Origin of the sequence: Flavobacterium chungangensis (assembly GCF_042654045.1) — a bacterium.
GTDB classification, from domain to species: domain Bacteria; phylum Bacteroidota; class Bacteroidia; order Flavobacteriales; family Flavobacteriaceae; genus Flavobacterium; species Flavobacterium chungangensis.
In genome coordinates this window covers 172,181-229,851 of record NZ_JBHSFY010000006.1, presented here as the reverse complement: position 1 = coordinate 229,851, position 57,671 = coordinate 172,181, and the positions used below count along the sequence as shown (strand labels likewise).

The window sequence follows — 57,671 nt, the reverse complement described above, 5'->3', positions numbered from 1 at the left end:
GGTTTTACATCATCACTTAATTCTTTTCCATCCAAAGCATAACCTTCCAACGGATATTTATTAGCAAATCCTTTTGTGCCACTCAATTGATACATTCTGCTGTACGGACGAGGAGAAGTCACATCGTGCTGAATGTGAATTGTTTTTCCGTTTTCGGTACGAATCATCGTCATGGTATGATCTCCGTTTCTAAAGTCCTTTATTTCTTTTCCAGATTTTTCTTTGATGTAAGCAGGATTTCCAACCGCTTTTGTATCCATAGAAACCAAGAAATTCATTTTGTCTCCACGGTGAATGTTTAAAGCTTGACAAGCTGGTCCCATTCCATGAGTGGCATAAACATCACCGCGGTGTTTGATGTTGTAATCCATTCTCCAGTTGTTCCAGTATTCTCCCCAAAACGGCTGTAAACCGTGAATGTAAGAACCTTCAGCATGAAGAATTTCTCCAAAAACGCCTTGTTGCGCCATGTTTAAAGTAGTCAGTTCAAAGAAATCGTAAACGCAGTTTTCCAATTGCATACAGTGCTTTCTTGTTTTTTCAGAAGTATCAATAAGTTCCCAGATTTCTTTCATAGTCAAAGCACCTGGAACTTCAATAGCAACGTGCTTTCCGTCTTTCATGGCTTGAACACCAATTGAAGCGTGATGAAGCCAGTCTGTTGCCACATAAACTAAATCTACGTTTGGTAATGCGGTTACTTTTCTCCAAGCATTTTCATCACCATAGAATTCCTGTGCTTTTGGGAAACCTGCCTTCGTTAAAATCTCATTTGATTTTGCAGTATTTTCTTGAGTCATGTCGCACAACGCTACAATTTCTACACCCGGAATATGTGTCATACGTTCTACCGCGCCGGGTCCACGCATTCCAAGTCCGATAAAAGCGACGCGAACGGTTGGAATCGCTGGTGCAGCTAATCTTAAAACATCGGTTTGACCTTTAGCGCGTGTTGGAGTTTTTGTTTTTATCATTTGAGCCGATGCAAATGTCCCCCACAACATAATGCATGCGGCCAAAATGAATTTTAAATTACTGGTTTTCATAGTTAATTTGTTTTAAATGTTTTGATAGCTTTTATACTATCGGAAATACTGAAATTTTTATTTTTTGAGACTTTTACCATTAAGAAATTAAGTTCATAAAGCTTGGCTTAAATTGCTTATTTTCTTAATGGTAAAAAGAAAATTTAGCCTAATTTTAAAAAATCACTCATACTATTAAATGGAGAAATGTTGTTTTTGACATTTATTATGGTAAAACACTAAAATCTATTTCAAGCTTTTTATTGTTGAGTGGTCTTGTAAAGTTAGTTTTTGGTGTTGTATAATTATTAAAAAAACCTCCATTTTTTAAATAGAAAGAGCCCTCTTCAGCTCCACCGGCAAAATCCATACGATATTCTTTAGCTCCTGTATTGTCATTGGTAAATCGTGCAGTATTAATTTCTGTCCAATTCCCTTTTTCATCGCAGATCCATTGATTGTTGAACAAAACTTTACGAGATAAATCGCCTTGTTCTGGAATAAAATTTTCTAAGAACGAGTGAAACCTTTTTAAATAAGTATTCGTTTCTGGGCGTTTAAAACTGGCAATCAGCATCCATTTCTTTAATTCTGGAGGGAAAAAATAAGCGGTATATGTTGTGGTATTATCTCCATTTGGAGATCCTTTAAGCAGGAATTTATAGGTTGTACCCGCTTTCCAATTGTACTTTAAATAGCTTTGTCCGCCAGAACCTTCATTTCCAAATTCTCCCGTATGAACATTTTCACCCTTTTTAAGCATTTTAATTTTGTATGATTCTGGAATACTGTTTGGATCATCGGTATTAAACGGACTCCAAACAGAAAACAAAACTCTTCTTTCGGTTGCAGAATTTACCTGAATTCCGAAATAACCTTCGCCAAAGCCATTTGCCATAAAATAAGAACCAATTTTGTCTTCATTTTCAGGAACAGTAATCTCGTTGTAAAACCATTCTGCATTTATGTTTTCTGGAACGGGATAGTTTAAGTGAACAGATGGACCTCTGCGCCCCCAATGATAAAAATTACCTTCGTTATTTGGAACATAAGAAATTTTTCCGTCGTAATCAGCGCTGGAAATTTTTAATCTATTGATGGATGGAAAACGATCACCATTTTTAGTAATTCCTTTTATTTTCAGTGCAACATAACCTTCCTGATTGATTTTCCAATTTCCAATTACAACTGCTTTCTTTGAAGTATTGAAAGTTACTTTTTTTGCTTCATTATTAATCGAAAATTCAAGCTCTGATTTTCCGTAAACTTCAACAGATTCTTCAACAGAAATCTGAAAAGTTCCCGGTTTGAAAATTCTGAAATAAACGGTAAAGGTTTCGTCAGCATTTTTCCAATTCTCAATGCCATTGTCTGTAATCGTATTATTGTCTTCTAGATGTTTAGAACTGTATGCATTTCCTGCCAATGGTAAAGAAATAGATGTTTTAGGATTTTCTATTTCATTATTTTCTGAACCATTTTCGCTGTGGTCAGTACAGGAAAATGATACAAGTGAAAAAGCTAAAATTAGATAAAGTAAATTTTTCATTAGTAAGTATTGAATGATTAACTTTTTTTAAACCTCTCTAATCTTTATAATTAGAGAGGCTGTTAAAAACAATAAACAAATCTAAAACGATTATGGATTTTGGGTTAATGTACCCGGATAAGCGTTAATTTCTGATTGCGGAATGTACTGCACCACTCTAAGACTTGTTGCAGGAACATCGTTCATTGGCAAATGCGGACCAGGATAGCGGCGTGTCATAGTTTGTCCGTTTCTGTAAACATCATAACCGCGATGTGCTTCAAACGCAAGTTCCAATTGACGTTCTTCATCAATTCTTTGTACAGCGTTTGTGCTATTTAAAGAAGTATATCCTCCGCCAACAATAGCTCTTTCGCGAACCTTATTCAAATTGGTTAAGGCATTGCTATAATCTCCTTTTTTAGCGTAAGCTTCAGCAAGATTCAAGTACATTTCTGCCAATCTTGAAATGATAGGAGAGTGTAAGTGTGAGTCATTATCTTGAAGTGAACATTTTGTAATGTAGTACATTGGATAAACACGATTTAAAAGCATCATATAATCTTTTTCGCCAGTATATGTTTTTCCCTCGTACACAATTGAATATTGATTTTCTGCCGCGTTTACAGTTGTCAAATTGTAATTTGTAGTTCCTATAGTTATGAAAAAAGAACCATCAGGATTACGTTGTAAAGGCTGTTGCATATAATTGTATCCCGTTTGAGTTCCTCCTGCGTTAAAAACATCATAGATAAAACGGAAAGCCTCTGTTTTGTTTCCTGCTGCATCTGTAGCATATTGCGGATCAATAAAAGCCCAACGTGCATCATTTTTTCCGCCAGCTTTTCTAAGTAAATCTAAATATTTAGCGCTTGCATACATTTCTCCCCAACCTTGACCTTGAATGTTGGCATACATACCGCCAATTCCGTAATAGTGATCGAAGCCAGAGAATTCAGAAGCAACTTGTTTTACTGCAAAAATGGTTTCTGTTTGTTCTGGAGCGTCAGGAGCATAAGTATTATATTTCATGAAACTTGCACGGCTTAATAAACTGTAACGTCCGCTTGCAATTACTTTATTTGAATATTCTATAGACTGTGTTGCAAACTCTTGATTTGGCGTTTCATAAGTACCGCTCATATACAAATAGATTCTAGAAAGCATTGCCTGAGCTGCTTCTTTTGTTGCATAAGCAGCAGTTTTATTGGTATTCATTAAAGCTTCTGCTTTTTTCAAATCATTAATTGCCTGTGCATAAGTATCTTTTACAGTAGAACGATCTGGTAAGGTCAAATTGTTTAGGTCGTCTGGAAGACCATTTACAATTGGAACACCCAAATTAGTTTCAGGAGATTGTGCATAAGGCCTTCCGTATGTTTTGCCTAAATAGAAGTAGATCATGCCTCTTAAATAATACGCTTCTCCCAATTGCTGGTCTACAGCATCACTTTCTCCTTCTTTGATAATTTTAATTAAATCACTTGACTGCGAAATAATTTTATAACTATTGTTCCAAAAAACAGATAAACGTCCATTATTAGTAACATGCTGATAGGAAATAAAAGAATAAAAAGCATCAGTAGACGTTCCTCTAATCATAATATTGTCGCCTGGATATTCGCCAACTCTATGCATAACATCAGACCATCCTTTTAGCTGTGCATAACATCCGTTTAATAAAACTTCGATAGAAGCTTCTTTATCTTCCTGAATTTTATCTTGTGTATAGGAATTAAATGGTTCTCTGTCTAACTCACATGAAGACAGGAAACTAATTGCTGTAAATAATAGAAATATCTTTTTCATGATTTTGTTTTTAAAGAGTTAAGTTAAGTCCCAATACCACTTTTCTTGTTGAAGGATAAACCTGTGAGGCAACTCCAGAAATTACATTTTGACCAGTTGCACTGTTGTAATTAGGAGGAAGTTCAGGATCAACCCCAGAATAATGGCTGATGGTAAATAAATTTTCTCCAGCGATGTACAATCTTAAATTTGAAATGTAAAGACTTTCAATCGGCAAGTTGTACCCTAAAGTAATACTTCTCATTTTTAGGTAGGTTCCAGTTTCTAAGAAACGAGAAGAGGCTTTGTTCGAGTTGCTCGGGTTGTTGTAAATTGCTTGCGGATGTGTAGCAATATCTCCAGGTTTTTCCCAACGGCTCCAGCCGCTATGCAAATTCATTTGATTACGATCTGTGTAAGCACCATCCGAATCAAATTCTGCTCTGGCATAGTTGTAAATTTCTCCGCCTACAGAATAACTGAAAATAGCTGCGAAATCGAAATTCTTATAATTTAAATTAGTAGAAAAGCCTCCAAAAAAGTCAGGTGTGTAAGCGCCAATTACTTTTTGGTTTTTAGAGGCAGCTGCATAGTCGTACGTTTTAACACGAGCTCCGTTTGCATCTGTTGTCATCCATTGTGGTTTTCCATTTTCTGGATCAACACCCGCCCATTCTGTTAAATACCAGCTATCAACATCCATTCCCGGAGTAAGCAGTTTTGATGCAGAACCTGCAATGCCGCTTCCGTCTCCAACGATAATCTGAGTTTTACCGCCATAAAGACTCGTTACTTTATTTTTGTTGGTACCAATGTTCGCATCAACAGACCATTTTAAATTATCATTTTTAATGATGTCCACATTTATCGATGCTTCAAAACCTCGATTATTTACCGCTCCAACATTTCTCCATATACTAGTTACCCCAATTACCCCTGGAAGCGGTACTTGATATAAAAGATCAGAAGTGTTTTTATTGTAATAATCTAAAGTAATATTTACGCGATTGAATAATCCAATTTCCAAACCAATATCGCCCGTGTATGTTTTTTCCCAGCTTAAATCTGGATTTGCTAATTGAGAAATTAAAGCACCAGGATTTTCATTATAACTTTGTGAAAAAGAATATAATGGAAGGTGAGGGTATAAGCTGTTTGGTCTATTTCCTACCGAACCATAACTTGCTTTCAATTTCAGATTATTAATGAAATCGGCATGGAAAAAGCTTTCTTTATGAATGTTCCAACCACCACTTAAAGAAAAGAAATTTCCATATTGTGCATTCTTTCCAAAGTTGGATGCACCGTCACGACGGAAAGAAACTTGTGCCAAATAACGGTCATCATACGAATAATTGATATTTGATAAAAGTGATTGCACTGCCCATTGCGATCTTCCTCCACCTACTTTTTCTGGAACTGCCGCAGCATCTGCAACAACGATTCCTGGCGGAATTCCAGTTGCGATTCCGTTGCTGTATTTAGAATTGTATTCATTCCATTCGTAACCAGCAACAGCATTGATGCTGTGTTTGTCAAAAGAAGTATTGAATCGTAAAAGCTGATTACTGTAAACTCTATTATAAGTACTGAAATAATCCTCAATTCTTCCTTTAACTGCTAATCCAGATGAAGATCTAGGGTCTGAATAGTAAGTCGAATTATAGTTTCCGAAAATGTAATTATTTACAGAAGCATAAGTCAGCCAGTTTGTAAATTTGATATCAAAATCCATGTTGGCACGAACCGTATAACTTTCAGATTCACCGTAATTCCATTGCAAATCATACAAATAATTAGATCCGGTGGTGTTTACCCAAGTCGGATTTGGTGCATTTCCAACCAAAGTTCCATCCTCTAAATAAGGACTGTCCCAAGGCATATTTCCGTACAAAGCGCCTACAGAATGCTGTTGGTCAAATGTCGTTTCTTTAGTTAAGTTTATTTGAGGACGTAAAGTAAACCAAGTATTTGGTTTGTACTCAAACTTCATTAAACCATTGTATTTTTTATATTCGTAACCTTTTATAGCGCCAGTTTCATCATAATATCCGAGAGAAACATAGCTTTTAAAGTTGTCACCGCCTCCGCTAATCGATAAATTATAGTCGTTTGCAATTCCAGTTTTACTTCCGTTATCCCACCAATCGTAATTTTTGTTTCTCAATTCTGGAGTCCACCACCAAACATTTTGAAAATCTTCTTTATTAGCAAAAGAATCATACAAGTCGTATAATTCGCTACCGTTCATAATATCAAAATTTCCGTTGTTGATCGTTGTCATTGCCGTCCTTGCAGAAAAACTAATAGTTGGTTTTCCTTTTTTACCGCTTTTAGTAGTTACAACGATAACTCCGTTTGCACCTTGAGAACCGTAAACAGCTGTAGAAGCGGCATCTTTAAGAACAGTAAGTGTTTCAATATCTGCTGGATTCATATTTCCTGAGCTATTTCCAACAATAACACCATCGATAACCCATAACGGGTCGGTGCTTCCGTTTACAGTGGTTCTACCGCGAATAATAATTTTTCCGACAGATCCAGGCTGGCCTCCGCCTGTATTTACAAAAACACCGGTAGCTTTTCCAGCTAGCATATTTTCTACAGCAGGAGTCGTAATATCAACAATTTTTTTGTTGTCTAAAGTTTGAAGAGATCCTGTTAAACTTTCCTTTTTAACTTTACTGTATCCAACAACCACTACTTCGTCCATCTGTTGTCCAGCTTCTTTCATTGTGATTTTCAATGAAGAATTACCTGCTGGAACTTCTTGTTCCTGCATTCCAAGGAAAGAAAACACTAAAATTGTTGAAGCATTTGGGACTTCTATTGAAAAACTTCCGTCCATATCGGTTTGTACACCCGTTTTACTTCCTTTAATCACAACATTAACTCCAGGGATTGGAGTTCCTTTTTCGTCTACAACTTTCCCTTTTGCAATTTTTTGAAATGCCAATAAACTGGTTTTGTTTGAATCGATTTCACTAATTGGTGCTGCAGTCGCTGCTTGAATACTTAAAGACAACAATGAAAATAACGCCGTTTTTAAGCTTTTTTCAAGTACTGAATGCATTCTAAAAGTACTAGACTTTTTAGCGAATACTTTTTTCATACTCTGGTTAGGTTTTGGTTAATAATTGAGTTTTTTGTTTAGTCGATTTTTTTCTTTTTTACGAATTAAAATTTTGGTTTTGTTGACGTTTTTGGACCGCTTTTTTTAACTGAAAATGATCAAAAATAAATGCGAAAACGGTCTTCTAAATTCTAATTGTTCGACGAAACTAGAGATTAAAAAATTATAAAACAAGAAAAAACACGAAAAATGTGCTCGAACACACAAAATTTATGTTCTCGAGCACATAAAATTGTGTTACTGATTTTTTTTGGCACAAAAAGTTGATGATATTCTAAAATAAAATGTAAAAAAGACAGTTGTGAGATTTAATAGGATTCTTAGCGGGAAGTTTTCTTTTTTGTGGAATAAAAAGTACTTTTAAATTTTACTAATAATTCTGCAATTGTTTATTTCTAATGCTAAGAATTAATCAAGTATTTTTAAAATTGAATTAGGTGAGTTTTTTCTTTCTCTATTTTTTCTACACTTGAATTTTAAAAATTACGATTAGATTTACTGAAAAAGTTTATCTTATATTAGCGTTTTAAAAGAGATAATCACTCTAATTTTTTGAACATTAAAAACACACTTCAAACAGCAGTATTTTCTATCTCTAAAAAAATAAAAAACATTTAAAAAATGAGTTCAGATTTAAAAGCCTACAAAGTCAATTTCGTTAAACAAAATGAAGAAGCAAATATTGAAAAATTGGACTATAATTTTTGGGAAAAGGCAAATTGTCTGAGCGATTTTTGTTCGCCTTGGAAAACCGAACTGTTTTCAAAAATTGAATTTAGAGCGAGATGGAATGCTGATTATTTATTTTTTAATTTTCAGGTTTTTGATTCTGAAATTTATATTGATCGAAAAGACAATTCTACAGACAGTATTTGCAATTCAGATCGTGTGGAGCTTTTTTTTAGAAAAGATGAAAAACTAAGTCCGTATTATTGTCTGGAAATGGATGTAGATACACGTATTTTAGATTTTGAAGCTTATCCTAATTGGAATTTTGATTACGATTGGAAATGGCCAAAAGGACATTTGGAGGTTTATTCTTTTAAAAATCCCAATTCATTTACCGTTCAAGGAAAAATAAGTTTGGTTTCGTTAAGAGAACTAGGTTTAATTCGAGATAATGTTATACAAGCTGGAGTGTATCGAGCTAAATTTTCAGAGAACGAAAATCTAGAATACGAACCAACATGGATTTCATGGGTTAATCCTAAAACAGAAGAACCCAATTTTCATATCGCATCTTCTTTTGGAAAATTTATTCTTGAAGATTAAATGATAAAGAAGAAAATTTAGTAAATATAGAAATCTGCATTTTCAACATTTATAATATCAATTGGCAGTAAAATGGTTTCAGGAATTTCTTTGCTGTACAAGAAATGTTCTGCCAATGTGCTAACGCCTAAATAAGCTTGTCTTTTTTGGTTTTGATGAATTAAGAAATGCAGTAGTCCTTCGTTTAAGAAAGTCACATTTTTTTCGATTAAATCGTAACCAATCAAAGCTATCTTTTTGTCTTTCAAGCCTGAAAGTGTTGTTGCAATTTGATAGGCTTTTGAAGTTGTAATGAAAATTCCTTTTAAATCTGGATTTTCTTCCAAGAAATTTAAAAACTTGCTTTCAACATTTGGATGCTTCAGTTTTAATGTGGTCAGCGAAAAAGAATTGAGTTTTTTTTCTTCAAAATAACTTCTAAAACCTTTTTCTTTTTCCTGCATATGAACCGCATTCTTCAAACTTTCGTCTATATGAACAATAGCAATTTGGCCTTCAGATAAAATTAAGTTCATTAAACTAGCAACAACTCGGCCGCTTTTGTAAAGATCCTGGCCGACAAAACATTTTACAGCATTAGATTCGATTTGATTATTGAAAGTATTGACAATAACATTTGACTCCTCATAAACTTTAACTGCTTCGATGGTTTCTTTATGAAATACTGGCGCAATTAACACTGCATCTGGTTCAAGATTTAAAACAGCGTTGTTTGCACTTACAAACGATTTTTTACTCTCTGGATTAAAATATTGAATCGTGATATTGACACTGTAAGGTTTAAATTCTTTTACCGCATCTTGTATGCCATTGACACAAGGAAGCCAATAAGAATCTATTTCGGGATCTGGCAGCAGAACACAGATTTTATAGATTTTAGTATTTTTTAAATTCCTAGCAATTAAATTAGGTTCATAATCTATAACATTTAAGACCTCATTAATTTTTTCCAGCGCAGCAGGAGAAACCTTTCCTCTATTATGCAAAACCCTGTCGACAGTTCCTTTAGAAACTCCGGCCATTTGTGCAATGTCTTTAATAGTATATTTTTTATCCATATAAGCAAATATATAAATTACATTTAATTTTTCGGAATATAGTTTGGACGAATTTTGAAAATGTGCTCGAGAACATTTTCAAGTGTGTTCGAGCACATTTTTTCTTATTTTATTTGTTTTATCAAAATATAATCTATAGTTTCGTAGAATCAAAACCCAAAATCAAAGTAAATTCACTAATCAAAATATACTTTAAAGCATTGTTTTTCAGTATTATAATATCTTGTTTTTAAATGAGGAAAATTACAGCTTCAGCACCAGGGAGAACCTGTCTTTTTGGAGATCACCAAGATTATTTAGGGCTTCCTGTTATAGCCTGCGCCATAGATCGAAATATTAAATTAGTAGCAAAAGAAAATCTGACCGAAACATTTGTTTTGAATATGATTGATATTGATGAAATTCGGATTATAGATATTCATGCTACATTTGATAAATTAGAAGCACGAGATTATTTTGCTTCAGCATTACGTGTTTTACGTCGATACGGATGCAAACCAACCACAGGTTATACGGTAACAGTTACTGGAGATATCCCAATAAATTCTGGAACATCAAGTTCTTCGGCTTTATTAATGGCTTGGATTCGTTTTTTAATAGAAGCCTTTGGAATTGATCATGAAGTGACGCCAGATTTTCTTTCTAAATTAGGATACGAATCTGAAGTTTTGGAACATGGAGAACCAGGCGGAATGATGGACCATTTTAGCATTGGTGTTGGAAATATTGTTCATATTAATACCAAAAAGCCGTTTTCTTTTGATGTAATTGGAACGGAACTAAAAGGCTTGATAACAGGAGTTTCCGGAGTTCCTAAAGAAACAATAGGATTAATAGGCGAATTAAAAGGTAATGCTTTATTGGCTATTGATATTGTAAAGCAAAACTATCCAGATTTTGATTTAAATGCTTCAAAAATTGAAGATTTAGATCGTTACCGAAATTGTCTTCCAGATCGTTTGATTGCCTACTTTGAGGCAGCAATAAAAAACTACCATTATACTAAAGAAGCATTAAAAGAATTTGAAAAGCCAGTTTTAGACCTTCAAAAAATTGGCGCTTTGATGAATAGTCATCATGAAGTTTTACGTGATCTTCTTAAAATAACAGTTCCAAGAATTGATCAAATGATTAATGCTGCTTTAAAAGCAGGAGCATATGGGGCAAAAATTGTGGGCTCTGGCGGAGGAGGAAGTATTGTCGTTATTGCTGATCCTCAAAAAGAAGATGCTGTTATAAAAGCCATTTTAAATGCAGGGGCAGAAGAAGCTTATGTGGTAAATGTAGATCCAGGAGTACGAATTATTGATAATATTGAAATTTAAAATAAAATGCACGAAAATTTAGTAATTCTAGCCGGTGGAGCTTCTTCTCGTATGAAAAAAGAAGCGGTTTTAGATAATTTATCTCCAGAAGAAATTGCGCAGGCTAATGAAAGAAGCAAAGGTTTAATTGGTGTGGGATCAAGCGGAAGGCCTCTTATGGATTATCTTTTGTGGAATGCCAAAAAAGCAGGCTATAAAAACATCTATATTATTATAGGAGAGCAAGGTAATTTGTTTAAAGAGTTTTACGGAAATGAAATGAAAAACAACAACTTTCATGGATTGAATATTTCATTTGCGGTACAATATATTCCAGAGGGAAGAATAAAACCTTTTGGAACAGCTGATGCCTTATTTCAGGCAGTAGAACAATATCCAGAGCTGAATTCTCAATTTTACTCGGTTTGCAACAGCGATAATTTGTATTCGGCTGAAGCATTGCGTGCTTTGAGAGAAACTGAAAGCCCGAATGCTTTTATCAGTTACGATCGCGATGCAATGGATTTTCCACTGGAGCGTATTTCACGTTTTGCAATTGCAAAATTGGATGCAAATAATCAGCTTTTGGATATTTTAGAAAAGCCTACGGAAGAAGATTTGGAACAATATAAGGACGCAGAAGGAAAGATACGTGTGAGTATGAATGCTTTTAAGTTTAATGGCAAGACTTTATATGTACATCTTAAAAATTGTCCAGTGCATCCAGAGCGTGACGAAAAGGAGCTTCCAACAGTGCTTTTGAACTCCGTTAAGGAAAATCCGAATACAACGATCGGAATTCCGTTTTCGGAGCATGTTCCAGACTTAACTGCTAAAGAAGATATTGCTGATGTAAAAACATATTTGGCAAAATATTACCCTGATTTAAACTGGAATAGCAAAAATTAACAAAACTTTCATATCTAAATTAGAGAATAAGGAAATTTAATGTAGTACTTTTGTTTTGCAAAAAAAATGCAGATATTTGCATAAATTACGCAATCAATAATGTGAGAGTTGATTCTAATTTAGATTTTGAATTAAATAAATCTATAAACTAATCAACCAAAAATTATGACAAACATTAAAAGTACATTACAGGTAGAGAAAAAAAGTGCCATTGTTCCGATGGTAATTTTAACCTTATTGTTTTTTATTCTAGGATTCGTAACCTGGCTTAACGGACCACTAATTCCGTTTTTTGAATTAGCCTGCGAACTAACTTCTTCGCAAGCTTATTTTGTGACTTTCGCATTTTATATAGCCTACTTCGTAATGGCAGTTCCTTCTTCTTATATTATTGAAAAAGTGGGATATAAAAACGGAATTTCTTTAGGATTGCTAATTATCGCCGCAGGAGCTTTTATGTTTTATCCAGCGGCTTCTAGTCGTACTTTTCTTTTGTTTTTATTGGCCTTATTTGTAATGGGAACTGGTTTAGCGGTTTTACAGACAGCATCAAATCCATATGTTGTAGTAATTGGGCCTAGAGAAAGTGCAGCTGCAAGAATCAGTGTTTTAGGAATTGCAAATAAACTAGCTGGATTCGTAGCGCCAATCGTTCTTACGGTTTTGGTTTTGTCTAATATGCAGGACTTTACCGCAGACAAAATTGCTGCGATGGATGAAGTTGCAAAAACTACTGCGTTAAATTCTCTTGCTTTGCAATTACAAACGCCGTATCTTTATATGGGGTTGATTATTACAGTTTTAGCCTTGATGGTGAAATTTTCTCCTCTTCCAGAAATTGATTTGGATGAAGAAGGAAATGTTTCGAATTTAAGTGTTTTTCAACAGATTAAAAATGCATTTAAATATCCGCAGCTTGTTTTAGGAGTAATTACTTTAATGTTGTATTTGTCTGCCGAAGTTTTGGCGGGAGATTCTATTGGAGCTTTCGGAAAACAACTTGGAGTTTATGGTGAAGAAGGGAATTTCTATCTTAAATTAACCTCATTTACCATGTCGGCAATGGTTATCGGATACGTTCTTGGAATAGTATTGATTCCTAAATATGTTTCTCAGGTAACTGCTTTAAAAGTATCAGGAATATTGGGCTTGGTACTGGTTATGGCAATTGTTTTGATTTCTCCAAAAATAATGATTGCATTTCCAGGAACTCCAAATATACCATTAGTAATACTTTTAGTAGCGCTTTTAGGATTGGCAAATGCATTGTGCTGGCCAGCAATTTGGCCAATGGCTTTGCAGGATTTAGGAGGTTACACCAAGATTGGTAGTGCTATTTTGATTATGGGAATTATCGGTGGAGCAGTTTTTCCATTGTTTTACGGAATGATTACTGAAAGTATCAATTCTGCAAATATTGCAAAAAATATGCAAGGTGTTTCAAAAAGCGGTAATCAGTTGGCGTATTTAATTTTATTACCATCTTATGCAATGATTTTGTTTTATGCTGTAAAAGGGCATAAATACAGGAAATGGAATAGTTGAACAAAAATAAAAAATTAATATATCATGTTAAAAAGTAAAATCGACAAAGCAACAGGTTTCGAAAAACGATTCGAAAATATTAATACAGTTGTTTTTGAAAACTCAACAGATGCTTCAAAAGAAGTAGCGCAAGAAATTGCAGCATTAATCAAAGAAAAGGAAAAAGAAGGAAAGCCATGTATTCTTGGTTTGGCAACAGGTTCTTCTCCAAAAGGATTATATGCCGAATTAGTGCGTCTGCACAAAGAAGAAGGCTTGAGTTTCAAAAACGTAATCAGTTTTAACTTGGATGAATATTATCCAATGGAACCAAATTCAATCAATAGTTATGTTCGTTTCATGAAAGAACTTTTGTTTGATCATGTCGATATTTTACCTGAAAACGCTCACGTTCCAGACGGACTTTTAACAAAAGAGCAAATTGCAGATTATTGCCACGAATATGAAGCTAAAATTGAAGCTTTAGGCGGAATCGATCTTCAGATTCTTGGAATTGGAGGAAACGGACACATCGGATTTAATGAGTCTGGTTCACTTCAAAACTCTAAAACTCGTTTAGTGGCTTTAGATCATATTACAAGAGTTGCTGCAAGTAAAGATTTCTTTGGTTTAAATAATACACCAAGAACTGCAATTACACTTGGGGTTAAAAAAATCATGGAAGCAAAAAGAGTGATTTTGTTAGCTTGGGGTGAAGGAAAAGCAAACATTGTAAAAAAATCTGTTGAAGATGAAGTTACAAATCGAGTTCCTGCTTCATTTTTGCAAGAGCATAACAACGCAGTTTTTGTTTTAGATAAAGAAGCTTCTTCAAAATTAACTAGAATCAACAAGCCTTGGTTGGTTGAGAAAATCGTTTGGACAGATAAATTAACTCGTAAAGCAGTTTTAGGATTGGCATTAGATCTTAAAAAACCAATTTTAATGCTTACAGATGCTGATTATATTGAAAACGGTATGAGTGATTTGTTGGCAGATTCAGGTCCAGCTTACGATACTAATATTAAGATATTTAATAAATTACAGAATACAATTACAGGTTGGCCAGGTGGAAAACCAAATGCAGACGATACAAATCGCCCTGAAAGAGCAGAGCCAGCTAAAAAGCGTGTATTGATTTTCAGTCCGCACCCAGATGATGATATTATCAGTATGGGAGGAACTTTTATGCGTTTGCAAGAGCAAGGACATGAAGTGCACGTTGCTTATCAAACATCTGGAAATATCGCTGTTGCTGATGATGAAGCGCTTCGTTTTGCTAGATTCGTAATTGACTACAACGAAAAATTCGGAATCAAAAGCGAAGAAGCGGATAGCATTTATAAAAAGGCAGAAGCATTCTTGCAGAACAAAAAGAACAGTGAAATTGATATCCCGGAAGTTCGTTATATTAAAGGTTTGATCAGAAAAGGAGAGGCGAGAGCTACTAGTCATTTTGTTGGTTTGCCAGACGAGCAAATTCACTTTATGGAATTGCCTTTTTATGAAACAGGTACAATCGAGAAAAAACCAATCGGACCAGAAGATGTTCAGTTGACAGTTGATTTGATTGAGAAAATTAAACCACACCAGATTTACGCAGCGGGAGATTTAGCAGATCCACACGGAACTCACAAAGTTTGTTTGGATGCGATTTTTGAAGCAGTAAAAGTTTTAAAACCAAAAGAGTTCATGAACGATTGTTGGTTATGGTTATACCGTGGAGCTTGGCAAGAGTGGGGAATTGACGAAGTTGAAATGGCTGTTCCAATGAGTCCAGATCAAGTTCTAGAAAAACGTCACGGAATCTTCAAACACCAGTCTCAAAAAGATGGAGTTGTTTTCCAAGGAACAGACGCAAGAGAGTTCTGGCAGAGAGCAGAAGACAGAAACCGCGAGACGGCAGCTTTATATCACCAATTAGGTTTAGCAACGTATGCTGCAATGGAAGCTTTCGTGAGATGGCACTACTAAGATGCTAAGGTTCTGAGATGCTAAGATTCTAAGTTTTTTTCTTAGTGTTTTTAGAAATTAGTATAAAGTCTTAAATAATATTTTTGAAGCAGGAAGAGGGAACGCAAATAAGTTCTTTTTTCTTGCTTCTTTTTTTAAGGTGGCTAAGGTTCTAAGATTCTGAGATTCTAAGTTTTTTTTTTTTTTTTTTTAGATTTTGAGGTTCTAAGTTTTCTAATCTTTGTTTTAATAATCTGTGAGAATCCTTTTAATCTGTGGCAAATAAATAATAAGCTTGCTAAGTTTTAGTTTTTATGTTCGGTTTTGTTTAACTGTAAACTGCGACTGTGACTGAAAACTATTTTTAATCTATGGTTTTAGTTTTATGTTAGATTTTGTTTTAACTGTAAACTGCGTCTGCGACTGAAAAATATTTTTTTAATCTGTGGTAAATAAATAATAGCTTTGCAACTAATTGAAGCAAGAAGAAAGCATTGGTCTTTCCTCTTGCTTCTTTCTTCTTAAAAAACTATGGATCAAGACAAAAAACAACTCATAAAATTAGCACATACAAAAATGCCTTTCGGGAAATACGAGGGGAAATATTTAATTGATTTACCCGAATATTATGTCGTTTGGTATTATAATAAAGGATTTCCAAATGGAGAGCTTGGTCAGCAATTACAGCTTATTTATGAATTGAAATTGAATGGTTTAGAAGAATTAATTCGGAATATTAAGAAGCAATATCCGAAGCCGTTATAATATGCTTTTTGTGATTATGAGATTTTTATATAATTAGATAAAATTTTCATTATAATGACTGAAAAGCTTTTAAACAATAGAGAAAAATTAATATATAAGAAAGTTTTCTTTTGATTTGAAAAAGCTAAAAAATCAGCATTCTAAAATTCTAAAAATCTAAGAAGTCTATTGTATAAATTGTCTAATTAAATTTGTACTTTTGCCAAGTTTTTTACACAACTACTTACAAACAACAACAGAATGAATCAAACAAAATATATTTTTGTTACAGGAGGTGTGACCTCTTCATTAGGAAAAGGGATTATCGCGGCATCTTTGGCAAAATTGTTACAAGGAAGAGGATATCGCACGACTATTCAAAAATTTGATCCATATATTAACGTAGATCCGGGGACACTAAACCCGTATGAGCACGGAGAATGTTATGTGACAGATGATGGAGCTGAAACTGACTTAGACTTAGGACACTACGAGCGTTTCTTGAACGTTCCTACTTCTCAGGCTAATAACGTTACTACAGGAAGAGTTTATCTTTCGGTTATTGAAAAAGAAAGAAGAGGAGAATTTTTAGGAAAAACGGTTCAGGTTGTTCCTCATATCACAAACGAAATCAAAGACAGAATGCAATTGCTAGGTAAATCTGGCGACTATGATATTGTAATTACTGAAATTGGTGGTACAGTTGGTGATATCGAATCTTTACCTTATATAGAATCTGTTCGTCAATTAGTTTGGGAGTTAGGTGAAAATAACGGAATCGTAATTCATTTAACATTAGTTCCGTATTTGGCTGCAGCTGGTGAGTTGAAAACAAAACCTACTCAACACTCTGTTAAAACTTTAATGGAGAGCGGTATTAAAGCAGATATTTTGGTTTGTAGAACAGAGCACGAATTGTCTCAGGAATTGCGCCAGAAATTAGCTTTATTCTGTAATGTTAAAAAAGAAGCAGTTATTCAGTCAATTGATGCTTCTACTATATATGAAGTTCCAAATTTAATGCTTGAAGAAGGGTTAGATGTTGTAGCTTTAAAGAAATTAGATTTACCTAAAAAAGCATCTCCAGATCTTAAAAACTGGAATACTTTCTTAAAAAGATTAAAAAATCCAAAACAAACTGTAAACATTGGTTTAGTTGGAAAATATGTAGAAATGCAGGATTGTTACAAATCTATTTTAGAGGCGTTCATTCATGCAGGAGCTGCAAACGAAACAAAAGTAAACGTAATTTCTATTCACTCAGAGCATATTAATGCTGATAATGTGGAAGAAAAATTAGGTTCTCTTGACGGAGTTTTAGTTGCTCCAGGTTTTGGTGAAAGAGGTATTGAAGGAAAAATTGAAGCAGTTCGTTTTGTACGTGAAAACAACATTCCTTTCTTCGGAATTTGTTTAGGAATGCAAATGTCTGTTATCGAATATTCTAGAAATATTTTAGGTTATGCTGATGCGAATTCTACAGAGATGAACGATAAAACGCCTCATCCAGTTGTGAATTTAATGGAAGAACAGAAAAATGTAACCGATAAAGGAGGAACAATGCGTTTAGGTGCTTGGAAATGTGATATTAAACCAAATACTTTAGCACACAGAATTTACGGAGAAAAAACTATTTCGGAGCGTCACCGCCACCGTTATGAGTACAACAATAAATATGCTGATGAATTGCAAAAAGCAGGTTTAAAGGCTTCTGGAGTTAACCCTGATACAGGTTTAGTGGAAATCGTTGAGCTTGAAAATCACCCATTTTTTATTGGTGTTCAATATCATCCAGAATACAAAAGTACGGTTGCAAATCCGCACCCAATCTTTGTAAACTTTGTGGCTGCTGCAGTAAATGCGCATAAAAAACAGTAATTAATATTTTGAGAAGTTTGTAACTTTTGAGATAAACTCAGTACTAATAGACTTCAACGAATAACTTTTTTAAATTATAATGGAAGAAAAAAAATTAGACCTCAATTCGATCATTGGTTTTGTATTGATCTTCGGAATTTTGATTTGGATTATGTACCAAAATCAACCTTCTGAAAAAGAAATTGCTGCTGAAAAAGCCAAGAAAGAATTAGTTGCTAAACAAGAAGCACAAGCAAAAGCAGATAAAGCAAAAACGGCATCATTACCAGCTGCAGCTGTAACTCCTGGAGATACAGTTCAATTGGCTCAATTGCAAAAAACTTTAGGAGGATTTGCTTATTCTGCAACACTTCCTTCTGCAAAAGAAGCTTTTACTACAATCGAAAATGAAAAATTAAAATTAAAGATTGCTAATAAAGGTGGTTACATTGTTGAAGCTACTTTAAAAGAATTCGAAAGATTTAAAAAAGGTTCTGGAGAGCTAGTTGAGTTAATCAAAAATAACAACTCAAACTTAAATTTACAGCTTCTTACTACAGACAATAGAACATTAAATTCTAAAGATTTGTATTTCGAGCCAACATTAGAGAAAATTGGTGCAGACCAAGTTTTATCTATGCGTTTGAAAGCTGGAGCTAATGAATTTTTAGAGTACAAATATGTTTTAAAACCAAACGATTATTTAGTTGGTTTTGATATCCGTTCTCAAGGATTAAACAGAGTTTTAAATTCTGCAAAACCAATTGATTTGCAATGGGATTTAAAAACATATAGAAATGAGAAAAGTGTTTCTTATGAAAACCGTTTTGCTCAAATTGATTTCAAATACAACGAATCAAAATATAATAATGTTAGTTCGCATGGACAAGGAAAGGAAGAAGCTCCTGAAAAAGTAAGTTATGTAGCTTTTAAGCAACATTTCTTTGCTACTATTTTATCTACAGAAAAGCCTTTTGAAACTTCGAAGTTGCAATCTGATGATTTGGTTAAGGATGAAAAAATCGATACTGTTTTTACCAAACAGTTTAGAGCAAATTTACCTTTAGCGTTTTCAAATGGAGAGATCGATTACAAAATGAATTTGTATATGGGTCCCGTGGATTACAAAACATTAAAAGCTTACGATAAAAATTTCGATAAAATCATTCCTTTAGGATGGGGAATTTTTGGATGGATTAACAAATTAATCTTCATTCCATTATTCGGATTCTTAAGTTCAACAATCGGATTGTCATTAGGAATTGCGATTATCATTTTTACGATTATCATCAAATTGGCTATGTCGCCAATTACCTATAAGTCATTCTTGTCTCAGGCTAAAATGAAAGTTTTAAGACCTGATATTGCAGAGTTGGGAGAAAAATTCAAAAAAGACCCAATGAAAAAACAACAGGAAACAATGAAACTGTATAACAAAGCAGGTGTAAACCCAATGGCAGGATGTATCCCGGCATTGATTCAGTTGCCATTTATGTATGCATCGTTCCAGTTTTTCCCTGCAGCATTTGAACTAAGACAGAAAAGTTTCCTTTGGGCAGACGATTTATCATCTTTTGACTCTGTCGTAAAATTACCGTTTACTATTCCATTGTATGGCGATCATATCAGTTTGTTCCCAATTTTGGCAGCAATTGCAATTTTCTTCTACATGAAAATGACTTCTGGAGATCAGCAAATGGCAGCTCCTCAGCAGGAAGGTATGCCGGATATGGCAAAAATGATGAAAATCATGATTTACGTTTCGCCATTAATGATGTTAATTTTCTTCAATAGTTATGGTGCAGGATTGAGTTTGTATAACTTTATTTCAAACTTAATTACAATCGGAATCATGTTCGTAATCAAGAATTATATTGTAGATAGTGATAAAATTCATGCTCAGATTCAAGAAAACAAACAAAGAGAGCCTAAAAAGCCAAGTAAGTTCCAACAGCGTCTTCAAGAAGTAATGGAACAACAGGAAGCAGCAAAAGCTCAGAATAAGAAAAAGAAATAATTCTATATCAATAAAACAAAAAAACCGTCTCTTTTTTTAACGAGACGGTTTTTTTATTTACGATTAGTTGTGTTTAAAATTTAGGTAATAAAACCTTGTCAATAACATGGATTATACCATTTGAACATTGAACATCTGTTGCGATAATATTACTCACTCTATTATTGGTGTCAGTAATTTTTACGCCCCCAGTAAGGCCAATTTTAAAACTTTGACTGGCAAAAGTATTAACTACCTGTCCGTTTGTTAAAGAAGTCGATTGCACATTCGCACCTGCAACCACATGATATTTTAGGGTAGTTTCTAAAACATTAGCAGGAATAGCAGAAAGTCCAGAGAATCCAGTCTCGGTTAAGAAGCTTGCAAATGCAGTATTTGTAGGTGCAAAAACAGTAAAAGGTGAATTTGCAGTTCCAGATAATATTCCAACAAAACCAGATGCAGAGTTGTAGCTTAATGCTGTTACAAGTGTTGTGAAATTTTTGTTAGCCACAGCATGGTTAACAATAGTAGGTAATCCTATTACACCATCAACCAAATGAATAACGCCATTTGAAGCTTCAATATCTGCAGTGGTTACTGTTGCACCGCCGTTGCCTTTACCGCCATTAATATCAACTCCTGTGTTTTTTTCAAGATACATACTTATGGTGTTTGAAGCTGAAGCATTTCCTTTTGCAAGAGTTTTTACATATCCTGTAGTAATCTCGCTAGATTTTACTTTTGTGCTTAAAACATGGTTGAGTAATATTTCTTTTAAAGCAGCAACAGGAACTGCATTAAGATTAGCATAACCGTTTGCAGAGAGGAAAGCGCTAAAAGCTTTATTGTTAGGTGCAAAGACGGTGTAAGAGCCAGAAGAGTTCAATGTAGCAGCTAGATCTGCTTTTTCTAAAGCAGCAATTAAACTGCTAAGGTCAGGATTTGCTTTCGCAATAGATAGAATCGTTTGTGGAGTCTGTTGCGAATCATCGTCATCATTATTACATGAAATGCTGACGAAAGCAATTAATGCTAAAAAAGCAATTAATTTAATTTTGAATGTTTTCATAATATAGTTTTTAGTTTGTTAGGGCTAAATTATGAGTTTTTGTTTAAGTTTATTTACATAATGTTAAACAAAAGTTATATTCATTACATGTTTTACTTGCTTTATTTTTTGTTTTTATAGTATTGATTTTTAGTTGTTTATGTTGGTTTAGTTTTGATTTTATTATTTGTAGGTCTAAATATTGTTTAACATAATTTTAAATAGTATTTAAGACTTTAAAAATGAGTAAAAAAGTAAAATTGGTTATACTTTTGCAATAATAAAACACTCTTTTTAATGTTATAAAGAAAAACAGTTTATGAAAAAAATTTGGATTTTATTTCTAATTACTACAGCAGCTTTTTCTCAAGAAACCAATAAAGTTGACGCGGCTGGAAAAAAAGATGGACTTTGGAAAGGTACTTATGCTGAATCTAAACGCCCCCGCTACGAAGGGACTTTTGATCATGGAAAAGAAACTGGTGTTTTTAAATTTTTTGATGATACTAAAAAAGGTGATGTATTAGCAACAAGAGATTTTAGTGCCAATGATGGAAGTTCGTATACTGTCTTTTTTGATCAAAATAAAAACAAAGTAAGCGAAGGAAAAGAGATAGGAAAAGCTCGCGAAGGGGAATGGAAATATTACCATAAAGCCTCTAAAGTTTTAATGGCGGTTGAGAATTATAAAAATGGAAAATTAGAAGGTTTAAAAACTGTTTATTATCCCAATGCGCAAATTGCGGAAGAGATGACTTATAAAAATGGTTTAAAGGAAGGGCCTTACAAAAAAATAGGGCAGGACGGAACGCTTCTTGAAGAATCGAACTTTGTAAATAACGAATATAACGGAGAATCTGTTTTTTATGATTCTGATAAAAATGTTGCTTCTAAAGGTAAATTTGTAAATGGTAAAAAAGCAGGAATCTGGCAGTTTTACCAAAAAGGGAAATTAGTGAAAGAAGTAAATATGAGTGACCCTAAAAACACGAATAAAGCGGCTGAAAAAGGATCAGCACCAAAAAAATAATTGCTTAAAAAGTTCAGAATTCATTCCTTAAAAAATAAAATAGATAAAGAATAAATTGTTTACTTTTGAGTAACCAATTTATTCTAACCAATGGATTTACAAGAACTTTTAGGACGATTTTTACTGTTGTTTTTTTCGATTTTGGTTTTGTATTTTTTCTCCAACAGAAAAGATAATGCTACCATAAATCCGTTGATGGTTATTGTGGGACTTTGTACTTTTTCGCTTTGCTATCTTTTTACCAAAATTGAAATTGGTGTTGGAATTGGTTTTGGCCTTTTTGCTATTTTTTCAATACTTCGATTTAGAACACAATCTTTTACGGTAAATGCTATAATCTTTCTTTTTGCCACAATTACATTGTCAATTCTGGACATTATGTATCCGTTTGAAAAGATTGAATTGTTGCTGTTTTTTCAAATTATTATTATCGGATTTTATATTGCCGCTTCGATTATTGTCAACAAAAAAGCTTCAAAATATCTGAATTCTGTAGATGTGAAAATTCCGCTTGACGATAATTTTTCTTTAAACTCAGAAGTAATTCGAAAATCAATTCAGCAGAAAATTAAGATTGAAGATTTCGACTTTAGAATTGTATTAATCAACACAGCAAGCAACGAAATAGATTTATTAGTATTCTATTAGTCGTTGAACGGACGAACTTGTTTGATGTACAAATCTCTTTTTTCTCCCACAATTTTAAATTCAATATCTACAGGATGAAATTGGTTTTTACGCCAATAACGATACATTTTAGTTTCAATTTTTTTACTGACATCGTATAGATTACTCATTTCTTTTCGAGTCAGTAACGGTTCATTATCATTCAAATTGGAATTGGAAGTGTAATCAATATCAAAATCGGTTTCATCTTTACCGTCATTGAAATGATAGGCTACAAACTGTTCGCAGATTTCTCCTTTTTCGGGTTTCACAACGGAGTTTTCTCCCTTTTGAATATTGACCGTAATTCCAGGAAAGTTTTCTCTAAATATATTTTTGGTAATAATTACGCCATTTGCCAATTCATCTGGAAAAGAGCGATGCACCAAAACGCCCATGGCAATATTTTGCTGATCAATTCCAAAAAGTTCTCGTTCGTTATACGAGGCTTCATTCCAGACACTTGCCCAGACTTGTTTTATGGCTTTTTCGAAAGTTTTGATTGAATCGCCTAAAATTCCGGTTTTAGAATCGTACAATCCAGCGCCATTAAAATCATCTAAATCTTCTGCATTCGTAGACGAACGAAATCTGAAGTTTTTAAATTTGGCGTCTTTAAAAGCAATATTCAATTTCGATATTAATTCAGGATCAATAGGTTCTTTTTTGATAGCGTCTCTAATTTTTTTAAGTTGTTTGTTAATCCAAACGGTGGAATCTTTATGTGGAGAAGCTAAAAGCTCTGCAATTAATGGAGAAATAGCAGGGCTCTGAATATGCTTTGTATAATAGTAAAACGGAATAGCATGCGCATTTTCGGGAACTTTAAAGGAAATCTCTTTAGAAATGGCAATTAAATACGCCATGTTTTGTGCTTTTGAACCGATATAATTTATTCCCTTTTTGGGAATTTCAGATAGATTAACCAATTCTGTAACGCTATTGTCTATAACTAGCTTTTTCTTTTTTCCTGCAGACTTTGTTGGAATTTTTTTAGTGGTTTCTTTAATGAAAAAAGTATCGACTTCAATTTTTAATTCTACTTTTTTAGAAAGCAGCCTTTTGATGTTGTTGTCTTTTTCAATATCCGTATAAGCCATTATCGGGATCTTTCTGTTTTTTCCTAAAAGAACCAAATGACTTAATGGAGTTTGAAGTTCGTTGACAATAATTCCTCGCACATTTGGGAGAATATCTGGCGTTCCATCCAAAATAATAATTTCGTCAGAACTTGGTTTTACAGTTTCTAAATCTTTGATTTTGTATTGCTGCAAAATCCCAATACTACTTCCGCGAACAACTTCCTGATATTTTAATTCTCCAAAAATATAATCAGATTTCACGCATGGAATTTTGAATTCTTCACGTTGGAACCAATTCATCATTTCTGGATTGTTCAGATAAAATTTCAGTTTTTCTCCAATAAAAGTAGAATTTTTGACCATAGTAAAAAAACGTTCAATCAATGGTAGAGGCATGTGATCGGATGCGGCAAGTTCAAAAATCCATTTGTCGGTTCCTTTAATGTGATTTAAATTTCCGAGAAGAAAATCTCTATTCTTTTCAGTATTGCTGTAGTTTTCGTTATTGAAGACTTCTAAATCGTGGCTGTATCCCAAATAATTAACTACAAAATCATAATGAAGCAAAATAACACTGCTGTTGAAATAATACATTTTTTGTTTTCTGAGATCGTAAATGACTTTTACTGATTCGATATTCGAAAATTTATCAGACAAAGGTTTTCCTCTAAATGCTTTGTAAGCTTCGTAATTTGGCAAAGACGCGCTGAATCGCTGCGCACTTAACGAAGTTAATACGAAAAAGAAAAACAAGCTATAAATGTATTTTTTCATAGAATAAAAATGGATGATTAAATGTAATTAAAAAAAGAACTCATTGGGTGAAATTGTTTTTGTCAATTTTACCTCGTCCAATTAAATTTGAATCTTTGAACATCTGCTTCAATCTGTATAAATCTGCGTGAAAATATCAACGGAAAATAAGTATTTCACGCAGATTTTAAAAGATTTTAGCAGATCAAATTTGATCTTTATTATATTAATTATTCTATTTTGCCCAATGGGTAAAAACAGAATAAGTTTTATCTACCGCGGGATTGCTTAAAGTAATGAAAACCATGGTGAAATTTTCTATTATTTGGCGTACCTTTGCAACCTTAAAAAATTAAACATTTCAAAATGAAACGAGTAGTTGTTGGACTTTCAGGTGGAGTAGATTCTAGTGTTGCAGCATATTTATTGCAGCAGCAGGGATACGAAGTTATTGGCCTTTTCATGAAAAACTGGCACGATGATTCGGTTACTATTTCTAACGAATGTCCGTGGCTGGAAGACAGTAACGATGCTTTGCTTGTTGCTGAAAAACTGGGCATACCGTTTCAAACTGTTGATTTAAGCGAAGAGTACAAAGAAAAAATCGTTGACTACATGTTCAACGAATACGAAAAAGGAAGAACTCCAAATCCTGATGTGCTTTGTAACCGCGAAATCAAATTTGATGTGTTTATGAAAATCGCTTTAAGTCTTGGAGCAGATTATGTGGCTACGGGACATTATTGCCAAAAAAGCGAAATTGAGGTAGACGGAAAACCAGTTTACCAACTAGTTGCTGGAGTTGACAATAATAAAGATCAATCGTACTTCTTATGCCAATTGTCTCAAGAACAATTGTCTAAAGCTTTGTTTCCTATCGGAGCTTTGACAAAACCAGAAGTGCGCGAAATTGCCGCTGAAATGGAATTGGTTACAGCAGAAAAGAAAGATTCTCAAGGTTTATGCTTTATTGGAAAAGTTCGTCTTCCAGAATTTTTACAGCAAAAATTACAGCCAAAAGATGGTAAAATTGTTCAAGTAGATAAAAATGATCCGATTTATACTTCTGAAAAATCAGCTGAATTTTCTTTAGAAGAACGATTAAAGTTAGAATCTCAAAAACTAGACTATCTTCCAACAATGGGAAAAGTGGTTGGAAAACACCAAGGGGCTCATTATTTTACAGTTGGACAAAGAAAAGGTTTAAATGTAGGAGGAACAACAGATCCTTTATTTGTAATTGCAACCGATGTAGAAACTAATACTATTTATACAGGTTTATCAAGCCAACATCCTGGATTATTTAAAAAAGCACTTTTTGTTGGAAAATCTGAAGTTCATTGGATTAGAGAAGATATGACTTTGAAATCGGGTGAGAAAATGGAAGTGATGGCTAGAATTCGTTACCGTCAGCCTCTTCAAAAAGCTGTTTTACATCAATTTGAAGACGGAATGTACGTAGAGTTTGAAGAACCACAGTCTGCTATTACAGAAGGACAATTTGTTGCTTGGTATTTAGAAAATGAATTAGTTGGTTCGGGAGTAATTTCTTAGCTTTATACTTTATTTGGGAGAAGATCCCTAAAAAGTATAGATGAATGAGATGTAACTTTACTTTTCTTTTAATACTTCTTTCGTTTACAGTATTTGCACAAGAAGATGCATGGGTTTATTTTAATGGTAAGCCTAATGCTCAGGCTTTTTATGACAATCCTCAAGCTGTACTTTCGCAAAGAGCTCTGGATCGAAGAACGAACCAGAATATCGTTTTGAATATTACAGATGCTCCTTTAGAGACCTCGTATGTTAATCAAATTTCAACAAGTACAGGAATTACGGTAAAAGCACAGTCAAAATGGCTGAATGCGCTTCATATTCAGGGAACTCAGGCTAATATCAATGCTTTAAAAGCGTTAGCTTTTGTTCAGAAAGTAGAATTTGCAGATAGAACTTTAAATACTACGGGAAAAAAAGTTTCAAAAACTGCAATCAATCAGACGAAAAAACAAATACAAACCGCTATTGATTATGCTTATGGTAATTCTGCCAATCAAATTCAGATGTTGAATGGGCAGGTTTTGCATCAACAGAATTACACAGGAGAAGGTAAAATTATTGCTGTTTTAGATGCTGGATTTCCAGGTGTCAATACCGCTCAGCCATTTGAAAATCTTAGAAATAATAATAAAATTCTAGGAGGATACGATTTTACCACTCGAAATGCTAATTTCTATACTGGAGGAGATCATGGAACGAAAGTGCTTTCTACAATGGGCGGTTACAAAGAAAATGCTTTAATAGGAACGGCTCCAAACGCTTCCTACTATCTTTTTATAACTGAAATTGTTGCTGATGAGAATCCTCTTGAAGAATCACTTTGGGTTGAAGCGGCGGAGAAAGCGGACGCTTTGGGAGTAGATATTATTACAACTTCGCTTGGATATTTCCTTGATCGCGATGAAGTTAGGTACAATCATACATACAGCGATATGAACGGAATTACCACTTTTATTTCTCGTGGTGCCGAAATTGCTTTTAGTAAAGGTATTTTGGTTTTGGCATCTGCCGGAAATGAAGGAACTCAACCAGAAAAGCACGTTGGTGCTCCTGCAGATGCTGTTTCAGTTTTGGCAATAGGTTCTGTTAATGCTTCTAAAGTAAGAGCTAGTTCAAGTTCAATTGGGCCAAGTTACGATGGCAGAATAAAGCCCGATGTTATGGCACAAGGAGCATCGGCGGTAGTTTCTGATGCAAATGGAACTATTGGTACAGCAAGCGGAACTTCATTTTCATGTCCGATTATGGCAGGGATGGCGGCTTCATTGTGGCAAGCTTTTCCATCAAAAACAAACAAAGAAATTAGACAGATGATTTTAGCCTCTGCTGATAAATATGCGAATCCAGATAATAACTATGGATACGGAATTCCGAATTTTGGTGCAGCATTAGGTGTTGATGATTTTATAGCTGAAGCCTCGTTTTTGGTCTATCCAAATCCAGCAAAGAGCGAAGTTTGGTTTTCTTTTTTAAATGAAACCAATACCGCATCGGTAACCATTTATTCTATTTTAGGGCAAAAATTAATCGAAGAAAAAATTAATAATTCAAATCCAGTTCTTTCCTTGCAATCACTTCAAAGCGGACTTTATATTTATAGTTTTGATGGTGATAATCTGCATAAAACAGGAAAAATAATCAAGCAATAGTTTTAATGAATAAAATTACCCAACTCTTTAATATAAAATACCCAATCATTCAAGGTGGAATGATCTGGAATAGCGGTTACAAATTGGCTTCGGCGGTAAGTAATGCAGGAGGTTTAGGACTTATTGGTGCAGGTTCTATGTATCCAGAAGTTCTTAGAGAACACATTCAAAAATGTAAAAAAGCCACAGACAAACCTTTTGGTGTCAATATTCCGATGTTATATCCTAACATTGAAGAAATTATGAATATTGTGGTTGATGAAGGCGTTAAAATTGTTTTTACTTCTGCAGGAAATCCGAAAACTTGGACTTCATTTTTAAAGGAGAGAGGAATTACAGTTGTTCATGTGGTAAGCAGCAGTATTTTTGCTTTAAAAGCGCAAGATGCTGGTGTTGATGCCGTCGTGGCAGAAGGTTTTGAAGCAGGCGGACATAACGGACGCGAAGAAACAACTACTTTGACTTTGATTCCAATGGTGAAAGAAAAAATACAAATCCCTTTAATTGCAGCGGGCGGAATTGCAACAGGAAGAGGAATGCTTGCGGCAATGGTTTTAGGCGCAGATGGTGTTCAGGTCGGAAGCCGTTTCGCAGCATCTTTTGAATCTTCGGCACACAATAATTTTAAAGATACGATAGTTAATACTATAGAAGGTGGTACGCAACTGACTTTGAAAGAATTGGCACCCGTACGATTAGTAAAAAATAAGTTCTATCAGGATGTTCAGGATTTGTATCAAAAATGCCCTTCTAAAGAAGAGCTAGTTCAGCTTTTAGGACGTGCAAGAGCCAAAAAAGGAATGTTTGAAGGGGATTTGGATGAGGGAGAATTGGAGATAGGACAGGTTGCAGGTCTCATTCATGAAATTTTGCCAGTTGAGGAAATTATTCGACAAATGATAGCCGAATTTGAAGTCGCATCCAAAGAAAAGACTACATTTGAGTTTTAATTGACTGCAAGAAATAATCTATGAATTCTATACGCACATATATACTATTACTTTTTTTAGTGTTAGGCCTTCAACAAGCTAAAAGTCAGTCATATCATTTTAAAACTTCAGGATTTAGCGTTCTGCAAAAAAATGAAAGAGGAAAATGGGGCGAGTGGTCCAATTTAGATTTAGTAAATCTTTCGGTTGTTTTAGATACCAATAAACATAGAATTGTAGTTTATTCTCAAGAAATCCAGCTTTACAGTATTTTAGATTATATTGAAAGAGAAGAAAACGACACAGATATTGTGTATTCTTTTATGTGCAAAGACAATGATGGAAAAGAATGCAAGCTGTCAATTATCACGCGAAAAAAACAAGATTATAGAAAACAGCTTTATATTAATTATGATGATCATATTATCGTTTATAATATTATTACTGTCTAAGTTTCTGAGTTTCTGAGATGCTAAGTCTTTTGAATTTAATAAAATAATAAACCCGACAGATTTTTAAAATCTGTCGGGTTTGCTATATAAAAAAAGCTCAGTGTCTTAGAATCTTAGCATCTTAGAACCTCAGAATCTACAAAGAATCCACATCCTTAATAAACTCATCATATTCTAAATAGAACATTTCTAGAGCATGCATGTTTTCGTTGAAGAAATCAAAAATAGTATCCCAAGTGTTTTTATTGCTGAAACCAACGCCAAGTTTTTCTACCCAAATTCGGCTGATATTTTTACCACTTTCAAGAGTGTAATTTTTTTCAAAAACCAAATCTTTGATAAATTCTTCCTCTAGGATATTTTTTAAAGCTTCAAGTTTTTCAAAGTAGGCAATACGTTTTTCATCGCTTCTGTGTTCGATATCAATTAAAACCTGCGCTTTCTTATTATCTACATAAAATTTAAAAGAAAAATCTTTGATTTTAGTGTCGTAAAGTACCCATTTGCGAGGGTATTTTTCGGCAAAAGCTACCCAAAATTCTCTTTTTATTCTTTGCGATTCTTCTCTGCTGTACATTTTTTTTGGCTTTAAGATTAGAAAACTTGCGGTACTGCGTTTTCTGGAGTATATTTATGTTTTATTTGAAAATACAAAAATAAGCTTTGATTATGAATTTTCAAGACTTTTTGAAATATGTTCCCAATATAATTCCTGTAGAGCTGCCAGCTTTAACATCGCACTTAAAAATGGCTCCAAAAGAGCGTATAGAGGGATTAAAAAATCTTGATATTGATGCATTAAACGCCAGAATGGCGGGAGTAATGATGCTGTTTTATCCAAAACAGGAAAAAACACATTTGGTTTTGATTGTAAGAAATGCTTATGATGGCGTTCATTCTGCTCAGATAGCGTTTCCGGGAGGAAAATATGAAAAGGAAGATATTAATTTTGAAACCACTGCACTTAGAGAAACACATGAAGAGGTAGGAGTAACGAGGGATAAAATAAATATAATTAAACATTTTTCTCCGATGTATATTCCGCCAAGTAATTTTTTGGTGCATCCTTTTTTAGGAATTGCCACAGAAGAACTTTCTTTTTATCCCGATATCAGAGAAGTGGCTGCAATTATCGAACTGCCTTTGTCAGTTTTTTTGAATGATGATATAATTATTGAAGCCAGATTATCAACTTCTTACGGAGCAAACATTTTAGTTCCAGCCTTTAATATTCAAAATCACGTTGTTTGGGGTGCCACGGCAATGATTTTGAGTGAATTGCGCGATGTCTTGAATGTTGCTATTGCAAAAGAAATTTAATAAAGTTTATTTAATGATTTGATATTCATTTGGATAACTGTTATTTGGAGAAATTGTTTTAAAGTGTTGCTAAAAGAATAATTTTTGTATGTTTGCGACCTAACAAAAAAATAAGATAAATTAGTTATGGGATTGTTTAAACGAAATCCTTTTGGGCATATATTATTCATCAAGAAATGGTTGATCCGAGTTCTCGGTGCCATGACTCATAGAAGGTATAGAGGTTTTAATGAATTGCAGATTGAAGGATCTGAAATTATTAAAACACTCCCAGATACTAATGTTTTATTTATATCCAATCACCAGACTTATTTTGCAGATGTTGTAGCAATGTTTCATGTTTTTAACGCCAGTTTATCGGGGCGTCAAGACACTATTAAGAATATTGGCTATTTGTGGCAGCCCAAAATGAATATTTATTACGTAGCAGCCAAAGAAACCATGCAGGCTGGATTACTGCCAAGAATCTTAGCTTATGTTGGCGCAATCACCGTTGAGAGAACTTGGCGTGCTAAAGGTGTTGATGTTACAGAAAAGCGTGATGTAAATCCAAACGATACAGAAAACATCAGAATTGCGCTAGAAGACGGCTGGGTTATTACTTTCCCTCAAGGAACAACAAAATCGTTCAAGCCAGTTCGTAAAGGAACAGCTCATATTATCAAACAGCACAAACCAATCGTTATTCCTATTGTAATTGATGGTTTCCGTCGTTCGTTTGACAAAAAAGGACTTCGAATGAAGAAAAAAGGAATTCTACAATCCTTCATTATAAAAGAGCCTCTTGATATTGATTATGAAAACGATACTATCGAACAAATCGTAGAAAAAGTAGAATATGCAATCGAACAGCACCCTTCATTTTTAAAAGTTATTCCTGCTGAAGAAATCAAAGCGCAAGAAGAACTGAATAAATTAAGACGTTGGGATTATTAGAATAGTTTTTTTTGTTTAAAGTTTAAGGTTTCAAGTTTGCTTTGTCTGGCTGAGCGAAGTCGAAGCCTAATGTTGTGCCCTTCGACTTCGCTCAGGGTGACAAATCGATTTTGTATCAGGTTTATGGTTTTAGGTTTCAAGTAGGAAAAACTTTGTCCCTTTGCAACTTAAAATCTTTGTGTCTTAAAGAAAAAACTTAGAACCTTAGCATCTCAAAATCTTAGCAACTTAGATTAAAAATCTATCTTTTTTAACTCTTTATAATTAGCGTATAATCTGCGTAAAAGTGTTCCGTAAATAATTCGGTAAAAACACCAGAATAATCCAAAGAAACCTAAAATTACAAGGAATAATATTCCTATAGTAACAAACATGGCTTTTCCGTTCATGGCTAATTTTTCTCTAAGAAACTCCATATCTGGATTGTAGACAAAAGCAATAAAGAAGCTTAAAATTGCGGTAATTACAATCATTCCGAGATTATACCAAACATAATACTGTACTGTTTTTCGGGTCTTTAAAATAGCGCTCATCAATGATTTTGTTGCTATTGTGGTCGAAATTGTTCTGTAGTTTTTGTAGAAAATGTAAACAAAAATCAATACTACAACATAATTAAAGTAGGTTAGAAACTCTAAAGCTGTTACTATTTCAGGATGATTCATTTTTCGCAATACATCATCTGTATTGATAAACAAGTTGGAAAAAGTCCAAAACGAAATCTCCAAAATACTGATGATTAAAATCCATTTTACAATTGAAGATGATTTTCTATGAATCATCTTGTAGATTTCATTTTCAGAAATTTGTTGAAAAGAATCAGAGTTCTTTTGCCAGTCTTTTTTTAGTAAATCCAGTTCTTTCATAATAATTTTTAAGGATTTAGTATTTTTTTAAGTTTCCCTTTAATTCTGTTCATTTTCACGCGTGCATTCACTTCGCTGATTCCTAAAGTTTCAGCTATTTCTTGATAATCTTTGTCTTCTAAATACATAAAAACTAATGCCTTTTCGATGTCATTTAATTGATAAACCGCCTTATACATCAGTTTTATCTGTTCCTCTTCTTCATAATTGTAGTCAACATCTTTTACAAAATGCTGATGATTTTCATAATCTACGGTCGATATAGTTCTTTTGGTTTTTCGGTATAAGGTAATGGCTGTGTTTAAGGCAACACGATAGGTCCAAGTCGAAAATTTACTGTCGCCTCTAAATTTTGGATAAGCTTTCCAAAGCTGAATGGTGATTTCTTGAAATAGATCTTTATGAGCGTCTTCGCCAGCAGTATATAATCTACAAATCTTGTGGATTATATTCTGATTTGCCTGCAGCTGCGCAACAAATGACTGTTCTAGATTTTCACTCATAATGTATTAGTAGTTATGAAATCATTTTTGTTACAGTTGGATTATAATTTTCTTGTTTTATAGTAATTAATCGTCAAATCAATAAACTTACTATAGCTTTTCATTCCATCTTTTTGGTTATTTGTTTTTAAAAAACTATCCCATAGAAAATGAAAACCTTTATCTATAAAGGTGTCATATTTTTTCCAGAAATCTTGGTCTTCTTGATAGTTTTTTAAAATTCCAGTATTTACTTGTTTCTTTAGTATTTCAAAAATTTTCTCATTTTTAAACTTCCAGATTCCGAGACAATAGCGTAATGCAAAACTATATCCTGCATATTGATAATATAAATTGTCATTTTTGACAGAAGCCAAAAGGCCAATAAAATTGCATTCACTTTCACTTGCAAAACCAATCTGATGCGCCATTTCATGAGATGTGGTTAGCGGAAAAGTGTACATTGGCAATAAGTCGTTAATTTGGGCTTCGTTTGTAAATGGATTTAAATAACCGCCAAATCCCATATAAGTTAAAGGAAGGCTAAACAGTGATTTTTTTACGCTTAACGTTTTGTATTCAAAATAAGGATGTTCTTTCGCCAAATTATCATAACCGTTTAAAATCATGTTAAATGACTCTTTCTGTGAATATGGAAAGACAATTTTAGAGCTTTTATTTTTTGTGATTTGAAACTGAACTTCATTCGTCTTTGCAATTAATCTTTTAGTGAAAGCCAAAAGATCAGCATCAGTATATTCCCTTTTGATTTCCATTTTCTCAAAAAGAGGTTTGCGATAGTAGTTGAAAGCCCAAAGTAGGTGAAAGAAAAAGTAAAAAACAGAGATCTTACCTAAGATTTTGAGGAGATGATCTTTCCAATCTGTTTTCCAAGTTTTTCTGACTTTCCAAAACCAACTAATTATAGAAATCATTAAAAGAGCATAAATTATGTCGCCGACAGAAAACGGAATATTACTTAAAACTGTTCTAGAAAAATGAGAAATTCTAACGAATAAATTTTTGCTGTAAAAGCCTTCCACGAAGTCTGGAAAGTATGGTAGGATTTTGTAAAAAATAATTTGAACTAAGAGAAATAAAGGTAAAACGTATTTTGATTTCACAGTATAATTTTTAGATACGTAAATATAAACACAATTATTTACAACTAAAAAGAATAGTATTTGTGAGATTTGATTTTAAAGTGGATAATTAGTGCTAATTCGTGAAGTTTGTGGCGAAAAAAAAATATAAACTTTGTAACTTTGAAGCTCTTAATTGTTAAACATCAAACAAAATATAATGAGTCAAGAAATTAGAAATCTGGAGCCTAAAGCACTTTGGAATAAATTCGCAGATTTAAATGCTGTTCCGCGTCCGTCTAAAAAGGAAGAACGTGTAATTGAGTTTATGAAGAACTTTGGAAATAGCTTGGGTTTAGAAACTTTCGAAGATGAAATCAGAAATGTAATCATCAGAAAACCGGCTACTCCAGGAATGGAAAATCGTAAACCAATCGTAATGCAAGGGCATTTAGATATGGTGCATCAAAAAAATGCTGATACAGTTTTTGATTTTGATACACAAGGAATCGACATGTATGTGGATGGTGACTGGGTTCGCGCGCGTGGCACAACACTTGGAGCTGATAATGGGCTAGGAGTGGCGACTATTATGGCAATTCTTGAAAGCAAAGATATTCCGCATCCTGCAATTGAAGCTTTATTTACAATTGATGAAGAAACGGGAATGACAGGTGCTTTAAACCTAAAAGGCGGAATTTTGCAAGGTCAGATTTTACTGAATTTGGATACAGAAGAGGATGATGAAATTGATATTGGATGTGCTGGTGGAATTGATGTAACTGCAACTAGAACCTATCATGAAGAAGAAGTTCCGGAAGGTTCTGTTGGATATACAATTACGGTAAAAGGTTTAAATGGCGGGCATTCAGGAATGGATATTCATAAAGGTTTAGGAAACGCTAATAAAATTATGAACCGTTTGTTGTTTGATGCATTTGAAAACTTTGGTTTACAGGTTGTAGAAATCAACGGAGGAAGCCTTAGAAATGCAATTCCGAGAGAAAGTGTAGCTAAAGTAGTTATTTCTCAAATGTTTGATGAAGCTTATGTTTACGATATGCAGGAAATTATTTCTGATATCAAAGCTGAATATAAAACAACCGAACCTAATTTGACTATTGAAATCGTAAAAGGTGATTTGCCTGAAAAAGTGATGGATTTAGGTGTGCAGGAAGGGATTATCAGAGCGATTTATGCAGCTCAGAATGGAGTTTACAAAATGAGCGCTGATATGGCCGATTTGGTTGAAACTTCAAATAATATTGCTCGTGTAGTTATTAAAGATGGAGAAATCTTGGTAGGATGTTTAACACGTTCTTCTGTTGAATCTTCAAAATTTGATTTGGCAAATTCTTTACGTTCTGCTTTTGAATTGGTTGGGTGTGAAGTGGAGCTTTCTGGTTCTTATCCAGGATGGACACCAAATGTGAATTCTGAAATTTTAGAAGTCTTAAAAGAGATCTACGAAAAACAAAATGGAGAACAGCCTAAAGTTGTGGCTTGCCATGCAGGTTTAGAATGCGGAATTTTAGGAACAAATTACCCTGATATGGACATGATTTCTTTCGGTCCAACAATTCACGGAGCGCACTCTCCAGACGAAAGAGCAAGTATTTCTTCTGCACAGAAATATTGGAAATTTGTGTTAGAAATCCTTTCTAATATTCCAGTTAAATAAAAGTATTAAGTGTTCAGTTTTTAGTAATCAGTAAATATGATGCCTAAAGACTGAACACTAAAAAAACTGATAACTGATCACTTTTTTTAATCTCTCTTAGGAGTATTTTTCTTTTCTCTTTTTTCTTCTTTCTTTTCTTTAGCCGTTTTTAACGGTTCTTTTTTTGCTGTTTTTTTAGCGTCTTGACCTTTTGCCATAATATTGATTTTGCTGTTTTGTAAGTAAATGTAAGGTTTTTAAAATCCGAAACGCCAAAAAAAATCCCCAATTTTTAAAATTGAGGATTTAGATGTTCTTTTATTGGTATTAAAAGTTTAATTGCGTTTTAATACTTTATATTGTTCATAACAAGCGCTGATTGCGTCCATAATCTGAAGATCATTTGCGGTCTGGATGAAAGAATCGGAATAGTTACAGCGATGCATAATTTCAGGGATTTCATCTTTGCTGACTCCTAATAATACGGCAACTGTTTCACGATCGTATTTTGATTCTAAGAGCGTTCTTACCGTATCATCTTTTTTCATTTCCTTTAGTTTCTTGAGTTCTTTACCGTTCTTGCCAAAGAAATTATAGAGCATATCGGCAGGGTTAAAGATCGAACCGAGGACTTTTCCAAAAGCATTTGGAGCATATTCTCCAGCTTCATAGCCTTGTGTAAGTCCTGAAATACTGTATCGATAGTTTTCTTTTGTTGGAATTAATTTAGAATCAATTTCAAGATATCCTGTTAAAGAGAAAGGAGCAATAACAACTTCTTCCAAAGCAATTGCTTTTTCTGTAAGCTGAATTCTAGTCACTTTATTCTTAATCCAGTCATTTGTAACTCTAATTCTTAGCGATTGAAATCCTAGAATAGAAAAATGAAGTGTATCGTTTACTTGCACGTCAATTTCAAAATAACCTTTTTCGTCAGATTTTGCACCACGCACTTTGTTGGTGTTAATGATATTTACGCCAGCCAGCGGTTGTTTGCTGTCGTCATTAATAACGTAACCTGAAACTCTTTGTGGAACTGTTGGCTGTGCATCTTGCGTATCTTGTGCAAAACCAATGTTGGCGAGAAGTGTAAAAAAGAAAACTGCGAAATATTTCATATCCTGATTTAAAGCACTAAAAGTAGTAAATCGGGATTAAATATCTCGTAGTCTTGGAATTTAATTATAAGAAAATTAACAAAGGCCACAGTATTGCTTTTTTTGTGTTAAATAAAAAGGGAGAGAGAGTTGGATTCTTTTGTTTTGGATTGCAAAACTATTTGTAAAGTATAAAATTATGGATATAAAAAAAATCCCAACTTCCAAGTATGTTTGGAATTTGGGATTTTATATTTTAAGAAATTAAGTTATTAATCTCTTCTAGATCTTCTTGGTCTTGAGCTGTCGCCGAAGTTTTCAGAACGTCTTGGTGCTCTGTCAGAACCACCTTCACTTCTTGGAGCAGAGCTTCTAAAACCGCCTTCTCTTCTTGGAGCAGAATTTCTGTCGCCTCTAAAACCTCCGTCACGTGATCCGCCTTCGCGTGATCCTCCGTCTCTAGAAGAATTTCTATCACTTCTAAATCCGCCTTCACGTCTTGGAGCGAAGTTTCCGTCTCTTCTTCCAGAATCACGTCTTCCTCCACCACGGTTGTTGTGATCACGTCTTCCTCCACCATCATTTTTAGAAATCTCAACATTAATACGGCGACCTTCTAACTGAACGTTGTTTAAAACATCCATTACTTTATCAGTAAATTGAGGATCAGTATTAAAGAATGAGAATCCTTCTTTTACGTCAACTTTAAAGATATCATCACGACCTAAATCTAATGTTTCTTTCAAGTAATCTTTTAATGACATCCAGTCGAAGTTGTCTCTAGAACCAATGTTCACGAAATAACGAACTGCTCCATTATTGCTGAATTCTCTTGGTTCAGAATCACCTCTTTCGCGTCTGTCTGAAGATTGAGTAGAAATATCTCTATTCTTTTTGTAGTATGCGATGAAACGGTTAAATTCTACTGATACCATTTTTTTGATCAATTCTTCTTTAGATAAATCTTCAAGAACATTATTGATTGCTGGTAAATAGTTGTCAATTTCGTGATCAACTTCAGTATCTTTAATTTTGTTTGCTAAGTGTAACAACTGAATTTCGCAGATTTCAATTCCAGATGGAATCGTTTTTTCTTCGAATTTCTGTTTGATGATTCTCTCGATAGAAGAAATTTTACGTAACTCGCTTTTTGTAACAATTACAATAGAAGTACCTAATTTTCCAGCTCTACCAGTACGGCCCGAACGGTGGTTGTATGTTTCAATTTCGTCAGGCAATTGATAGTTAACAACGTGAGTTACGTTATCAACGTCAATACCACGTGCAGCAACGTCAGTAGCAACAAGCATCTGAATTTGTCTTCCACGGAACGATTTCATTACACCATCACGTTGCGCTTGAGATAAATCTCCGTGTAACGCAGCGGCGCTATATCCATCTTCAATTAACTTCTCAGCGATAGCTTGCGTGTCTCTTTTGGTACGACAGAAAACTACAGAGAAAATGTCTGGATTAGCATCAGCTAAACGTTTTAAAGCTTCGTAACGGTCACGAGCATTTACTAAATAAAATTCGTGAGAAACTGTTGATGAACCTGAATTTTTAGCTCCAACTGTAATCTCAACTGGTTCGCTCATAAATTGTTTTGCAATTCTAGCAACCTCTTGTGGCATCGTTGCAGAGAACAACCATGTGCTTTTTTCATCTGGAGTATCTGATAAAATAGATACGATGTCTTCATAGAATCCCATGTTCAACATCTCATCCGCTTCATCAAGAATACAGTAATCTATATTTTTAATGTTAACTAAACCTCTGTTAATCATGTCTTGCATTCTTCCTGGAGTAGCCACAATAATTTGTGCGCCTCTTTTAATCTCTCTAGCTTGCTCTGTAATACTAGCCCCGCCGTAAACTGCTACCACATTAATACCTTTTTCGTATTTTGAGTAGTTTTTAAGTTCGTTGGTAATCTGTAAACAAAGTTCTCGTGTTGGCGATAAAACTAATGCTTGTGTGTTTCTATTGTCAGCATCAATTTTTTGAATTAGCGGAAAACCGAAAGCTGCCGTTTTCCCTGTCCCTGTCTGAGCCAACGCAACCATATCTGTGTCTTTTTCCAATAATAGGGGAATCGCCTTTTCCTGTACCTCTGACGGATTTTCAAATCCTAGATCTAAAATCGCCTTCAGTAACGATTCATTCAATCCTAATTGTTCAAATTTATTCATATATGTATTTAAAATAGGGTGCAAAATTACTGTTAATTATTCAGATAAACTAATGCAATTTCAAGAATTATGTATTTGTTATGATTTGATTATCAAAAAGTTACGATTTTGGTAAAATGATTTTTTACAAAAAATCTAGAATTTGCCCCAAAAACACGTCTGAAAATGTAAAATTTGAGCTTTAAAATGTTGTATTTGAAACAATTATTTTGTGGTAGTCAGGAAATCAATTAGTTGCTGAACTGCTTTTCCGCGATGTCCAATGGTGTTTTTTACTTCCAACGGCAGTTCTGCAAAGGTTTTGTCAAAATTTTCAGGTTTGAAAATTGGGTCGTATCCAAAACCATTTGTACCAGTTTTGGTTTCTGTAATTTCTCCTTTTGCAATCCCAGTAAACAAATATTGCTTTCCATTTAGGTTTAAAGTTATAACAGTTTTGAACTGTGCATCACGATTTTCTTCATTCTTTAAAGCATCTAAAAGCTTGTTCATGTTGTCGTCTGCATTTTTTTGCTCGCCTGCATATCGTGCAGAATATACTCCAGGTTCTCCATTTAAAGCATTTACTTCTAGACCTGTATCATCTGCAAAACAATCATAACCATATTTCTGGGTTACATAATCTGCTTTTAAAATCGCATTTCCTTCAATGGTATCTGCCGTTTCTGGAATGTCCTCTAAACAATTAATCTCTTCTAAACTTAATATTTTGATGCTTTCTGGAAGCATACTTTGAATTTCGGCGATTTTATTTTTGTTGTTTGAAGCGAAAACGAGTTTCATAGCATTATGTGTTTAAATGATTTTCAACACAAATTTAGAATTCTTATATTTGATATGTTAGCTAAAATTCAAATAAATGCAATTATCAGTACTTTATAAAAAAATCCTGCCTTTTGTAAAGCCGTACAGAAAAATGGTAATTGCAACTTTACTGTTAACTTTCTTGGGTTCGTTTGCAGCGCAGGTAAATGCTGTAATTTTAAAGTATACTGTCGATACTATAAATAATTTGATGGTCGCACACGAACCATTATCCAAAGGATTTCATTTGCTTGGTATAATTAGTATTGTATTATTAACTAAAGAATTGGTAAATTCGGTAGTTCAATTTGGACAGAAATTCTACGGAGAAAAACTCCGCATTTTTATTACGCGTGATATTTCTCAAACCATAGTAGAAAAAATTCTAAGTTACAGAATGGAGTTTTATACTTCTGATGAAAATGAAAGCGGGAAACTTCAGACTAGAATTGATGCCGGAATTAGCAGTTTAACCAGATTGGTGCAAAATTTCTTTATTGATATTCTGCCATTATTTGCTAATGCTTTTGTGGCTTTGGTAATTATGTTTTATGCCAATGTTTATGTGGGTTTGGTAAGTTTATGTATTGTGCCAATTTATTTTTACATCAGTCAATTGCAGGCAACGAGATTGAGCGGATTCCGACGAAGAATGCGTAAGTATCGCGAAACTAAAAACAACGGAATCATCAGTTTAATTGAATCGATAACAGTAATTAAGTCTTTTGTGCGTGAATCTACAGAAGCCGATCGTCATGAAAAGATTCAGTTTGAAATGACCGAAAATCAGCTGCAAACCCGAAAAACCAGTTTTATTTTTGAAAGTATTAAAAGCTTTGTTGAACAGATAGGAGTAGTAATTATAATTATTCTAACGGCTTATTTTGTTTTGAATAATCAAATGACAATTGGTGCGATTATGTTTCATATTATGCTCTTTAATAATGTTTCATCGCCAATTAGACAATTACACCGAATTTATGACGAGGTAAACGATGCATTAATTTATTCTGAAGGATTCTTTGATATTTTAGAAGCAGAGCATGAGACAGAAACTAGCGGTAGTTATATCCCAGAAAAAATTGTTGGATTAATAGAAGTGAAAAATGTAGATTTTGTATATCCAAACGGAACTCAGGCACTTTATGATATTAATTTTACAGTAAAACCAAATGAAACCACTGCTTTGGTCGGATTAAGCGGAGCTGGAAAAAGTACCATTATTAATTTATTGGATAAATTTTACTTGCCTTCAACTGGTCAGATATTTTTGGATGGAGTGGATTTGGTTGAATACAATACCGATTTTCTGCGCAAAAATATTGGTTTGGTGCTTCAGAAAAATCACATTTTTAAAGGCACAATTTTAGAGAATATTTTATACGGAAAACCTGAAGCATCAAAAGAGGAAGTGATCGAAGCTGCAAAGCAAGCCTATATTCACGAGCAAGTTATTCAATTGCCAAAAGGTTACGATTCTGATGCGCATTTACTTTCAGGCGGGCAACAACAGCGTATTGCGATTGCTAGATTGTTTCTGAAAAATCCGCCAATCATTTTCCTTGATGAACCAACAGCAAGTTTGGATGCCATTGCAACAGAACAAATTAAAAAGTCTCTCGATGCTATCAAAAAAGATAGAACCGTAATTATAATATCGCACAGTATTTCTCAAATTATCGACGCTTCTAATATTATCGTTTTAGAAAAAGGAAGATGTGTCGAAAAAGGAACTCACGATGAGTTGTATGATAATAAAGGAACGTATCATCAAATATTCATGGCAATGGCGAACAGTTTAAACATCGAAAAAATTACACAGACTTTTGATTGAAATAATTCAAAGTTATTTTTCAAAAGCAAAAACTACAAAAATTCCAAAAGTATAAGCCAGAATATCTTCCCAAAGAAATCCCTGGCCTAAAACATATCTTCCAAAAAGTGTTTTTCTAAGTGCTACAATCCAATCGGCTTGATATAATTGTAGAAATTCAATTCCATAACAAATCAATAGAGAAAGACACCCAATTGCGAAAGCATTTTTGAAAGGAAGAAATATCCGAACCAGAAAATAAATCATGACAGCGTATAGAAAATCACCAATCCATAAGGGGATAAAAGAGATTTTTCTTGAAAGGATTCCAAGGAAAATGATGCTTAGAAAAACTGCGAAATAGTTGATTCTGGTTTTGTTCAAGTTGAGATTGGGTTTTAGTTAAAGCAAATTTAGAGTAAATTTTTTAAAGAAATTACGAGATGTTTTGTCATTCCGAGGAACGAGGAATCACACGAGAAATTCCGCAAAGTAATTCGCCAATCTTTGTCGATCTGCGAGTGCGATTCCTCGTTCCTCGGAATGACAAACTAAATCTTATCCCTTAAAAAGGTGCTTAATAATCCATTTTTAGGTAACAAAAAATACAAACCCCAATTAGATTCATTTTATTTCCTAAATTTATCGATTAAACAAACTATCAACCACATGAATGCAAAATTTTTTACTCTGATTGCAGCTTTGTTTCTTCTAGGAAATCAAGGTTATTCTCAGAAAGACAAAACATTTAATATTAAAAAACAGTTAGATTATTGCGCAGAGCAAGCTTCAAAAACTTTAAAAGTAATTCCAGACGACGGGACTTCTCCGCGAACAGTTCCAAACGGAAGCAAAGAATGGAAATTTGTTGGATATAAAGACTGGACAAGCGGATTCTGGCCTGGAGAATTATGGTTTTTGTATGAAGCAACTAAAGATAAAAAATGGGAAAAAGAAGCCGATAAATTCAGTCGTTTTTTAACACCATTATCTGTGAGCAAAGCAGGTGATCATGATTTGGGCTTTCAGGTTTTTAATAGTTTTGGAAACGGATATAGATTGACTAAAAATCCAGAATACAAGCAAATTATTTTAAGAACTGCCGATACATTGGCAACGCTTTTTAATCCGAAAGTGGGAACCATTCAATCTTGGCCTCATAACAAAATGGGAGGGCATAATACAATTATTGATAATATGATGAATTTGGAGCTTTTGTTTTGGGCTTCAAAAAATGGAGGAAGTAAAAAATTATACGATATAGCAGTTAAACATGCCGAAACCACAATGGCCAATCATTTTAGACCAGATAACACTTCTTATCATGTTATAATCTATGATTTCGAAACTGGAAAAAAAATAAAAGGAAGAACGGCACAAGGATATAGTGATGACAGTATGTGGGCGCGTGGTCAGGCTTGGGCGATTTACGGTTTTACAATGACTTACAGGGAAACAAAAGACGTTAAGTTTTTGGATTTTGCCCATAAATTAGCCCGTGTTTATCTGGATAAATTAACTACAGAAGATTTAGTTCCGTATTGGGATTTTAATGCGCCAAATATTCCTAACGAACCTCGTGATGCTTCGGCAGCCGCCATTGTTTCGTCTGCACTTTTAGAATTAAGTTCGTACACCAAAGACAAGAATTTAAAAGCTGAATATTTGACAAAAGCTAAAAAGATGATTGTTTCACTTTCAAACGATTATCAGAGTCATGATGTCAATTCGGCATTTTTACTGCATTCGACTGGCCATAAACCGGCAAACAGTGAGATAGATTGTTCTATAAATTACGCAGATTATTACTATCTTGAGGCATTATTAAGACTTCAGAAACTAAAATAGAAAATTATGCTAAAGAAAATAAGCCAGATTGCCTTTGCAATAATGATGGTATTGACACTTGTGAGCTGTAAAAATACCAAACAGAAACTTCAAGAATATGTTGTTACTTACAACAAAAGCATTGCTCCAAGTTTTAGAGCCGAAAATGTAACGCTTACAACAGCAAGAGGTTACATTAATGATAATAAAATTGAATTGCGATTTGAAACGGGCTTAGACCAAAATGAAGGCAATAAATTAGCTTCTTCTATATCATTTGTAAGGTTGATAAGATCAATGATTGAAAAAGATCAGATTCCAAGGCAATTAATAGAAGAAGGGGTTCAATTTGATGTTTACTTTTTAGCAAATGATAATACTGTTTTAGATAAAGAGGTGCTCACAGGAGAATCTCTTAAATATATTTTGAAATAATAGATCGATTAAAAAAAATAAAATATTTTTAAATTCTTACATATTGAAAGTCTCTTTAAAGTTTATTTAAAGAGACTTTTTGTATTTACAGCTAAAAATTAAAATTTAAAATAGCTTTTTCATTCTTACAAATATTGGCGTTTTACTAGTATAAACGGTTTGCATTCAAAGAATTACATGTGTCTTTTTTTATAAATTCATATTGGTTTTATGTTATAAATTAATTATGTTTGAGTTAAAAAATAACTATTAAACCAAAAAATTATGAAAAAAATTACCCAAATCGCATTTGCAATTGCTTTTGCATTATTTTTAGTAAGCTGTAAAAATACCAAGCAGAAAATTCAGGAACATGTAAGTAATTACAATAATTCCTCTTCTATAAAGGGAAGTGGAATTACGAGCACATCGGCAAAAGCTTTTCTAAATGATAATAAAATCGAAATTAGGATTGAAACCAATTTAGAGGAAAACGATGCAAACAAATTAGCTTACAAAGAATCTTTTCCAGATTTATTAAAAGAGATGATCAAGAACGACCAAATTTCATCTTCTCTTATTGCTGAAGGAGTAAAGTTCGACGTCTATTTCTTAGCTTATAATAATGCTATTTTGGCTCAAGAAGTGGTAGACCAAGAAGAATTAGCGGCTTTAGAAGGAAATACAAGCGCAGGTAAAGAAACAGCGAAATTATAGCCCAAATAATATAGAAAAAATCCTCTTCAATTGAAGAGGATTTTTTTTATGAGAATTGAGTAACGTTTTTCAAATTATCAGGGAAATAGAGTTCAGATAAATTGGTAAACTCATCTCCACGCATAAAAATGTTGATGTCAACATCAGCAAATGACGTTTTTCCGGCAGCAGCTAAAAGTTCATTTGCAGAATGAAGTGTATTTTTATGAAAGTGAAATACCCTTTCCGATTTATCTGTAACAACCAAACCTTTCATCAACATTTTATTTTGAGTTGCCACTCCTGTTGGGCATTCGTTATTATGACAGCGTAGAGCCTGAATACAGCCTAACGAAAACATAAATCCTCTCGCACTGTTACACATATCTGCACCCAAAGCAATCGCGTGTAAAATAGAATATCCAGAAATAATTTTTCCGCTTCCAATAATGCGCATTTTATCGCGTATACCTAAGCGCACCAAAGTTTTATTCACAAAAATTAATGCAGGTTCAAAAGGCATTCCGACACCATCTGCAAACTCAAGTGGGGCAGCACCCGTTCCGCCTTCTGCACCGTCAACAGTTATAAAATCTGGATAGGTATCTTCATTGATCATTTCCTGGCATATAGCTTCAAATTCGGCTGTGTTTCCAATACATAATTTAAAGCCGATTGGTTTGCCATTAGATAGATCGCGTAATTGTTTGATAAACTGAATTAGTCCGTTAGCATCAGAAAAAGCATGATGTCCAGGAGGAGAAAGAATCATGGTGTGCGGAACAACACCTCTAATTTTAGCAATCTGTTCGGTGTTTTTCTTAGCTGGAAGAACACCTCCGTGACCTGGTTTTGCACCTTGAGAAAGCTTAATCTCAATCATTTTTACGTTTGGAAGATTTGCTTTTTCTGAGAAGTTTTCGGGACTGAAATTACCTTCGGCATCTCGACAGCCAAAATAACCTGTTCCAATCTGCCAGGTAATATCTCCGCCACCTTCAAGGTGAAATTCAGTTAATCCGCCTTCTCCGGTATTTTGATAGAAATTTCCCTTTTTTGCTCCAATATTGATGGCGCGAACTGCATGTTCGCTCAACGAACCAAAACTCATTGCGGAAACATTAAATAAAGAAGCAGAATAAGGCTGTTTGCAATCTTTTCCGCCAACTAAAACGCGAGGTAATTCTTCATTTACTTTTGCTGGAAAAATAGAATGCTTAATTCCTTCATAGTTTTCGGTATTTAAGTTTAATTGAGTCCCAAAAGGCGTACTCGAATCAATGTTCTTAGCTCTTTGATATACCAATGAACGCTGGTTTCTAGAAAAAGGTTTTCCGTCTGTAGATCTTTCAATAAAATATTGCTGAATCTCAGGCGCGATCATTTCAAATAAATATCTGAAATAACCCAGAACAGGAAAGTTTCTTAAAATGGCGTGTTTTTCCTGAGAGGCATTGTAAGCTCCGACAATTAGCAAAAGCGGAATAATAAATACGAGTAAATAACCTCGTCCAGTGTAATAATAAATTGCAGCAACAATTAGAAACAATAAGAATCCGTAAATAAAGAATTTTTTTCTCATGTTTTTAAAAAATTAAATAGGTAATAAATGCGATAATTAGTTGAATCTTAAACGTACATAAACGTGTTTGATTCCTTTTTTGTCTGATTCTCTTTCGTCAATTTCCAAAATATCAGTTAATGATTTAAGCATTGGCGTTAGTTTAGAAAAGCCATAATTTCGAGGGTCAAATTCCGGTTTTTTCTTCACAATCAGATTTCCGACATCTCCTAAAAATGCCCAGCCATCATCATCTTCAATGTCTTCAATGGTAGCTTCAATCAGTTCAATAGTCTGTTTGTCAATTTTATGAAGTGCTTTTTCAGCCGGTTTTTCAATTGGTTTTTTGGTATCGGCAGCAGCTGTTTTAGGTTTTTTCTTTTGAATGGCGCCATCCAAAACTTCAATGTAAATAAATCGGTCGCAGGCAACAATAAACGAACTTGGTGTCTTCTTTTCGCCTATACCAATTACTTTCATACCCGATTCACGAAGTCTCACGGCAAGACGCGTAAAATCGCTGTCGCTAGAAACAATGCAAAAACCATCTAGTTTTCCAGAATAAAGCAAATCCATTGCATCAATAATTAAAGCAGAATCTGATGAATTTTTTCCAACGGTATAACTATATTGTTGAATAGGAGTAATAGCATGTTCTAATAAAACGCCTTTCCAGCCATTTGCATTAGGTTTTGTCCAGTCGGCATAAATCCTTTTCGTAGTGGGTGTTCCCAATTTTGCAATTTCTTCCATCATGCCTTTTACATTGCTGTATGGCACGTTGTCTGCATCAATAAGGACAGCCAGTTTTAAATCTTTTGAATTGCTTAAAGGCATTTGTTAAATATTTAAAATTTAGTACTCTCAAAGTTAAAATTAAAATTGGGTTTTATAAGAATTCAATGATGAATATGTGTAATTATTAGTACTAATTAGTTTCATTATAAATAATATTTAATACGTGGGAAATTAATTAAAGATAAATTTGTCTTTTATGTAAAACCTTTCTATCTTTGTCAGGAATTAATTAAGTATGTATGTTTTCAAAAGCGTGTGAATATGGAATAAGGGCTTCAATATTTATAGCAACCAAATCTTCTAAAGGGATTAGAGTTGGAATAAAAGACGTAGCGAAAGAGATTGATTCGCCAGAACCCTTTACAGCCAAGATTATGCAGATTTTAACCAAAAATGGCATAATTAATTCGACAAAAGGAGTAGGAGGCGGATTTGAAGTTTCGCCAGAGGCAGCAAAATCGATTAAATTAATTCAGATTGTAGATGCTATTGATGGAAACAAAATTTACAGCGGCTGCGGAATTGGATTAAAAGAATGCTCAGAAGAACATCCTTGTCCGGTTCATCACGAGTTCAAGAAAATACGAGGACTGCTGTTAGAAATGCTTAAAAATACAACTTTAGAACAGCTAGCTTCTGATGTAAAATCGGGAGATTTCTTTCTCAAAGCGACAAATGCGAACAATTAATATTATTAAATATCTTAAAAATGAATACAAAAACCAAAATTTCAGTATTAATCCTAATGGGATTTTTAGCGGTTACTTCTTGTGGTAAAAAAGAAACAGCTCCAGCTGAATCAACAGAAACAACTGAAACGTCTACTGAAGGTGAACCAGCTCCAACAGCTGCTCCGACAGAGGAAAATGTTTTAGTTATTGAAGGAAATGACCAAATGCAGTTTAATACAAGTGAATTGAAAGCTGTTGCTGGAAAACCAATCAAATTGACTTTGAAGCATGTTGGTAAAATTCCGAAAGAAGCAATGGGACACAATTTAGTGATTTTACAAGAAGGAACAGATCAAGCTGCTTTTGCTTTAAAAGCTAATGATGCCAAAGCAACTGATTATATTCCGGAATCTGAAAAAGCTTCAATTATTGCACACACTAAATTAATTGGTGGTGGAGAAGAAGACACAATCGAGTTTACAATTGATAAAAAAGGATCATACCCATTTATTTGTTCTTTCCCTGGCCACGTGGCTATGATGAAAGGTGTATTAATTGTTGAGTAAATAACATAAACTCCAAATGCTGTAAATAGGTTTGGAGTTTTTTTAAAAACAAATAAAAGATAATTTTGTCTTTTATTGATCAATTTCCCCCAAGAGAAATGAAAAGAGAAAAAAAATTATGGATAGTTTTTGCATTGGTAATGAGTATATCATTTGCCGTGCTTGGTTATTATGGTTACGAGATTTATCAGCAGGCACCGCCGGTTCCAAAAGAAATAGTAACCGATTCTGGTAAAGCTGTCTTTAGCGAAAGCGAAATTAAAGACGGACAAAATATCTGGCAAAGTATAGGTGGCCAGGAAGTGGGATCTATCTGGGGACACGGCGCCTATGTGGCCCCAGACTGGACCGCAGATTGGCTTCATAGAGAGGCTGTTTTTATATTGAATATCTATGCAAAGAAAGATTTTAATCAAAAATATGATGAATTAGATGCCGAAAAGCAATCGGCTCTAAAGGTTCGTCTTCAAAAAGATTTAAGAACCAATACATATGATGCTGAAACAGGAGTGCTTACCATTTCTGAAAACCGTTTGGCTGCGATTGAGTATTTAAGCGAGTATTATAAAGGTCTTTTTACAAATGATCCTCAATTTGATAAGTTGAGAGAAGAATATGCGATTCCGAAAAACTCTATTAAAGATGTGGAGAGAATGCATAAAATGAATGCTTTTTTCTTCTGGGCAACTTGGGCAACCGTTACCAACCGTCCTGATGGAGATATTTCGTATACACACAACTGGCCGTCAGATGAATTGGTTGGAAATACCGCTACTACAGAGCTTTTAGCTTGGTCTGGAGTAAGTATTATTTTATTGATTTTAAGTGTGGGAATCTTAGTTTTCTATCATGCAAAATCTGGCGAAGAGGAAGAATTTCCGCTGCCAAAAGAAGATCCGCTTATCAAGCAGGGCAAGACGAAATCTATGGGATTGGTAACCAAATATTTCTGGATTGTGAGTCTGCTGATGGTTTTACAAATGGTTTTCGGAATTATTACTGCTCACTACGGAGTGGAAGGAAATGGTTTATACGGAATTCCAATTGACAAAATTCTGCCTTATGCTGTAACGCGTACATGGCACACACAATTGGCTATTTTCTGGATCGCAACGGCTTGGCTGGCAACAGGACTATATATTGCTCCAGCAGTTTCGGGTAAAGATCCTAAATTTCAGTGTTTTGGTATCAACTTTCTGTTTATTGCGCTTTTGATTATTGTTTTAGGCTCAATGGTTGGACAATGGTTTGGTGTGATGCAAAAACTGAATTTGGTTCAGAATTTCTGGTTCGGACATCAAGGTTACGAATACGTTGACTTAGGCCGTTTCTGGCAGATTTTTCTTTTGGTTGGATTGTTTTTATGGCTGGCTTTAATGATTCGTCCGTTACTTCCAGTTTTAAAGAAAAAAACAGAAGAGAAAAACCTAATCATATTGTTCTTAGTTTCTTGTACTGCAATTGCCATGTTCTACGGAGCAGGACTAATGTGGGGAAGACAGACCAATTTAGCTATTGCTGAATATTGGAGATGGTGGGTAGTTCACCTTTGGGTTGAAGGATTCTTTGAAGTGTTTGCTACCGTTGTAATTGCATTCTTGTTTGTTCGTTTGGGATTATTAAAAACGAAAACGGCAACACTAAATGTTCTTTTTGCAACCATTATTTTCATGTCTGGAGGTATTTTAGGAACATTCCATCACTTATATTTCTCAGGTACGCCAACTGCAATTATGGCTTTGGGAGCAACATTCAGTGCTTTAGAAGTGGTGCCGCTGACTTTAATCGGGTTTGAAGCATATCAAAACTATAAAATCTCAAAATCAACGCAATGGATTGCCGATTATAAATGGCCCATTTATTTCATGATTTCTGTTGCCTTTTGGAATTTCCTTGGAGCCGGAATCTTCGGATTCATTATTAATCCGCCAATTGCATTGTACTATGTTCAAGGTTTAAATACAACGCCTTTACACGGACATACCGCATTGTTTGGAGTTTACGGAATGCTGGGAATTGGTCTGGTGCTTTTTGTACTAAGAAGTTTATACCGAAATGTAAGCTGGAATAATAAGCTGTTAAAAATTACTTTCTGGTCTTTAAATATTGGTTTATTCCTAATGGCAATTCTAAGCTTATTACCAATTGGAGTTTGGCAGGCAATTGAAAGCATCAATCACGGAATGTGGTACGCTCGTTCATCAGAATTAATGCAGCAGCCAACAATGATTACTTTAAAATGGCTTCGTGCTATTGGAGATTCTATTTTCGGAATCGGATTTATTACAATGGCTTGGTTTGTATTCGAACTGACATTAAAAAACAAAAAATAAAACACACAAATATAATATAGATTATCATGGAAAATTTAAAAAACAAAACAATAGGATCGTTTGTAGCTGAGGATTTTAGAACGGCTGCAGTATTTTCAAAATATAGAATAGATTTTTGCTGCAAAGGAAACCGAACAGTTGCTGAAGTTTGCGAAAAACAAAATATTGATGCCGATACTTTATTGGAAAATGTATTGCAAGTTGTACAATCAGAAAATAACGGAAGTATTGATTTCAATTCATGGCCATTAGATTTATTGGCAGATTATATTGAGAAAACGCATCACCGTTATGTGGAAGAAAAAACGAATGTTTTGCTTCCGTTTTTAGATAAATTATGCAAAGTGCACGGCGCAAATCATCCAGAATTATTTAAGATAAACGAATTGTTTATTGGCTGTGCAGGCGAATTATCTCAGCACATGAAAAAAGAAGAATTGGTTTTATTTCCTTTTGTAAAACGAATGGTAAAAACCAAAGAATCTGACGGAATTTTATCTCAGCCCTCTTTCGGAACCGTTTCAAATCCGATTGCGATGATGATGCACGAACACGATAATGAAGGCGAGCGTTTTAGAGAAATCGCTGCGTTGACAGATAATTACACTCCGCCAGCAGATGCTTGCACAACTTACAGAGTAACTTTTGCAATGCTAAAAGAGTTTGAAGCAGATTTGCACAAACACATTCATTTGGAAAATAATATCTTATTCCCAAAAGCTGTGGCTTTAGAAAAAGACTTTGTTGAAGTAGAATAAAAGGTTAATTTTAATAGTTTGAAAACATCGGTAATAATCTTCTAAAATGATAATTATCGGTGTTTTTTATTTTAAGAAATGTTATTTTTAGCTGCTGAGCTTTACGGAAACGTTTGTTATTTCGAGGAACGAGAAATCACACTCGGAAATCGACAAAGATTGAAGAAATACTTTGCGGAATTTCTAGTGTGATCCTTCCTTCGTCAGGATGACAAGATTGTGTAGAAAATCTAAAATCTATGTTTCTATGTGTTTAAATAAAATATAATCTATGAATTCTCAAAAAGCGTGGATACTTTGCTGTTTTTTTAATTTTCTGATTGCTTGCGTTTTCGGATTATTAATGCGCTTTATGTATCTCTTTCCCTTAGATTTTTTAAACTATAGTTTTTTGCTTCATGCACATTCGCATGTTGCTATGTTAGGCTGGGTTTATTTGATCGTTTATGTTTTGATTGTTCATTTTTTTATTCCGAAAGAAAAAAGGCAGAAACCTATTTATAATCGTTTATTTTGGCTGACAGAATTTTCTGTTATTGGAATGATGATCGCTTTTCCAATTCAGGGCTATGCTTTGTTTTCCATTATTTTTTCGACAATGCATATTTTACTCAGTTATGTTTTTTGCCGTTTGGTTTGGAAAGACAGATTAAAAGATAAATCGCCATCGCAAAGACTTTTGTTGGTTTCGATTTTATTTATGATTTTATCTACTTGCGGAGTTTGGTGCCTCGGACCAGCTGTAAGCACGTTAGGAAAACAAAGCGCTTTTTATCAAATTGCGATTCAGTTTTTTCTCCATTTTCAATTTAATGGCTGGTTTATACTGGCAATTTTAGCTTTGTTTTTAAAACAATTTCAAAATAAAATTGATGAGGTAAAGTTTAAGAAGTTTTATTTTCTAACGGTTGTTTCTACGCTATTGACAGTTTGTTTTCCAGTTCGCTGGTTCATAGAAAATGATATTTTGAGTTATATCAATGGCTTGGGAGTTTTGATTCAACTGGGAGCTTTTGTTTGTTTCTATAAGATGCTTAAGCCGCAAATAAATCATTTCAAAAGTACTTTAGACAAAACTACTAAAATAGTTTATGGTTTGGCTTTATGTTCTTTGTTTTTGAAAGTTGGAATTCAAATGCTGACTATTTTCCCAAACTTAGCTGAAGTTTCACATCAAATCAGAAGTTTTGTAATTGGTTTTATTCATTTAACCACTTTAGGAATCATAACCGGATTTTTGTTTGGAATTCTGCTTCAGAATAAAATGCTTTTTGCCAATTCTGTCTTATTAAAAATAGGAGTGAAGGTTTTTATTTTGGGATATATTTTGACAGAAGTGTTACTATTTCTTCAAGGCTGGTTTTTCTTTTTTGGAGAAGGAAGTATTCCAGGATATTTTCAAAGTATTTTGATTTTTAGTATTCTTTTGGTTTTGGGATTGGTTTTAGTAATGAGTTCAATAATTAAACGAAAATCATGTTTCCATAGTAGCTAAGTCTCAACGGGAAGGCATATTTATAGCAGAGGGATGGCATATTGTAAAGCTTCGGAGAAGCGAAATATTTATAGAAAACGTTTGGCGAAGATAAAAAGCTCCAGCGGAGCGACATATTTATACAATCATATTTAAGGTTATAATTTGTTAACCTAATAAATATTTCGCTCTGCTGGAGCTCTCTATGTAGGTGATTTAGATTTTTCTAAAAATATTTCGCTTCTCCGAAGCTTAATTTAGCTTTTTATATAAATAAAAAAACAAGAGTCAATTTATTTCTAAACTTGCTCTTGTTTCTACTAATTAACCTATTTAAATATCTATATCTTTCCAGCTTCTAGATTTATTGCTTCAATTGTTTTTTCATTATTTACGCCTAAACCTTCCTGTTGAAATACCAATTCTCCTTCTGGATTAAAAACACTTATAATGTTTGAATGAGAAAAATCTATTGGAGAAATTTTCTTGTAATTTACTGCTAAAACTGCTGCAAATTCACGAGTGTTTTCTTCAGTTGAACGAAGGAAAATCCAAGGATCTTGATTCATTTTATTTTCAATTGCAAACGATTTTAATCTTTCGGGCGTATCTGTATTAGGATCAATACTAATCAAAATCAATTTGACATGTTGTTTTGTCTTTTTCTCCAGTTTTGATTCTATATCCCACATATCGGCAACTAATCTAGGGCAAGCCGATTTGCAACTGGTATAAATCATCACCATTACCAAAACATTTCCTCTAAGTGATTTTAATTCAATATCTTTTCCATCTTGTGTTGTCCATTTAGAAGGCAGATTGTAAATTGATAAATCGCTGATTTCCTTTTTTGTTTCTGCTTTTACTTCTTTTTTATCAGATTCTTTGCAACTGTAAAGCGAGAATAAAAGAAGAAAAGCAACTGCTATTTTTTTCATTATGAACTAATTTTAAATTAGATTTTCGGTTTTGTCGTGCTGGCACATCTAAATCCAAGATTTCGTGTAGAATACTGTGCTTTCAAGCTTCCTCTGAACGCATAGCGCATAAATGCGGCATAATCCATTAAATCGGACGCATTTACAGAAGCGCTTCCGCAGAAGAGATTTTTATCGGTGCTTTTATCTTTTCTCGACTCTCCCGATAAAAAGATACTGTTGAAATCAGAAGTCCATTCCCAAACTAAACCGTGCATATCGTAAACTCCCCAATAATTTTTAAAAGTTTTTCCAATTTCATTTTCATACGTTCTCGATTTCTCATACCAAGACAAAATATATTCGTTGAATTCTTTTTTGGTCCGCGCATCGATTTTTCTGGTGTCGGCCATTGCTACATATTCCCATTCATCCATTGTCGCTAATCGTTTTCCTTGACATTCACAGTACTTTTTTGCTGCAAACCAAGATACACTTGTTACTGGCGATTTAGGATTGGCATTTCCAAAATCAAAATCAGTTGTCCAATAAGACAAATAGCTTTTATCAGCAAAAATTCCTTTAATCTTAGATTTTTGATAAGAAGGATTTTTTTTGACAAATTCTAAAAACTCATTATTGGTTACAGGATAAATGTCTATGAAAAAAGGTTTTACTATAACAGGTTTTTGAGAAACAGCTCCATAAAGAGGGACATAAGATCCCTCTTTTATGAATGCCATCCCTTTTTCCTGAGCCTTCATGACACTAACCGCAGAGAAAAAGAAAATTGTAAGTATGAAAATGTATTTTTTCATTCTAGAAGTTTTGCTGTTATCTTAAAGCTTTAACCATTTCTGGTGTGACTTCTGTTTTATTGTTACCCCAGCTATTATAAATGTAAGTTAATACATTTGCGATTTCATCATCAGATAAATTCTGAGCAGGCATAACGTTGTTGTATTTTTTACCGTTAACGGTTACTTCTCCAGTCAAGCCATGAAGAATTGTTTTAATTGCACGTTTAGAATCAGCATTTAAATAATCTGATTTTGCTAGAGGAGGAAAAGTACTTGGAATTCCTTGTCCTTCAGATTGGTGGCAAGCGAAACATGTTGTTCCGAAAATTTCTTTACCAATTTTAACTTTCTCTTCAACAGTACGTTTAGGAACTGCAACTTTTGCAGTTGAGGTTCCTGGCATTTTTTGTATTGTTCCGCCTTCAGGCAAGTAAATACCCTCTTGAATGGTTCCTGAGTAAATGTTTTTGTTTTCTTTTCCTTCAACTTTAAGCATTCCCAAAGCCCCTTTATTAAATGCTCTAAAAATAGAGTGATCAACTAAAATGAAAGTTCCTGGAGTTTCTACTTTAAAATCGACAATTGCCGCACCACCTGCAGGAATTAAAGTCGTTTGAACATTTTTATTTACAGTACTTCCGCCTTCTACGTGCACATTGTCAAATATTTCTCCAATAACGTGGAAAGAAGAAACTAAGTTTGGCCCACCATTTCCAACAAACAAACGAACTGTTTCACCAACTTTAGCAGTCAATTCATTTCCATTTGTTAATGATCCCACTTTTCCGTTAAATACTACATAATCAGGAGTTTCTTTTACCGCTTTGTTCATGTCAAACGGCTGAAGACCTTTTGCGCCATATTCGCCTTGAGTATAAAAATCACCCTGCATAACGTAGTATTCTTTATCAACAGGAGGAAGTCCGCCTTCTGGTTCAACCAAAATTAATCCGTACATACCATTTGCAATGTGCATTCCCACAGGAGCAGTTGCACAGTGATAAACATACAATCCAGGATTTATAACTTTAAAGCTAAATACTTTTTCGTGCCCTGGAGCTACAAGAGATGAGGTTGCTCCACCACCTGGACCAGTTACAGCGTGTAAATCGATATTGTGAGGGAGTTTGTTATCGGGATGATTTTTTAAGTGAAATTCAACTTCATCGCCAACACGAGTTCTAATAAAGCTTCCTGGAACAGAACCTCCAAATGTCCAATAGGTATATTTTACTCCATCAGTCATTGTTCCTTCTTGTTCTTTAATTTCCATGTTTAGTTTCAGTTTCATTGCTGTTCTGCTTCCGACTGGTTTAGGAACATGAGGAGGAGCTGTAAGTTCGGCATCCATTTCGCCTTCAGTCATAATATTTGCATACGACTTGTCTTCATTTTTTTTGCAGCTTCCTAAAATGAGCAACATAAATAACGTGCAGATAAGAAAGCTCGTTTTAATCCAGATTTTGATAGTTCTTTTCATGATATATTTAGATTTAGTTTTGCGTTAAATTTCTAAACAAAAATAAAAGACTTCTTTGTCCTTTATTATGATATTAATCATGTTTTTACACAATTACAGAACTAAGAAGCTTTTTTGGGATTAAATAAATAGATATAAAATCTTACATTTCTATTATGACAGAATATTTTTTAATAAAAATAATTGAGGCTCTTCATTTTAAATTAATAATGATTATTTTTGCTCGCTGATTAAGTAAAAAAAATTACTACATATATTATGGTAAAAGATTTATTCGAAAGAATTCAGGACAATAAAGGACCTTTAGGAAAATGGGCTTCTCAAGCAGAAGGTTATTATGTTTTCCCAAAGTTAGAAGGAGAGTTGGGTCCTAGAATGCAATTTCACGGAAAAAATATTTTAAACTGGAGTTTAAATGATTATTTAGGTTTAGCCAATCATCCAGAAGTTCGTCAGGCAGATACTGATGCAGCAATTCAATTTGGTGCAGCGTATCCGATGGGAGCTCGTATGATGTCTGGACACACTACGTACCACGAACAATTAGAGAATGAATTAGCAGAATTCGTAATGAAAGAATCTGCTTATTTATTAAATTTTGGTTACCAAGGAATGGTGTCTATCATTGATGCTTTGGTTACTAAAAATGACATTATTGTTTATGATGTAGATTCACATGCTTGTATCATTGATGGTGTTCGTTTGCATATGGGTAAACGTTTCACATACAAACACAATGATTTGGAAAGTATGGAGAAAAACCTGCAGCGTGCTACTAAAATGGCAGAAGAAACAGGCGGAGGTATTTTATTTATTACTGAAGGTGTTTTTGGAATGCGCGGACAGCAAGGAAAATTAAAAGAAATTGCTGAATTAAAGAAAAAATACAATTTTAGATTATTGGTAGATGATGCTCACGGTTTTGGTACTTTAGGTAAAACTGGTGCTGGAGCAGGTGAGGAGCAAGGAGTTCAAGATCAAATTGATGTTTACTTCTCTACTTTTGCAAAATCTATGGCTAACATCGGTGCTTTCGTAGCGGCTGATAAAACAGTTATCGATTACTTGAAATATAACTTACGTTCTCAAATGTTTGCTAAAGCTTTACCAATGATTCAAACAATTGGTTCTTTAAAGCGTTTAGAGTTATTGCGTAAATCTTCTGCAATTAAAGACAAACTTTGGGAAAACGTAAATGCATTGCAAAGCGGTCTTAAAGAAAAAGGATTTAACATTGGAGATACCAATACTTGTATTACGCCAGTTTACTTAGAAGGAAGTATTCCGGAAGCTATGGTAATGGTAAACGATTTAAGAGAAAATTACGGAATTTTCCTTTCTATTGTGGTTTATCCAGTTATTCCAAAAGGAATTATTTTGTTAAGAATGATTCCAACTGCTTCTCATACTTTAGCCGATATCGAAGAGACTTTAACAGCATTTGAAGCGATCCGTGAGAAATTAGTTAACGGAACTTATAAAGAAATTGCTGAACGTACAACTGTTGACGTTTCGTAAGTTCTTATAAAAATAGATTTCCTTAAGTGGGAATTATGTAAAAAAATCCATTCGTTCTACGAATGGATTTTTTTTTATTTGAGGTAACTTTATGTCATAATCACAAAATAAAAATAAAGAATTATGAAAAAAGTACTAACACTAATAGCTGTACTTTCCTTGTCGGTTTTTGCTTCTTGTAAAAAAGAAACAACGACGATAGAGCCAGTACAAATTACACCAAGTCCGCCAAAAGAAGCTGAACTTGTAGAGCCTGCGGGAGATCAATGTTATGCTTGGCGATTGAACGGAAGTATTATAGAAATGAGTTTTAATGTTAATTCCCATCAGGAAGTAAACGGAAAAT

48 protein-coding genes (2 of these 48 running past the window's edge) are annotated in these 57,671 nt (G+C 33.9%); 28 read left to right on the top strand and 20 right to left on the bottom strand.

Features of this window, described 5'->3' with window-relative positions:
- The 4 genes from ACFO3N_RS11930 to ACFO3N_RS11915 all read right to left on the bottom strand — a co-directional run.
- Nucleotides 1-1,004, bottom strand: partial view of a Gfo/Idh/MocA family protein gene (locus tag ACFO3N_RS11930; protein WP_379798162.1) — the 5' portion only. Its footprint begins 334 nt before the window's first position; 1,004 of the gene's 1,338 nt are visible here — the first part of the coding sequence; its start codon is at nt 1,002-1,004; its stop codon lies off the left edge, out of view.
- Nucleotides 1,005-1,251: 247 nt separating this feature from the next.
- Nucleotides 1,252-2,574, bottom strand: a complete 1,323-nt coding sequence (locus ACFO3N_RS11925; protein ID WP_379797981.1) for a DUF3472 domain-containing protein — start codon at nt 2,572-2,574, stop codon at nt 1,252-1,254.
- A 90-nt stretch (nt 2,575-2,664) separates the two neighbouring features.
- Nucleotides 2,665-4,362, bottom strand: a complete 1,698-nt coding sequence (locus ACFO3N_RS11920; RefSeq protein ID WP_379797979.1) for a RagB/SusD family nutrient uptake outer membrane protein — start codon at nt 4,360-4,362, stop codon at nt 2,665-2,667.
- Between the two features lie 10 nt (nt 4,363-4,372).
- A complete protein-coding gene (locus ACFO3N_RS11915) occupies nt 4,373-7,453 on the bottom strand; it encodes a SusC/RagA family TonB-linked outer membrane protein (RefSeq protein WP_379797977.1) in 3,081 nt (1,026 codons plus the stop codon).
- A gap of 642 nt (nt 7,454-8,095) precedes the next feature.
- Between ACFO3N_RS11915 and ACFO3N_RS11910 the strand changes: the two genes are divergently transcribed.
- The gene (locus tag ACFO3N_RS11910) at nt 8,096-8,746 is read left to right on the top strand and encodes a sugar-binding protein (RefSeq protein ID WP_379797975.1); all 651 of its coding nucleotides are present in this window, start codon (nt 8,096-8,098) and stop codon (nt 8,744-8,746) included.
- A gap of 17 nt (nt 8,747-8,763) precedes the next feature.
- Here the strand turns inward: ACFO3N_RS11910 and ACFO3N_RS11905 are convergent, their stop codons facing one another.
- Nucleotides 8,764-9,804: a LacI family DNA-binding transcriptional regulator gene (locus ACFO3N_RS11905; protein WP_379797973.1), complete on the bottom strand. Its 1,041-nt coding sequence runs from the start codon at nt 9,802-9,804 to the stop codon at nt 8,764-8,766.
- A gap of 233 nt (nt 9,805-10,037) precedes the next feature.
- Here ACFO3N_RS11905 and ACFO3N_RS11900 point away from each other — a divergent pair, with 233 nt between their 5' ends.
- From ACFO3N_RS11900 to yidC, 7 genes are all read left to right on the top strand, one after another.
- Nucleotides 10,038-11,129, top strand: a complete 1,092-nt coding sequence (locus ACFO3N_RS11900) for a GHMP family kinase ATP-binding protein (protein WP_379797971.1) — start codon at nt 10,038-10,040, stop codon at nt 11,127-11,129.
- Nucleotides 11,130-11,135: 6 nt separating this feature from the next.
- Complete coding sequence (locus ACFO3N_RS11895) at nt 11,136-12,017, top strand: sugar phosphate nucleotidyltransferase (RefSeq protein ID WP_379797969.1); 882 nt, start codon at nt 11,136-11,138, stop codon at nt 12,015-12,017.
- A gap of 165 nt (nt 12,018-12,182) precedes the next feature.
- A complete protein-coding gene (locus tag ACFO3N_RS11890) occupies nt 12,183-13,562 on the top strand; it encodes a sugar MFS transporter (protein ID WP_379797967.1) in 1,380 nt (459 codons plus the stop codon).
- A gap of 24 nt (nt 13,563-13,586) precedes the next feature.
- On the top strand, nt 13,587-15,515 hold the full coding sequence (nagB, locus tag ACFO3N_RS11885) for a glucosamine-6-phosphate deaminase (protein WP_379797965.1): 1,929 nt from the start codon (nt 13,587-13,589) through the stop codon (nt 15,513-15,515).
- 510 nt (nt 15,516-16,025) lie between these two features.
- A complete protein-coding gene (locus tag ACFO3N_RS11880) occupies nt 16,026-16,259 on the top strand; it encodes a DUF3820 family protein (RefSeq protein ID WP_379797963.1) in 234 nt (77 codons plus the stop codon).
- Nucleotides 16,260-16,499: 240 nt separating this feature from the next.
- The gene (locus ACFO3N_RS11875; RefSeq protein WP_095929926.1) at nt 16,500-18,116 is read left to right on the top strand and encodes a CTP synthase; all 1,617 of its coding nucleotides are present in this window, start codon (nt 16,500-16,502) and stop codon (nt 18,114-18,116) included.
- A 79-nt stretch (nt 18,117-18,195) separates the two neighbouring features.
- Complete coding sequence (yidC, locus tag ACFO3N_RS11870) at nt 18,196-20,112, top strand: membrane protein insertase YidC (RefSeq protein ID WP_379797961.1); 1,917 nt, start codon at nt 18,196-18,198, stop codon at nt 20,110-20,112.
- A gap of 73 nt (nt 20,113-20,185) precedes the next feature.
- On the opposite strand, the gene ACFO3N_RS11865 is transcribed toward yidC, so the two are convergent.
- Nucleotides 20,186-21,163, bottom strand: a complete 978-nt coding sequence (locus ACFO3N_RS11865; RefSeq protein ID WP_379797959.1) for a fasciclin domain-containing protein — start codon at nt 21,161-21,163, stop codon at nt 20,186-20,188.
- A gap of 298 nt (nt 21,164-21,461) precedes the next feature.
- On the opposite strand from ACFO3N_RS11865, the gene ACFO3N_RS11860 reads away from it, so the two are divergent.
- On the top strand, nt 21,462-22,172 hold the full coding sequence (locus ACFO3N_RS11860) for a toxin-antitoxin system YwqK family antitoxin (RefSeq protein ID WP_379797956.1): 711 nt from the start codon (nt 21,462-21,464) through the stop codon (nt 22,170-22,172).
- Nucleotides 22,173-22,262: 90 nt separating this feature from the next.
- A complete protein-coding gene (locus tag ACFO3N_RS11855) occupies nt 22,263-22,820 on the top strand; it encodes a DUF4956 domain-containing protein (protein ID WP_379797954.1) in 558 nt (185 codons plus the stop codon).
- Here ACFO3N_RS11855 and ACFO3N_RS11850 read toward each other — a convergent pair.
- Complete coding sequence (locus tag ACFO3N_RS11850; RefSeq protein WP_379797952.1) at nt 22,817-24,694, bottom strand: PEP/pyruvate-binding domain-containing protein; 1,878 nt, start codon at nt 24,692-24,694, stop codon at nt 22,817-22,819. The two genes, ACFO3N_RS11855 and ACFO3N_RS11850, sit on opposite strands and share 4 nt — an antisense overlap.
- Nucleotides 24,695-25,039: 345 nt before the next feature.
- Between ACFO3N_RS11850 and mnmA the strand changes: the two genes are divergently transcribed.
- Genes mnmA through ACFO3N_RS11830 form a run of 4 tightly spaced genes read left to right on the top strand, consistent with a single transcriptional unit; the run spans nt 25,040 to nt 29,260 of the window.
- The gene (gene mnmA, locus ACFO3N_RS11845) at nt 25,040-26,227 is read left to right on the top strand and encodes a tRNA 2-thiouridine(34) synthase MnmA (protein ID WP_379797949.1); all 1,188 of its coding nucleotides are present in this window, start codon (nt 25,040-25,042) and stop codon (nt 26,225-26,227) included.
- A 44-nt stretch (nt 26,228-26,271) separates the two neighbouring features.
- Nucleotides 26,272-27,879, top strand: coding sequence for a S8 family serine peptidase (locus ACFO3N_RS11840; RefSeq protein WP_379797947.1), 1,608 nt, complete (start codon nt 26,272-26,274; stop codon nt 27,877-27,879).
- 5 nt (nt 27,880-27,884) lie between these two features.
- Nucleotides 27,885-28,829, top strand: coding sequence for an NAD(P)H-dependent flavin oxidoreductase (locus ACFO3N_RS11835; protein WP_379797945.1), 945 nt, complete (start codon nt 27,885-27,887; stop codon nt 28,827-28,829).
- A 20-nt stretch (nt 28,830-28,849) separates the two neighbouring features.
- A complete protein-coding gene (locus ACFO3N_RS11830) occupies nt 28,850-29,260 on the top strand; it encodes a hypothetical protein (RefSeq protein ID WP_095929935.1) in 411 nt (136 codons plus the stop codon).
- A gap of 136 nt (nt 29,261-29,396) precedes the next feature.
- On the opposite strand, the gene ACFO3N_RS11825 is transcribed toward ACFO3N_RS11830, so the two are convergent.
- On the bottom strand, nt 29,397-29,837 hold the full coding sequence (locus ACFO3N_RS11825; protein ID WP_095929936.1) for a DUF4268 domain-containing protein: 441 nt from the start codon (nt 29,835-29,837) through the stop codon (nt 29,397-29,399).
- A 92-nt stretch (nt 29,838-29,929) separates the two neighbouring features.
- Between ACFO3N_RS11825 and ACFO3N_RS11820 the strand changes: the two genes are divergently transcribed.
- Together ACFO3N_RS11820 and ACFO3N_RS11815 are read left to right on the top strand one after the other, a co-directional pair.
- On the top strand, nt 29,930-30,580 hold the full coding sequence (locus ACFO3N_RS11820; RefSeq protein WP_379797942.1) for an NUDIX hydrolase: 651 nt from the start codon (nt 29,930-29,932) through the stop codon (nt 30,578-30,580).
- A 126-nt stretch (nt 30,581-30,706) separates the two neighbouring features.
- Nucleotides 30,707-31,516 carry a lysophospholipid acyltransferase family protein gene (locus ACFO3N_RS11815; RefSeq protein ID WP_095929938.1) on the top strand — a complete coding sequence of 270 codons (810 nt, stop codon included), beginning with the start codon at nt 30,707-30,709 and terminating at the stop codon, nt 31,514-31,516.
- Between the two features lie 233 nt (nt 31,517-31,749).
- On the opposite strand, the gene ACFO3N_RS11810 is transcribed toward ACFO3N_RS11815, so the two are convergent.
- Genes ACFO3N_RS11810 through ACFO3N_RS11800 form a run of 3 tightly spaced genes read right to left on the bottom strand, consistent with a single transcriptional unit; the run spans nt 31,750 to nt 33,988 of the window.
- Entirely contained in the window at nt 31,750-32,382 is a 633-nt protein-coding gene (locus ACFO3N_RS11810) for a hypothetical protein (protein ID WP_095929939.1), read from the bottom strand.
- A gap of 8 nt (nt 32,383-32,390) precedes the next feature.
- Nucleotides 32,391-32,885, bottom strand: coding sequence for an RNA polymerase sigma factor (locus tag ACFO3N_RS11805; RefSeq protein ID WP_008462500.1), 495 nt, complete (start codon nt 32,883-32,885; stop codon nt 32,391-32,393).
- Nucleotides 32,886-32,926: 41 nt separating this feature from the next.
- Entirely contained in the window at nt 32,927-33,988 is a 1,062-nt protein-coding gene (locus ACFO3N_RS11800) for a DUF3810 domain-containing protein (RefSeq protein WP_379797940.1), read from the bottom strand.
- A 178-nt stretch (nt 33,989-34,166) separates the two neighbouring features.
- Between ACFO3N_RS11800 and ACFO3N_RS11795 the strand changes: the two genes are divergently transcribed.
- Nucleotides 34,167-35,627, top strand: a complete 1,461-nt coding sequence (locus ACFO3N_RS11795) for an aminoacyl-histidine dipeptidase (protein ID WP_095929941.1) — start codon at nt 34,167-34,169, stop codon at nt 35,625-35,627.
- A gap of 314 nt (nt 35,628-35,941) precedes the next feature.
- On the opposite strand, the gene ACFO3N_RS11790 is transcribed toward ACFO3N_RS11795, so the two are convergent.
- The 3 genes from ACFO3N_RS11790 to ACFO3N_RS11780 all read right to left on the bottom strand — a co-directional run bounded on the left by ACFO3N_RS11790 (nt 35,942) and on the right by ACFO3N_RS11780 (nt 39,678).
- Complete coding sequence (locus tag ACFO3N_RS11790) at nt 35,942-36,724, bottom strand: carboxypeptidase-like regulatory domain-containing protein (protein WP_095929943.1); 783 nt, start codon at nt 36,722-36,724, stop codon at nt 35,942-35,944.
- A 251-nt stretch (nt 36,725-36,975) separates the two neighbouring features.
- A complete protein-coding gene (locus tag ACFO3N_RS11785) occupies nt 36,976-38,895 on the bottom strand; it encodes a DEAD/DEAH box helicase (protein WP_250835393.1) in 1,920 nt (639 codons plus the stop codon).
- Nucleotides 38,896-39,099: 204 nt separating this feature from the next.
- A complete protein-coding gene (locus tag ACFO3N_RS11780; RefSeq protein ID WP_379797936.1) occupies nt 39,100-39,678 on the bottom strand; it encodes a non-canonical purine NTP diphosphatase in 579 nt (192 codons plus the stop codon).
- 76 nt (nt 39,679-39,754) lie between these two features.
- Here ACFO3N_RS11780 and ACFO3N_RS11775 point away from each other — a divergent pair, with 76 nt between their 5' ends.
- Nucleotides 39,755-41,533 (top strand): ABC transporter ATP-binding protein, encoded by a 1,779-nt coding sequence (locus ACFO3N_RS11775; protein WP_379797934.1) that lies wholly within the window; start codon nt 39,755-39,757, stop codon nt 41,531-41,533.
- A gap of 12 nt (nt 41,534-41,545) precedes the next feature.
- Here ACFO3N_RS11775 and ACFO3N_RS11770 read toward each other — a convergent pair whose 3' ends face one another.
- Nucleotides 41,546-41,896, bottom strand: coding sequence for a ribosomal maturation YjgA family protein (locus ACFO3N_RS11770; protein WP_379797932.1), 351 nt, complete (start codon nt 41,894-41,896; stop codon nt 41,546-41,548).
- Nucleotides 41,897-42,181: 285 nt separating this feature from the next.
- Between ACFO3N_RS11770 and ACFO3N_RS11765 the strand changes: the two genes are divergently transcribed.
- The 3 genes from ACFO3N_RS11765 (at nt 42,182) to ACFO3N_RS11755 (ending at nt 44,470) form a co-directional block, all read left to right on the top strand.
- Nucleotides 42,182-43,360 (top strand): glycoside hydrolase family 88 protein, encoded by a 1,179-nt coding sequence (locus tag ACFO3N_RS11765; RefSeq protein WP_379797930.1) that lies wholly within the window; start codon nt 42,182-42,184, stop codon nt 43,358-43,360.
- Between the two features lie 6 nt (nt 43,361-43,366).
- Nucleotides 43,367-43,774, top strand: coding sequence for a hypothetical protein (locus ACFO3N_RS11760; protein ID WP_379797928.1), 408 nt, complete (start codon nt 43,367-43,369; stop codon nt 43,772-43,774).
- Nucleotides 43,775-44,038: 264 nt separating this feature from the next.
- On the top strand, nt 44,039-44,470 hold the full coding sequence (locus ACFO3N_RS11755; RefSeq protein WP_379797926.1) for a hypothetical protein: 432 nt from the start codon (nt 44,039-44,041) through the stop codon (nt 44,468-44,470).
- Between the two features lie 46 nt (nt 44,471-44,516).
- On the opposite strand, the gene ACFO3N_RS11750 is transcribed toward ACFO3N_RS11755, so the two are convergent.
- Together ACFO3N_RS11750 and ACFO3N_RS11745 are read right to left on the bottom strand one after the other, a co-directional pair.
- Nucleotides 44,517-46,031 (bottom strand): FMN-binding glutamate synthase family protein, encoded by a 1,515-nt coding sequence (locus ACFO3N_RS11750; protein ID WP_379797924.1) that lies wholly within the window; start codon nt 46,029-46,031, stop codon nt 44,517-44,519.
- Nucleotides 46,032-46,067: 36 nt separating this feature from the next.
- Entirely contained in the window at nt 46,068-46,847 is a 780-nt protein-coding gene (locus ACFO3N_RS11745) for an NYN domain-containing protein (protein WP_379797922.1), read from the bottom strand.
- Between the two features lie 200 nt (nt 46,848-47,047).
- Here ACFO3N_RS11745 and ACFO3N_RS11740 point away from each other — a divergent pair, with 200 nt between their 5' ends.
- From ACFO3N_RS11740 to ACFO3N_RS11720, 5 genes are all read left to right on the top strand, one after another.
- The gene (locus ACFO3N_RS11740; protein WP_250835402.1) at nt 47,048-47,497 is read left to right on the top strand and encodes an RrF2 family transcriptional regulator; all 450 of its coding nucleotides are present in this window, start codon (nt 47,048-47,050) and stop codon (nt 47,495-47,497) included.
- 20 nt (nt 47,498-47,517) lie between these two features.
- Nucleotides 47,518-48,045, top strand: coding sequence for an azurin (gene azu / locus ACFO3N_RS11735; RefSeq protein WP_095929953.1), 528 nt, complete (start codon nt 47,518-47,520; stop codon nt 48,043-48,045).
- A gap of 98 nt (nt 48,046-48,143) precedes the next feature.
- Nucleotides 48,144-50,378: a nitric-oxide reductase large subunit gene (locus ACFO3N_RS11730; protein WP_379797920.1), complete on the top strand. Its 2,235-nt coding sequence runs from the start codon at nt 48,144-48,146 to the stop codon at nt 50,376-50,378.
- Between the two features lie 26 nt (nt 50,379-50,404).
- Nucleotides 50,405-51,136, top strand: coding sequence for an iron-sulfur cluster repair di-iron protein (gene ric / locus ACFO3N_RS11725; RefSeq protein ID WP_379797918.1), 732 nt, complete (start codon nt 50,405-50,407; stop codon nt 51,134-51,136).
- A 391-nt stretch (nt 51,137-51,527) separates the two neighbouring features.
- The gene (locus tag ACFO3N_RS11720; protein WP_379797916.1) at nt 51,528-52,631 is read left to right on the top strand and encodes a hypothetical protein; all 1,104 of its coding nucleotides are present in this window, start codon (nt 51,528-51,530) and stop codon (nt 52,629-52,631) included.
- Between the two features lie 320 nt (nt 52,632-52,951).
- Here the strand turns inward: ACFO3N_RS11720 and ACFO3N_RS11715 are convergent, their stop codons facing one another.
- Genes ACFO3N_RS11715 through nirK form a run of 3 tightly spaced genes read right to left on the bottom strand, consistent with a single transcriptional unit; the run spans nt 52,952 to nt 55,807 of the window.
- A complete protein-coding gene (locus ACFO3N_RS11715) occupies nt 52,952-53,548 on the bottom strand; it encodes an SCO family protein (protein WP_379797914.1) in 597 nt (198 codons plus the stop codon).
- A gap of 17 nt (nt 53,549-53,565) precedes the next feature.
- A complete protein-coding gene (locus tag ACFO3N_RS11710) occupies nt 53,566-54,345 on the bottom strand; it encodes a formylglycine-generating enzyme family protein (RefSeq protein ID WP_379797912.1) in 780 nt (259 codons plus the stop codon).
- A 16-nt stretch (nt 54,346-54,361) separates the two neighbouring features.
- Nucleotides 54,362-55,807 carry a copper-containing nitrite reductase gene (gene nirK, locus ACFO3N_RS11705; RefSeq protein ID WP_379797909.1) on the bottom strand — a complete coding sequence of 482 codons (1,446 nt, stop codon included), beginning with the start codon at nt 55,805-55,807 and terminating at the stop codon, nt 54,362-54,364.
- Between the two features lie 258 nt (nt 55,808-56,065).
- Between nirK and ACFO3N_RS11700 the strand changes: the two genes are divergently transcribed.
- Together ACFO3N_RS11700 and ACFO3N_RS11695 are read left to right on the top strand one after the other, a co-directional pair.
- Complete coding sequence (locus ACFO3N_RS11700) at nt 56,066-57,325, top strand: aminotransferase class I/II-fold pyridoxal phosphate-dependent enzyme (protein ID WP_095929960.1); 1,260 nt, start codon at nt 56,066-56,068, stop codon at nt 57,323-57,325.
- Between the two features lie 123 nt (nt 57,326-57,448).
- Nucleotides 57,449-57,671: the 5' end (the start) of a hypothetical protein gene (locus ACFO3N_RS11695; RefSeq protein WP_379797907.1), read on the top strand. Its footprint extends 266 nt past the window's final position; only the first 223 of its 489 coding nucleotides appear in the window; the start codon lies at nt 57,449-57,451; its stop codon lies beyond the right edge, outside the window.

Bases quoted from the DNA above. Each gene is read 5' to 3' on its own strand.
- ACFO3N_RS11925 (WP_379797981.1), bottom strand. From the start codon at position 2,574: ATGAAAAATTTACTTTATCTAATTTTAGCTTTTTCACTTGTATCATTT.
- ACFO3N_RS11920 (WP_379797979.1), bottom strand. From the start codon at position 4,362: ATGAAAAAGATATTTCTATTATTTACAGCAATTAGTTTCCTGTCTTCA.
- ACFO3N_RS11915 (WP_379797977.1), bottom strand. From the start codon at position 7,453: ATGAAAAAAGTATTCGCTAAAAAGTCTAGTACTTTTAGAATGCATTCA.
- ACFO3N_RS11910 (WP_379797975.1), top strand. From the start codon at position 8,096: ATGAGTTCAGATTTAAAAGCCTACAAAGTCAATTTCGTTAAACAAAAT.
- ACFO3N_RS11905 (WP_379797973.1), bottom strand. From the start codon at position 9,804: ATGGATAAAAAATATACTATTAAAGACATTGCACAAATGGCCGGAGTT.
- ACFO3N_RS11900 (WP_379797971.1), top strand. From the start codon at position 10,038: ATGAGGAAAATTACAGCTTCAGCACCAGGGAGAACCTGTCTTTTTGGA.
- ACFO3N_RS11895 (WP_379797969.1), top strand. From the start codon at position 11,136: ATGCACGAAAATTTAGTAATTCTAGCCGGTGGAGCTTCTTCTCGTATG.
- ACFO3N_RS11890 (WP_379797967.1), top strand. From the start codon at position 12,183: ATGACAAACATTAAAAGTACATTACAGGTAGAGAAAAAAAGTGCCATT.
- nagB (WP_379797965.1), top strand. From the start codon at position 13,587: ATGTTAAAAAGTAAAATCGACAAAGCAACAGGTTTCGAAAAACGATTC.
- ACFO3N_RS11880 (WP_379797963.1), top strand. From the start codon at position 16,026: ATGGATCAAGACAAAAAACAACTCATAAAATTAGCACATACAAAAATG.
- ACFO3N_RS11875 (WP_095929926.1), top strand. From the start codon at position 16,500: ATGAATCAAACAAAATATATTTTTGTTACAGGAGGTGTGACCTCTTCA.
- yidC (WP_379797961.1), top strand. From the start codon at position 18,196: ATGGAAGAAAAAAAATTAGACCTCAATTCGATCATTGGTTTTGTATTG.
- ACFO3N_RS11865 (WP_379797959.1), bottom strand. From the start codon at position 21,163: ATGAAAACATTCAAAATTAAATTAATTGCTTTTTTAGCATTAATTGCT.
- ACFO3N_RS11860 (WP_379797956.1), top strand. From the start codon at position 21,462: ATGAAAAAAATTTGGATTTTATTTCTAATTACTACAGCAGCTTTTTCT.
- ACFO3N_RS11855 (WP_379797954.1), top strand. From the start codon at position 22,263: ATGGATTTACAAGAACTTTTAGGACGATTTTTACTGTTGTTTTTTTCG.
- ACFO3N_RS11850 (WP_379797952.1), bottom strand. From the start codon at position 24,694: ATGAAAAAATACATTTATAGCTTGTTTTTCTTTTTCGTATTAACTTCG.
- mnmA (WP_379797949.1), top strand. From the start codon at position 25,040: ATGAAACGAGTAGTTGTTGGACTTTCAGGTGGAGTAGATTCTAGTGTT.
- ACFO3N_RS11840 (WP_379797947.1), top strand. From the start codon at position 26,272: ATGAGATGTAACTTTACTTTTCTTTTAATACTTCTTTCGTTTACAGTA.
- ACFO3N_RS11835 (WP_379797945.1), top strand. From the start codon at position 27,885: ATGAATAAAATTACCCAACTCTTTAATATAAAATACCCAATCATTCAA.
- ACFO3N_RS11830 (WP_095929935.1), top strand. From the start codon at position 28,850: ATGAATTCTATACGCACATATATACTATTACTTTTTTTAGTGTTAGGC.
- ACFO3N_RS11825 (WP_095929936.1), bottom strand. From the start codon at position 29,837: ATGTACAGCAGAGAAGAATCGCAAAGAATAAAAAGAGAATTTTGGGTA.
- ACFO3N_RS11820 (WP_379797942.1), top strand. From the start codon at position 29,930: ATGAATTTTCAAGACTTTTTGAAATATGTTCCCAATATAATTCCTGTA.
- ACFO3N_RS11815 (WP_095929938.1), top strand. From the start codon at position 30,707: ATGGGATTGTTTAAACGAAATCCTTTTGGGCATATATTATTCATCAAG.
- ACFO3N_RS11810 (WP_095929939.1), bottom strand. From the start codon at position 32,382: ATGAAAGAACTGGATTTACTAAAAAAAGACTGGCAAAAGAACTCTGAT.
- ACFO3N_RS11805 (WP_008462500.1), bottom strand. From the start codon at position 32,885: ATGAGTGAAAATCTAGAACAGTCATTTGTTGCGCAGCTGCAGGCAAAT.
- ACFO3N_RS11795 (WP_095929941.1), top strand. From the start codon at position 34,167: ATGAGTCAAGAAATTAGAAATCTGGAGCCTAAAGCACTTTGGAATAAA.
- ACFO3N_RS11790 (WP_095929943.1), bottom strand. From the start codon at position 36,724: ATGAAATATTTCGCAGTTTTCTTTTTTACACTTCTCGCCAACATTGGT.
- ACFO3N_RS11785 (WP_250835393.1), bottom strand. From the start codon at position 38,895: ATGAATAAATTTGAACAATTAGGATTGAATGAATCGTTACTGAAGGCG.
- ACFO3N_RS11780 (WP_379797936.1), bottom strand. From the start codon at position 39,678: ATGAAACTCGTTTTCGCTTCAAACAACAAAAATAAAATCGCCGAAATT.
- ACFO3N_RS11775 (WP_379797934.1), top strand. From the start codon at position 39,755: ATGCAATTATCAGTACTTTATAAAAAAATCCTGCCTTTTGTAAAGCCG.
- ACFO3N_RS11765 (WP_379797930.1), top strand. From the start codon at position 42,182: ATGAATGCAAAATTTTTTACTCTGATTGCAGCTTTGTTTCTTCTAGGA.
- ACFO3N_RS11760 (WP_379797928.1), top strand. From the start codon at position 43,367: ATGCTAAAGAAAATAAGCCAGATTGCCTTTGCAATAATGATGGTATTG.
- ACFO3N_RS11755 (WP_379797926.1), top strand. From the start codon at position 44,039: ATGAAAAAAATTACCCAAATCGCATTTGCAATTGCTTTTGCATTATTT.
- ACFO3N_RS11750 (WP_379797924.1), bottom strand. From the start codon at position 46,031: ATGAGAAAAAAATTCTTTATTTACGGATTCTTATTGTTTCTAATTGTT.
- ACFO3N_RS11745 (WP_379797922.1), bottom strand. From the start codon at position 46,847: ATGCCTTTAAGCAATTCAAAAGATTTAAAACTGGCTGTCCTTATTGAT.
- ACFO3N_RS11740 (WP_250835402.1), top strand. From the start codon at position 47,048: ATGTTTTCAAAAGCGTGTGAATATGGAATAAGGGCTTCAATATTTATA.
- azu (WP_095929953.1), top strand. From the start codon at position 47,518: ATGAATACAAAAACCAAAATTTCAGTATTAATCCTAATGGGATTTTTA.
- ACFO3N_RS11730 (WP_379797920.1), top strand. From the start codon at position 48,144: ATGAAAAGAGAAAAAAAATTATGGATAGTTTTTGCATTGGTAATGAGT.
- ric (WP_379797918.1), top strand. From the start codon at position 50,405: ATGGAAAATTTAAAAAACAAAACAATAGGATCGTTTGTAGCTGAGGAT.
- ACFO3N_RS11715 (WP_379797914.1), bottom strand. From the start codon at position 53,548: ATGAAAAAAATAGCAGTTGCTTTTCTTCTTTTATTCTCGCTTTACAGT.
- ACFO3N_RS11710 (WP_379797912.1), bottom strand. From the start codon at position 54,345: ATGAAAAAATACATTTTCATACTTACAATTTTCTTTTTCTCTGCGGTT.
- nirK (WP_379797909.1), bottom strand. From the start codon at position 55,807: ATGAAAAGAACTATCAAAATCTGGATTAAAACGAGCTTTCTTATCTGC.
- ACFO3N_RS11700 (WP_095929960.1), top strand. From the start codon at position 56,066: ATGGTAAAAGATTTATTCGAAAGAATTCAGGACAATAAAGGACCTTTA.